The sequence below is a fragment of the Caballeronia sp. DA-9 genome, assembly GCF_051615025.1.
GTDB classification, from domain to species: domain Bacteria; phylum Pseudomonadota; class Gammaproteobacteria; order Burkholderiales; family Burkholderiaceae; genus Caballeronia; species Caballeronia sordidicola.
Window position 1 is genome coordinate 2,628,298 of sequence record NZ_CP195133.1, and the last position, 55,976, is coordinate 2,684,273.

Annotated in this window: 54 protein-coding genes and 1 tRNA gene (2 of these 55 only partly in view); 26 read left to right on the forward strand and 29 right to left on the reverse strand. The window is 59.7% G+C overall.

Going from position 1 to position 55,976, the window contains the following annotated elements; genetic code table 11:
* The 4 genes from rmuC to pncB form a co-directional block, all read right to left on the reverse strand.
* A protein-coding gene (gene rmuC / locus ACRWA7_RS28315) for a DNA recombination protein RmuC (RefSeq protein WP_438396810.1) crosses the window boundary here: on the reverse strand, positions 1-370 show its beginning. Its footprint begins 1,100 nt before the window's first position; only the first 370 of its 1,470 coding nucleotides appear in the window; its start codon is at positions 368-370; its stop codon lies off the left edge, out of view.
* Between the two features lie 2 nt (positions 371-372).
* Positions 373-1,353 (reverse strand): 2-hydroxyacid dehydrogenase, encoded by a 981-nt coding sequence (locus ACRWA7_RS28320; protein WP_438393719.1) that lies wholly within the window; start codon positions 1,351-1,353, stop codon positions 373-375.
* 10 nt (positions 1,354-1,363) lie between these two features.
* On the reverse strand, positions 1,364-2,806 hold the full coding sequence (locus tag ACRWA7_RS28325) for a sodium:proton antiporter (RefSeq protein ID WP_438393721.1): 1,443 nt from the start codon (positions 2,804-2,806) through the stop codon (positions 1,364-1,366).
* Positions 2,807-2,930: 124 nt separating this feature from the next.
* Complete coding sequence (gene pncB, locus ACRWA7_RS28330) at positions 2,931-4,121, reverse strand: nicotinate phosphoribosyltransferase (protein ID WP_060856041.1); 1,191 nt, start codon at positions 4,119-4,121, stop codon at positions 2,931-2,933.
* A 432-nt stretch (positions 4,122-4,553) separates the two neighbouring features.
* Between pncB and fdxA the strand changes: the two genes are divergently transcribed.
* The 4 genes from fdxA (at position 4,554) to kdgD (ending at position 7,214) form a co-directional block, all read left to right on the forward strand.
* Positions 4,554-4,877, forward strand: coding sequence for a ferredoxin FdxA (fdxA, locus tag ACRWA7_RS28335; RefSeq protein WP_060856042.1), 324 nt, complete (start codon positions 4,554-4,556; stop codon positions 4,875-4,877).
* Between the two features lie 132 nt (positions 4,878-5,009).
* A tRNA-Asn gene (locus ACRWA7_RS28340) sits at positions 5,010-5,085 on the forward strand.
* Positions 5,086-5,273: 188 nt separating this feature from the next.
* Complete coding sequence (locus tag ACRWA7_RS28345) at positions 5,274-6,017, forward strand: FadR/GntR family transcriptional regulator (RefSeq protein WP_060856043.1); 744 nt, start codon at positions 5,274-5,276, stop codon at positions 6,015-6,017.
* Between the two features lie 279 nt (positions 6,018-6,296).
* Positions 6,297-7,214, forward strand: a complete 918-nt coding sequence (kdgD, locus tag ACRWA7_RS28350) for a 5-dehydro-4-deoxyglucarate dehydratase (RefSeq protein WP_438393724.1) — start codon at positions 6,297-6,299, stop codon at positions 7,212-7,214.
* A 74-nt stretch (positions 7,215-7,288) separates the two neighbouring features.
* On the opposite strand, the gene ACRWA7_RS28355 is transcribed toward kdgD, so the two are convergent.
* Genes ACRWA7_RS28355 through ACRWA7_RS28365 form a run of 3 tightly spaced genes read right to left on the reverse strand, consistent with a single transcriptional unit; the run spans position 7,289 to position 10,022 of the window.
* Positions 7,289-7,876 carry a LutC/YkgG family protein gene (locus ACRWA7_RS28355; RefSeq protein WP_438393727.1) on the reverse strand — a complete coding sequence of 196 codons (588 nt, stop codon included), beginning with the start codon at positions 7,874-7,876 and terminating at the stop codon, positions 7,289-7,291.
* On the reverse strand, positions 7,873-9,282 hold the full coding sequence (locus ACRWA7_RS28360) for a lactate utilization protein B (RefSeq protein ID WP_438393730.1): 1,410 nt from the start codon (positions 9,280-9,282) through the stop codon (positions 7,873-7,875). Before ACRWA7_RS28360 ends, ACRWA7_RS28355 begins: the two co-directional genes overlap by 4 nt.
* A complete protein-coding gene (locus tag ACRWA7_RS28365) occupies positions 9,279-10,022 on the reverse strand; it encodes a (Fe-S)-binding protein (protein WP_438393733.1) in 744 nt (247 codons plus the stop codon). The genes ACRWA7_RS28360 and ACRWA7_RS28365 overlap by 4 nt, the downstream gene beginning before the upstream one ends.
* An 829-nt stretch (positions 10,023-10,851) precedes the next feature.
* Here ACRWA7_RS28365 and ACRWA7_RS28370 point away from each other — a divergent pair.
* The 4 genes from ACRWA7_RS28370 to ACRWA7_RS28385 all read left to right on the forward strand — a co-directional run bounded on the left by ACRWA7_RS28370 (position 10,852) and on the right by ACRWA7_RS28385 (position 14,344).
* Entirely contained in the window at positions 10,852-11,640 is a 789-nt protein-coding gene (locus ACRWA7_RS28370) for a FadR/GntR family transcriptional regulator (protein ID WP_060856048.1), read from the forward strand.
* Complete coding sequence (locus tag ACRWA7_RS28375; protein WP_438393735.1) at positions 11,637-12,695, forward strand: aldose epimerase family protein; 1,059 nt, start codon at positions 11,637-11,639, stop codon at positions 12,693-12,695. The genes ACRWA7_RS28370 and ACRWA7_RS28375 overlap by 4 nt, the downstream gene beginning before the upstream one ends.
* A 252-nt stretch (positions 12,696-12,947) precedes the next feature.
* Positions 12,948-13,421, forward strand: a complete 474-nt coding sequence (locus ACRWA7_RS28380) for a CreA family protein (protein ID WP_438393737.1) — start codon at positions 12,948-12,950, stop codon at positions 13,419-13,421.
* A gap of 158 nt (positions 13,422-13,579) precedes the next feature.
* Entirely contained in the window at positions 13,580-14,344 is a 765-nt protein-coding gene (locus tag ACRWA7_RS28385) for a DUF4088 family protein (RefSeq protein ID WP_060856051.1), read from the forward strand.
* A 22-nt stretch (positions 14,345-14,366) separates the two neighbouring features.
* Here ACRWA7_RS28385 and ACRWA7_RS28390 read toward each other — a convergent pair whose 3' ends face one another.
* The 3 genes from ACRWA7_RS28390 to ACRWA7_RS28400 all read right to left on the reverse strand — a co-directional run bounded on the left by ACRWA7_RS28390 (position 14,367) and on the right by ACRWA7_RS28400 (position 17,372).
* Positions 14,367-16,490, reverse strand: coding sequence for an ATP-dependent helicase (locus ACRWA7_RS28390; RefSeq protein WP_438396812.1), 2,124 nt, complete (start codon positions 16,488-16,490; stop codon positions 14,367-14,369).
* A gap of 169 nt (positions 16,491-16,659) precedes the next feature.
* Positions 16,660-16,914, reverse strand: coding sequence for a hypothetical protein (locus ACRWA7_RS28395; protein WP_060856052.1), 255 nt, complete (start codon positions 16,912-16,914; stop codon positions 16,660-16,662).
* A gap of 68 nt (positions 16,915-16,982) precedes the next feature.
* Positions 16,983-17,372 carry a hypothetical protein gene (locus ACRWA7_RS28400; RefSeq protein ID WP_438393740.1) on the reverse strand — a complete coding sequence of 130 codons (390 nt, stop codon included), beginning with the start codon at positions 17,370-17,372 and terminating at the stop codon, positions 16,983-16,985.
* Positions 17,373-17,741: 369 nt separating this feature from the next.
* Between ACRWA7_RS28400 and ACRWA7_RS28405 the strand changes: the two genes are divergently transcribed.
* From ACRWA7_RS28405 to fumC, 5 genes are all read left to right on the forward strand, one after another.
* Positions 17,742-17,963, forward strand: coding sequence for an RNA-binding S4 domain-containing protein (locus ACRWA7_RS28405; RefSeq protein ID WP_438393741.1), 222 nt, complete (start codon positions 17,742-17,744; stop codon positions 17,961-17,963).
* 490 nt (positions 17,964-18,453) lie between these two features.
* Positions 18,454-19,512 carry an NAD(P)-dependent alcohol dehydrogenase gene (locus ACRWA7_RS28410; protein ID WP_438393744.1) on the forward strand — a complete coding sequence of 353 codons (1,059 nt, stop codon included), beginning with the start codon at positions 18,454-18,456 and terminating at the stop codon, positions 19,510-19,512.
* Positions 19,513-19,692: 180 nt separating this feature from the next.
* Entirely contained in the window at positions 19,693-21,120 is a 1,428-nt protein-coding gene (locus ACRWA7_RS28415) for an MATE family efflux transporter (protein ID WP_438393747.1), read from the forward strand.
* Between the two features lie 352 nt (positions 21,121-21,472).
* Positions 21,473-23,161, forward strand: coding sequence for a phospholipase D family protein (locus ACRWA7_RS28420; protein ID WP_438393750.1), 1,689 nt, complete (start codon positions 21,473-21,475; stop codon positions 23,159-23,161).
* Between the two features lie 109 nt (positions 23,162-23,270).
* Positions 23,271-24,665 carry a class II fumarate hydratase gene (gene fumC, locus ACRWA7_RS28425; RefSeq protein ID WP_438393751.1) on the forward strand — a complete coding sequence of 465 codons (1,395 nt, stop codon included), beginning with the start codon at positions 23,271-23,273 and terminating at the stop codon, positions 24,663-24,665.
* 56 nt (positions 24,666-24,721) lie between these two features.
* Here fumC and ACRWA7_RS28430 read toward each other — a convergent pair whose 3' ends face one another.
* The 3 genes from ACRWA7_RS28430 to ACRWA7_RS28440 all read right to left on the reverse strand — a co-directional run bounded on the left by ACRWA7_RS28430 (position 24,722) and on the right by ACRWA7_RS28440 (position 27,219).
* Positions 24,722-26,257, reverse strand: coding sequence for a class I SAM-dependent methyltransferase (locus tag ACRWA7_RS28430; RefSeq protein ID WP_438393754.1), 1,536 nt, complete (start codon positions 26,255-26,257; stop codon positions 24,722-24,724).
* Positions 26,258-26,434: 177 nt separating this feature from the next.
* Positions 26,435-26,962, reverse strand: a complete 528-nt coding sequence (locus ACRWA7_RS28435) for an acyl-CoA thioesterase (RefSeq protein ID WP_438393755.1) — start codon at positions 26,960-26,962, stop codon at positions 26,435-26,437.
* 113 nt (positions 26,963-27,075) lie between these two features.
* Entirely contained in the window at positions 27,076-27,219 is a 144-nt protein-coding gene (locus tag ACRWA7_RS28440; protein ID WP_438393757.1) for a hypothetical protein, read from the reverse strand.
* Positions 27,220-27,382: 163 nt separating this feature from the next.
* Between ACRWA7_RS28440 and ACRWA7_RS28445 the strand changes: the two genes are divergently transcribed.
* Positions 27,383-28,162, forward strand: coding sequence for an ArsR/SmtB family transcription factor (locus ACRWA7_RS28445; RefSeq protein ID WP_438393760.1), 780 nt, complete (start codon positions 27,383-27,385; stop codon positions 28,160-28,162).
* A 241-nt stretch (positions 28,163-28,403) separates the two neighbouring features.
* A complete protein-coding gene (locus ACRWA7_RS28450) occupies positions 28,404-30,368 on the forward strand; it encodes an alkyl/aryl-sulfatase (protein ID WP_438393761.1) in 1,965 nt (654 codons plus the stop codon).
* An 80-nt stretch (positions 30,369-30,448) separates the two neighbouring features.
* Here ACRWA7_RS28450 and ACRWA7_RS28455 read toward each other — a convergent pair whose 3' ends face one another.
* Together ACRWA7_RS28455 and ACRWA7_RS28460 are read right to left on the reverse strand one after the other, a co-directional pair.
* Positions 30,449-31,282 (reverse strand): thymidylate synthase, encoded by an 834-nt coding sequence (locus ACRWA7_RS28455; RefSeq protein WP_438393763.1) that lies wholly within the window; start codon positions 31,280-31,282, stop codon positions 30,449-30,451.
* 286 nt (positions 31,283-31,568) lie between these two features.
* Positions 31,569-32,945 (reverse strand): sigma-54 dependent transcriptional regulator, encoded by a 1,377-nt coding sequence (locus ACRWA7_RS28460; protein WP_060856063.1) that lies wholly within the window; start codon positions 32,943-32,945, stop codon positions 31,569-31,571.
* Positions 32,946-33,458: 513 nt separating this feature from the next.
* Here ACRWA7_RS28460 and ACRWA7_RS28465 point away from each other — a divergent pair.
* Together ACRWA7_RS28465 and ACRWA7_RS28470 are read left to right on the forward strand one after the other, a co-directional pair.
* Entirely contained in the window at positions 33,459-34,007 is a 549-nt protein-coding gene (locus ACRWA7_RS28465; RefSeq protein ID WP_438393766.1) for a hypothetical protein, read from the forward strand.
* 104 nt (positions 34,008-34,111) lie between these two features.
* A complete protein-coding gene (locus ACRWA7_RS28470) occupies positions 34,112-34,609 on the forward strand; it encodes a dihydrofolate reductase (protein ID WP_438393769.1) in 498 nt (165 codons plus the stop codon).
* 73 nt (positions 34,610-34,682) lie between these two features.
* Here ACRWA7_RS28470 and pmbA read toward each other — a convergent pair whose 3' ends face one another.
* Entirely contained in the window at positions 34,683-36,053 is a 1,371-nt protein-coding gene (pmbA, locus tag ACRWA7_RS28475; RefSeq protein ID WP_438393771.1) for a metalloprotease PmbA, read from the reverse strand.
* Between the two features lie 216 nt (positions 36,054-36,269).
* Here pmbA and yjgA point away from each other — a divergent pair, with 216 nt between their 5' ends.
* Together yjgA and mog are read left to right on the forward strand one after the other, a co-directional pair.
* Positions 36,270-36,914, forward strand: coding sequence for a ribosome biogenesis factor YjgA (gene yjgA / locus ACRWA7_RS28480; RefSeq protein ID WP_438396813.1), 645 nt, complete (start codon positions 36,270-36,272; stop codon positions 36,912-36,914).
* Entirely contained in the window at positions 36,898-37,518 is a 621-nt protein-coding gene (mog, locus tag ACRWA7_RS28485) for a molybdopterin adenylyltransferase (RefSeq protein ID WP_438393774.1), read from the forward strand. The genes yjgA and mog overlap by 17 nt, the downstream gene beginning before the upstream one ends.
* Positions 37,519-37,536: 18 nt before the next feature.
* On the opposite strand, the gene orn is transcribed toward mog, so the two are convergent.
* The gene (gene orn / locus ACRWA7_RS28490) at positions 37,537-38,175 is read right to left on the reverse strand and encodes an oligoribonuclease (protein ID WP_438393776.1); all 639 of its coding nucleotides are present in this window, start codon (positions 38,173-38,175) and stop codon (positions 37,537-37,539) included.
* 161 nt (positions 38,176-38,336) lie between these two features.
* Between orn and ACRWA7_RS28495 the strand changes: the two genes are divergently transcribed.
* From ACRWA7_RS28495 to ACRWA7_RS28510, 4 genes are all read left to right on the forward strand, one after another.
* Positions 38,337-39,605, forward strand: coding sequence for a M48 family metallopeptidase (locus ACRWA7_RS28495; RefSeq protein WP_438393778.1), 1,269 nt, complete (start codon positions 38,337-38,339; stop codon positions 39,603-39,605).
* Positions 39,602-40,528: a ribosome small subunit-dependent GTPase A gene (gene rsgA / locus ACRWA7_RS28500; RefSeq protein ID WP_438393780.1), complete on the forward strand. Its 927-nt coding sequence runs from the start codon at positions 39,602-39,604 to the stop codon at positions 40,526-40,528. The genes ACRWA7_RS28495 and rsgA overlap by 4 nt, the downstream gene beginning before the upstream one ends.
* Before the next feature lie 9 nt (positions 40,529-40,537).
* Positions 40,538-40,861, forward strand: a complete 324-nt coding sequence (locus ACRWA7_RS28505; protein ID WP_438393782.1) for a putative signal transducing protein — start codon at positions 40,538-40,540, stop codon at positions 40,859-40,861.
* A gap of 240 nt (positions 40,862-41,101) precedes the next feature.
* Complete coding sequence (locus ACRWA7_RS28510) at positions 41,102-42,172, forward strand: IS30 family transposase (RefSeq protein ID WP_438393106.1); 1,071 nt, start codon at positions 41,102-41,104, stop codon at positions 42,170-42,172.
* Positions 42,173-42,343: 171 nt separating this feature from the next.
* Here the strand turns inward: ACRWA7_RS28510 and ACRWA7_RS28515 are convergent, their stop codons facing one another.
* The 6 genes from ACRWA7_RS28515 to rpsP all read right to left on the reverse strand — a co-directional run bounded on the left by ACRWA7_RS28515 (position 42,344) and on the right by rpsP (position 46,602).
* Positions 42,344-43,282: a CobD/CbiB family protein gene (locus tag ACRWA7_RS28515; RefSeq protein ID WP_060856070.1), complete on the reverse strand. Its 939-nt coding sequence runs from the start codon at positions 43,280-43,282 to the stop codon at positions 42,344-42,346.
* 114 nt (positions 43,283-43,396) lie between these two features.
* A complete protein-coding gene (locus ACRWA7_RS28520; RefSeq protein WP_438393785.1) occupies positions 43,397-44,098 on the reverse strand; it encodes a CoA pyrophosphatase in 702 nt (233 codons plus the stop codon).
* A 132-nt stretch (positions 44,099-44,230) separates the two neighbouring features.
* Positions 44,231-44,617, reverse strand: a complete 387-nt coding sequence (gene rplS / locus ACRWA7_RS28525; RefSeq protein ID WP_056354506.1) for a 50S ribosomal protein L19 — start codon at positions 44,615-44,617, stop codon at positions 44,231-44,233.
* Between the two features lie 136 nt (positions 44,618-44,753).
* The gene (gene trmD / locus ACRWA7_RS28530) at positions 44,754-45,524 is read right to left on the reverse strand and encodes a tRNA (guanosine(37)-N1)-methyltransferase TrmD (protein ID WP_438393787.1); all 771 of its coding nucleotides are present in this window, start codon (positions 45,522-45,524) and stop codon (positions 44,754-44,756) included.
* A gap of 36 nt (positions 45,525-45,560) precedes the next feature.
* On the reverse strand, positions 45,561-46,268 hold the full coding sequence (rimM, locus tag ACRWA7_RS28535; RefSeq protein WP_438393790.1) for a ribosome maturation factor RimM: 708 nt from the start codon (positions 46,266-46,268) through the stop codon (positions 45,561-45,563).
* Positions 46,269-46,347: 79 nt separating this feature from the next.
* On the reverse strand, positions 46,348-46,602 hold the full coding sequence (gene rpsP / locus ACRWA7_RS28540) for a 30S ribosomal protein S16 (protein WP_047844837.1): 255 nt from the start codon (positions 46,600-46,602) through the stop codon (positions 46,348-46,350).
* Between the two features lie 386 nt (positions 46,603-46,988).
* On the opposite strand from rpsP, the gene ACRWA7_RS28545 reads away from it, so the two are divergent.
* On the forward strand, positions 46,989-47,483 hold the full coding sequence (locus tag ACRWA7_RS28545) for an NINE protein (protein WP_438393793.1): 495 nt from the start codon (positions 46,989-46,991) through the stop codon (positions 47,481-47,483).
* Between the two features lie 36 nt (positions 47,484-47,519).
* Here the strand turns inward: ACRWA7_RS28545 and ACRWA7_RS28550 are convergent, their stop codons facing one another.
* The gene (locus tag ACRWA7_RS28550; protein WP_060856074.1) at positions 47,520-48,656 is read right to left on the reverse strand and encodes a PA0069 family radical SAM protein; all 1,137 of its coding nucleotides are present in this window, start codon (positions 48,654-48,656) and stop codon (positions 47,520-47,522) included.
* Positions 48,657-48,755: 99 nt separating this feature from the next.
* Positions 48,756-49,244, reverse strand: a complete 489-nt coding sequence (locus ACRWA7_RS28555) for an Lrp/AsnC ligand binding domain-containing protein (RefSeq protein ID WP_060856075.1) — start codon at positions 49,242-49,244, stop codon at positions 48,756-48,758.
* A gap of 149 nt (positions 49,245-49,393) precedes the next feature.
* Between ACRWA7_RS28555 and ACRWA7_RS28560 the strand changes: the two genes are divergently transcribed.
* Positions 49,394-50,686, forward strand: a complete 1,293-nt coding sequence (locus ACRWA7_RS28560) for a D-amino acid dehydrogenase (protein ID WP_060856076.1) — start codon at positions 49,394-49,396, stop codon at positions 50,684-50,686.
* An 82-nt stretch (positions 50,687-50,768) separates the two neighbouring features.
* Here ACRWA7_RS28560 and ACRWA7_RS28565 read toward each other — a convergent pair whose 3' ends face one another.
* The 3 genes from ACRWA7_RS28565 to ACRWA7_RS28575 form a co-directional block, all read right to left on the reverse strand.
* On the reverse strand, positions 50,769-52,559 hold the full coding sequence (locus ACRWA7_RS28565) for an acyl-CoA dehydrogenase (protein WP_438393796.1): 1,791 nt from the start codon (positions 52,557-52,559) through the stop codon (positions 50,769-50,771).
* A gap of 77 nt (positions 52,560-52,636) precedes the next feature.
* The gene (locus ACRWA7_RS28570; RefSeq protein WP_438393798.1) at positions 52,637-53,572 is read right to left on the reverse strand and encodes an electron transfer flavoprotein subunit alpha/FixB family protein; all 936 of its coding nucleotides are present in this window, start codon (positions 53,570-53,572) and stop codon (positions 52,637-52,639) included.
* Positions 53,573-53,585: 13 nt separating this feature from the next.
* Entirely contained in the window at positions 53,586-54,335 is a 750-nt protein-coding gene (locus ACRWA7_RS28575; protein ID WP_060856079.1) for an electron transfer flavoprotein subunit beta/FixA family protein, read from the reverse strand.
* A gap of 263 nt (positions 54,336-54,598) precedes the next feature.
* Here ACRWA7_RS28575 and ACRWA7_RS28580 point away from each other — a divergent pair, with 263 nt between their 5' ends.
* Positions 54,599-55,495, forward strand: coding sequence for an alpha/beta hydrolase (locus tag ACRWA7_RS28580; protein ID WP_438393800.1), 897 nt, complete (start codon positions 54,599-54,601; stop codon positions 55,493-55,495).
* A gap of 18 nt (positions 55,496-55,513) precedes the next feature.
* Here the strand turns inward: ACRWA7_RS28580 and ACRWA7_RS28585 are convergent, their stop codons facing one another.
* A protein-coding gene (locus tag ACRWA7_RS28585) for a histone deacetylase family protein (protein ID WP_060856081.1) crosses the window boundary here: on the reverse strand, positions 55,514-55,976 show its 3' portion. The gene runs 461 nt beyond the window's last position; the window shows 463 of its 924 coding nt (coding positions 462-924); its start codon lies beyond the right edge, outside the window; the stop codon is at positions 55,514-55,516.

Genomic DNA, 55,976 nt, shown 5'->3' on the forward strand with positions numbered 1-55,976 from the left:
GTGCATGCTGGCTTTGCTGGACGTTGCTTTCCGTCAACGCAAGCAATTGCCGCGAGAACGCTTCGAGCTGCGCGTTCTGCACGTTCGACATGCTCGCGAGTTGCGTGGCAAGCGTCTGCTGGAACTGGGCGAACGCACCGCCCGCTTCCGTGCGCGACGCACGCGATGTCTCGACCACCTCGCTTCTCACATTGCGTTCGAGGCGTTCTTGAGCACGCGCGTGTGCGTCGCCCATATCGATGACCCGATCAGTGAGCGCCTCGAACTGCTCTTCAATATTCGTCTCGCGCTTCGGCCGCAACAACAGGATCAGCGCAATCACCAGCGTGATTGCGAGGACGGCGACCGCAACGCTCAACAGCAGCAACATCGTCATTTCTTCAGGACTTCAGGATTGATCGGGTTCGGCGGATTGCCGGCGCGCGGCCCTTCACCCAAAGCGGCGATCAGGTTGTCGGCCGCGAGATTCGCCATGGCGCGGCGTGTGGATTCGGTCGCGCTCGCAATATGCGGCGTCAGCACGACATTCGACAAACCCAGGAAATCGCGATTGAAATTGGGCTCGCCTTCAAAGACATCGAGCCCCGCTGCGGCAATGGTCTTGTTGCGCAGGGCCTGGATCAGCGCGGTGTCGTCGACAATTCCGCCGCGCGCGATATTGGTCAGTGTTGCCGTGAATTTCATGCTCGCCAGTTCAGCCGCGCCGATGGTGTGATGGTTCTCGGCGGTGTACGGCAACACCAGCACCACGTGATCGGCCTGCTTGAGCAAATCGGCCTTCGATGCATACTCCGCATTCAACTCCGCCTCGATAGCCGGCGCAACGCGAGAACGGTTGTGATAGATCACGCGCATGTTGAACCCGCGGGCACGCCGGGCCAGCGCCTGACCAATGCGGCCCATGCCGATTACACCCAGCGTTGAGCCGTAAATATCGGAGCCGAGAAATGCGTCGTACGACCACGTGCCCCATTTGCCCGCGCGCAGGAAATGCTCGGACTCCGTGATACGTCGCGCGGCCGCCATCATCAGCGCCCAGCCAAAGTCCGCGGTGCTTTCGTTCAGGACGTCGGGCGTGTTCGTGCCGAGCACACCGTGGGCGTTGAGCGCCTGCATGTCGAAGTTGTTGTATCCCACGGCCATGTTCGACACAACCTTCAAATTTGGCGCGCCTTCCAGAACCTTCGCCGTCACGGGGTCTCCCGCCAGCAAGGCGCCGTCGCGGTCGGCCATGCGGCGCGCGAATTCGTCGGCGGGAAGCGGCGCGCCGGGATTGGCGTCGACTTCGAAATACTGTCGCAGACGTTCGATCACGTCCGGGAAGATGGGGCGGGCAACCAGCACTTTCTTCATCGACTTCTCCTCAAAAGAACAACCATCCGGTGAGCAGGAACAAGGGTAGCAAGACGATCGCCGACCAGCCCATATATCCGAAGAAACCGGGCATTACAACGCCGCGGGATTCGGCGATCGCCTTGACCATGAAATTGGGCGCGTTGCCTATATAGCTGTTCGCGCCCATGAACACCGCGCCCGCGGAGATTGCGGCAAGCGTTGTAGCGCCGCTCGTCATGAGCGTTTGCGCGTCGCCGCCAGCGAGATTGAAGAACACAAGATATGTCGGCGCGTTGTCGAGAAACGACGAGAGCAACCCCGTCGCCCAGAAGTACGCAATGTCGATAGGCTTGCCGCTCGAGTCGGTGACCAAGTGCACGATGCCCGCGAACGCTCCGTTCTCCCCGGCGCGCAAAATCATGATCACTGGCGCAATGGTAATGAAGATGGCGGCGAAGAGCTTCGCGACCTCCTCGATGGGCGCCCAGTTGAACGCGTTTCCCGTGCGGGCGCTCTTCGGCGTGAGCTTGAGCGACAGAAGCGTCACTGCAACAAGCACCACGTCGCGCACGAGATTCTGCAGCGCGATATGCGTGCCGAAAATATCGAATTCGATGCCCGGTTTCCACACGCCGCTGCTCAGCACCAGCACGACAACTGCCGCGAGCAAGACAAAATTGACCTTGCCGTCAATGCTCAACGGCGTCGTCACGGTAGTCTTAGGCGGCACGTCTTCTCTCGCGTAGTGATAGCGGTCGAGCGCGTAGAACAGTGCCAGCAAGATGGCGCATATAAACAGCGTCGGCTTGACGAGATGCACGGTGGTCCAGAAAAAACTGACGCCGTTCAGGAAGCCGAGGAACAACGGCGGATCACCGAGCGGCGAAAGCGAACCACCCGCGTTGGCCACCAGAAAAATGAAGAACACCACCCGATGCGCGCGATCCTTGCGCTTTTCGTTCGCGCGCAAGAGCGGTCGTATCAGCAGCATGGCGGCGCCGGTCGTTCCCATGATGCTGGCGAGCAGGGTTCCGAGCGCAAGCAGCGCGGTGTTCACGCGAGGGGAACCGCGCAAATCACCGTTCAGGCAAATTCCCCCGGCAACGGTGAAAAGCGCCGTGAGCAAGATGATGAACGGAACATATTCTTCCAGCATGGCGTGGACGAACGTGGCAAAGGCAGCCTGCGCGCCGAAGCCGATCGCGAACGGCACGAGAAACGCGAGTCCCCACGCTGCCGATATCTTGCCGAAATGGCTGTGCCAGACATGTGGCACGACCAACGGCGCAATGGCGATGCAAAGCAGGATGCCCGCGAACGGCATCGCCCAAAATGGCGAAAGCGAAGCGCCATCAAGCGTTGCCGCGGATGCATTGAGCGGCAGCGCAGCCAGCGCGAGAACCTGCAGCAACCAACGCACGTTCCGGCCGCTTTGCCTGCTTGAATTCCGGCATGCGGCCGATGACTTCATGTGATGGGTCCTCGTTGGCCTGTGCGTCGATCAAGGACTTGATTATAACGAGCGGGCCATCCACGCAACCCTAGACCGAACGGCTAACGCTCGACCGGATTGCGCCGAACTTGCGCGCCAGGCGCTACAGTTCTCCCACAGGCTTGGCGATATCGAAGACCTGGCGCAGATAGGCGAGATAAGCCTGGTCTTCGCACATGTTCTTGCCGGGAGAATCAGAGAGTTTGGCGACCGGCTGGCCGTTGCAGCGAACCATCTTGATGACGATCTGCAGCGGCTGATAGCCAAGGTCGTTGGTGAGATTCGTGCCCACGCCAAAGGCAAGCTGGCAACGGCCGCGAAAGCGCTCGTAGAGGCGCAGCACTTTGGGAATATCGAGTGCGTCCGAGAAGACCAGCACCTTGGTCCGCGGGTCGCAGCGATTTTGCTCGTAGTGACGGATCAGGCGCTCGCCCCAGTCGAACGGATCGCCGGAGTCGTGACGCGCGCCGTCGAAAAGCTTGCAGAAGTACATGTCGAAGTCGTTGAGAAACGCCTTCATGCCGTAGACGTCGGAGAGCGCAATGCCCAGGTCACCTCTATATTCTTTTGCCCACATCTCGAAGCCGAACACTTGCGAATCGCGCAGGCGCGGACCAAGCGCCTGGCAAGCCTGCAAGTATTCGTGCGCCATCGTGCCGAGCGGCCGAAGGCCATGCTTCATTGCGTAATAGACGTTGCTCGTGCCGGTGAACTGCTCGCCCAGGCCTTCCTTCAATTTCAGGATGACCTCTTCATGCCACTTGCCGGAGAACCGGCGGCGGGTGCCGTAGTCGGCGATCTTGCAGTCGGACACTTCAGGACGTCCGCCGAGCAACTGGATCTTGTCGCGCAGACGGTCGCGGCCGGTTTCGAATGTCGGATCGCGCTGGGTATTGCGGAAATAGACTTCGTTGACAATCGCCAGAACGGGGATTTCGAACAGGATGGTGTGCAGCCACGGACCAACAATATCAATGTCGATCTCGCCATTGTTCTTCTCCGACGGCTTGATGGTCACCGACTTTTCGTTGAGGTGAAAGAGCGCCAGGAAGTCGATGAAATCGCTCTTGATAAAGCGCATCCGCCGAAGGTATTCGAGCTCTTCCTCGGCGAAGCGCAGTTCGCAAAGCCCACGCACTTCCTCACGAATTTCATCGATGTACGGAACGAGATCGACGCCTTGCGTACGGCATCGAAATTTGTATTCCGCGTGTGCTGCCGGGAAATGATGCAGGACCACCTGCATCATGGTGAACTTGTAGAGGTCGGTATCGAGCAGCGAATGGATGATCATGGTTCCAGACGAACGGCTAGTACAACAGATAGAACCGCCAGGCAAAAACCCGCGGATGAAACCGCAAACAAACCCGGCCCGCCGCGGCGCATTTTCTATGCACTGGCTGGTTTGCCCCGGCGGCCTCGAATGCATGTTACCCGAAGTGCCAGGCGTGAGCGCCGTGCGCCGAAGCCCGCGGGAGGCCACGAGCCGGACCTGCATGGGCCCATAAACAAATCACTAAAGGATATAAAGCCTGCAGGAACGGGGTCGCGCTCATATTTACCGGTACGCTACAATATTGGTTTTGGCGCGCGCAATGTGCTGCAGTGTGCTGCAATACACACTTCCCCCCGGCTGCCCAGCCAGGAAAGAGACTGTTGGTTCAAGACCGAGCCCAACGTCCGGGTTGCCCCGCCGCCCCCACGAATTTCGCATGCAGGAGCCTGAATGACTCACGTTGTGACCGAAAGCTGCATCAAGTGCCGTTACACCGATTGCGTGGACGTGTGCCCGGTGGACTGCTTCCGCGAAGGTCCCAATTTCCTCTCGATCGATCCGGACGAGTGCATCGACTGCGCCGTATGCGTGGCTGAATGCCCGGTCAACGCAATCTATGCTGAAGAAGATGTGCCGGGTGACCAGCAGCACTTCATCGAGTTGAACGCAGAGCTCTCTCGCTCCTGGCCGAGCATCACCAAGACAAAGGCCCCATTGCCCGAGGCTGATGAATTCAAGGACGTCAAAGAGAAGCTCGAACTGCTCGAACGCTGATCCGTTTTGGCGCGTCTTTTCGCGGCGCGGCAAGCATCCATCGCGCACTGGAAATTTTTAAATCGAGATGAATGCGGGGTGTTGACAGGCTAGATTCCCCTCCATATAATTTCGTTTCTCTGCTGCAGATGTTCCCCGATAGCTCAGTTGGTAGAGCGCCGGACTGTTAATCCGTAGGTCCCTGGTTCGAGCCCAGGTCGGGGAGCCAAAAAGGTTCCAGACAAAAAGCCCAATCTTTCGATTGGGCTTTTTGCGTTTGGTTTGGGGAATACATCGTTCTGATACTTGGTGCTTCAAGGGACGATCATCGATCAGGACACCATTGAATATTAATGGTCGTCAGACAACGGTATAATCTCGATCATTACCCGCCGACTGACCCAAGGAGCGTTTCCGATGGCCGAACCCCTCGCATCCGTCGCGACACCCCGGCGTGCCCGCAATCTGGCGGAGAGCGTGTTCGACTACGTAATCGAACAGATCGAGTCCGCCGCCCTGAAACCCGGCGACAAGCTGCCGACCGAAGCGAAGCTCATGGCCACGCTTGGCGTGAGCCGCACTGTCGTGCGCGAAGGTATTTCGCGGTTGCAGGCGAACGAGGTCATCGAAACGCGGCACGGCATCGGCAGCTTCGTGCTGGAACCGCGACGTGAGAAGCTCGGCATCGACATGGTGCCGGCCACCACGCTGCGCGATGTTCTCTCCGTCCTCGAATTGCGCATCAGCCTTGAAACGGAATGCGCCGGTCTGGCCGCGCAACGCGCACAGCCCGAAGATATCGTGCGCATGCGCGCCGCGCTCGACGCAATCGAAGCCACCAGCCGCAACGGCAGCGACAGCGTCGCGGCCGATCTCCAGTTCCACATCGCGCTCGCCCGGGCGACGGGCAACCGCTATTTCGTCGATATCCTGACGCAAATGGGAACGGCGTTGATCCCGCGAAACCGCATCGACTCAGCCGGTATCGCCAAGGCGGATCCGAAGGCATATATGTCGCTGGTGAATCTCGAACACGAGAGCATCCTTGAAGCCATCATCCGGCACGACGCCGAAAGCGCTCGCGCCGCCATGCGCATGCATTTGTCGAATAGCCGCGAGCGTCTGCGCCGCGCCAATCAGGCCACTGATGTAAACGGCTGAAGCGTTTCTGCGTTCTTTGCTTCTTGCCCTGCCTCACCCAGCTTTTCCACGAAAACAGGCAAACTCATCTTGTCTGACGTCATACTTTGGTGGATACTATCCGTATCAAGCGGCAGTGTGTGACTTCTTTCCAGCATAGACACATTGACCTGTACGAGACGATTTCGGGTTAATACTCATTCTGTCGCGAATCCGGTCAAACATAGAATGTCATCAGACAACGTATCACGACGTTTTGGGCACTGCTGAGCCGCTTCAAATTTCAATTCATGATCGAACATGACGACACCTCAAGAACTCAAGAAAATCGTTTCCGAAGGCCTGCTGTCTTTCCCGTTGACCGACTTCGATGAACAGGGCGACTTCCGCGCCGATACCTATGCCGAACGTCTCGAATGGCTGGCGCCCTATGGCGCGACGGCATTGTTCGCCGCGGGCGGCACGGGCGAATTCTTCTCGCTGACGCAAAGCGACTATTCGAACGTGATCCGCACGGCTACGGAAACCTGCAAGGGCAAGGTGCCCATTCTCGCCGGCGCCGGCGGTCCGACGCGCGTTGCCATCGCTTATGCGCAGGAGGCCGAGCGCCTGGGCGCGAACGGTATCCTGCTGATGCCGCATTACCTCACGGAAGCAAGCCAGGAAGGGATTGCGGCGCACGTGGAACAGGTGTGCAAGGCGGTGAAGAATATTGGTGTGATCGTGTATAACCGCGCGAATTCCCGGCTCAATGCCGACATGCTGGAACGTCTTGCCGACAGTTGCCCGAACCTGATCGGCTTCAAGGACGGCGTGGGCGAGATTGAAAACATGGTGACGATCCGCCGCCGTCTGGGCGACCGCTTTTCGTATCTCGGCGGCTTGCCGACCGCCGAGGTTTATGCCGAGGCGTACAAGGCACTCGGCGTGCCGGTGTATTCATCGGCGGTATTCAACTTCATTCCGAAAACGGCGATGGAGTTTTATCGCGCGGTCACGGCGCAGGATCACGCGACAACCGGCCGTCTGCTCGACGAGTTCTTCATGCCGTATCTGGCAATTCGCAACCGGCGCGCGGGGTACGCGGTGAGTATCGTCAAGGCGGGCGCGAAGCTGATCGGGCGCAGCGCTGGTCCGGTGCGCGCGCCGCTGACCGACCTCACCGAAGACGAGATGGCGGAACTCGATGTGCTGATAAAGAAGCTAGGCTCGCAGTAATAGTTTCAAGGCACAAAACCCGTTCCGATAAATGCTCGCCGGAACGGGTTTTGTGCATCTGGATACGCGTGAGGTCAGCCCGCGAGCAAGACCACGGTCAACGACCGCACGCCTTGCGCGCCGCGAATCAGCACGCCTTCAATGTCCGCCGTCGCTGAAGGCCCGGTTACAAGCACGGCGTATCGCGCGCTCTTGAAGTCATCTTGCCTGTACACATCCTGCAGGCCGTCCACAATCCGCGCAGGGTCGAGCAGCACCACGAGATGCTGCACGAGATAGCCAATCGAATTGACGATGTACTCGTCCTCGCTGAACCACACCGAGCCGGTTTCCGCCACGCCAAAACGCGCGCGCACGACGCCCGCATCGACGTCCTGAAGCAAAGCCGGCGACATCCCGGCGTCGAGCGCGCGGTTCCCATCGATACCCAGAACCGCCGACGCCACAACCGCATCCGCTCCGAAACGTTCGGCCAGAAGCGCACGCACCGTTTCAAGCGACTCACCTTCGACCACAGTTCCGCCCATCGCGGCCAGCGCCGTTCGAAAACGTTCGAGACGCTCGCCGGGAGGTGTATCGAAGAGGGGCACTTCCGGGCGCGGACGTCCCGCCGGTTGCGCCGCGCGGATCCTGGCCAGAAAAGCTTCACGCGTTGTCGTCATTTTTGCGTCGCCTTGCGATTTTTCTTGTACCACTCGTGAAAGGTTTCAGCCGGCGATTCGGGCAAGTCGCGTTGACGGCCCCAGATGTTCAGCGGGTTGTACAGCACGAAGTTCGGCAAGCGCTTGAGCGCACCGCCAAGCGACGCCACCGTGCCGCGATACAGCGTCGGACTGGCAAGCAGGCGTCCGGCCATCTTCAGCACTTCGGCCTTCACGAACGGCACTTCGTGATTCGCCGCGATCACCTCGCGCCATTTGTAAATCTGCTCGTGGATGTTCACCTTCGTCGGGCAGACGTTCGTGCAACTGCCGTTAAGCGTCGATGCAAACGGCAAACTGCTGAAGCGCTTCATGTCGTAGGTGGGATTGATGATCGCGCCAATCGGCCCCGAGTACGTGAAGCCATATGACAAGCCGCCACTACGCCGATAAACCGGGCACGTATTCATGCACGCGCCGCAGCGGATGCATTTGAGCGAGTACCAGAAATCTTCCATGGCGAGACGCTCGGAACGGCCGTGATCCACGAGGATGTAGTGCATTTCCGAACCCGGACGCGGCGCGCGAAAATGCGACGTGTATTGCGTGATGGGCGAGCCGAGCGCGCTGCGCGACAACATGCGCACGAACACGCCCAGATCCGATATCTTCGGGATCAGTTTTTCAATACCTATCGATGCAATATGCAGCGGCGGCACATTCGCCGACAAATCCGCGTTGCCCTCGTTCGTGCACACCACGACCGTGCCCGTCTCCGCGACCGCGAAGTTGCAGCCTGTCATGCCCACCGTTTTCTCGCGCACGAAATACGGCCGCGTGTTCATGCGCTGGCTTTCCGCAAGATAGTGGATGTCGCTGTTCTGCGGATCCGTGCCGATCGTGCGGCCAAACAGTTCGGCGACATCGGCGCGCAACTTGTGCACGGCCGGCACGACCATGTGGCTCGGGTCCTGATTGTCGAGTTGCTGGATGCGTTCGCCGAGATCCGTTTCCATCACCGTGATGCCGCGCGGCTCAATGTATTCGCGCATCTTGCATTCGTCGGTAAGCATGGATTTGCTTTTGACGAGCGTGGTCATGCCGCGCTCGGACATCAGCTTGTAGACGATCTCGTTGTGTTCTTCGGCGGTGGCCGCGTAATGCACGGTCACGCCGTGCGACTCGGCCTGGCTGATGAACTGTTCGAGGTAATCCGAAAGATGAGAAAGCGTGTGCTCCTTGATCCCCGATGCAAGTTCTCGCAGCGTCTCCCACTCCGGCATGCCATGCGCTTGCGCATCGCGTTTGCTGCGCAGGTCCCAGAGACGTTTATCGTGGAAAGCGAGGTGATCCGTCTTCGCTATGAACGCGCCCGCCGCCTTCGCGTGATCGAGCCGCTTGCTCTTTCCCTTCACGACGTCGCTCATGCGCGTGCTCCGTTCAGGACCTGGGCGATGTGGATAAACCGCGCATCGGCTTTCATTCGTTCGGCGCAACCTTGCTGGTGCATCAGGCACGACATGTCGCCGGACACGATGTACTGCGCGCCCGCGCCCACGTGATCGCGGACTTTGTCCTGCCCCATTCTCACCGATACCGCTTCTTCCGTGACCGAGAACGTGCCGCCGAAACCGCAGCATTCGTCGGGCCGGGCCGGTGTGACGAATTCGATGCCCTTCACGCCTTCGAGCAGCGCCCGCGGCTTTGAGAACGGCACGCCGCCAATCTCAGATGCCGACACTTCCTTCAAATGCCGGATTGCGCTGCAGCTATTGTGCAATCCGACCCGATGCGGAAATTCGGCCCACGGGAATTCGCGGACCTTGAGGACATCGTGGAGGAACTCGACGAGCTCGTAGGCGCTGGTTCGGACCTTGCGCACCGAAGCCGTTTGTTCGATTGCCGTCAGATGTTCGCGCACATGATGAATGCAACTCGCCGATGGTCCGACCACGTAGTCGTAGTCCGCGAAATTGCGGGCGAACACGCGTTCGGCGCCGGCGGCTTCTTTCCGGGCGCCGCTGTTTGCCATCGGCTGGCCGCAGCACGTCTGTTCTTCAGGATAGTCGACTTCCACGCCCAGACGTTCGAGCAGTTCGAGCGTCGCTACGCCAACTTCGGGGTAGAACGCGTCGATGAAACAGGGGACGAATAGGGCAACTTTCATGTTGTTTTTACGCTGGCGCTTGGGGATTTTGGGTTGCTGGCGCTTTGGTATTTTTGTTTGCTGGTCAGCTTGGTCTGACCAAGACTTTAAAGTTTGTGGTGTTTCATGTCAAACTAGGGGTCCTGGGGGGGTCCAGGTTGACGGTGGGTTGCTGCTTTTCAGGTGTTCGCGCGTTCAGTGTTTGTTGTTATTTTTAGCACTGTTGGCCACTATCCGTGGCGGGACTTCATTTCTTTTTCCAACGGCGAAAAAGAAACGAAGCAAAGAAAACGCCTTTCAACCGCTAATTCTTAAGGAGCCCGAGCGTGCAGTTTTGAACTGCTTGGTACCCCAAAAGCACGCTCGGCGCATACCGCCGGGCAGTTGAAACCCTCCCCCTCCGTCAACGAATACCCACACGCTTCGCCACCAGTGTGGGTAGCCGTTAATACGGAACCCTGGTTTGTGCCCGTTCACGCACAAACGAAAAGGTTAGCCGTGCAAGTTCCAGAATTTTATGGACTTGCCCGAGAACACGGGTGGCGAAGCGTGTGGATGTAAGGATACGGAGGGGAAGGGTTTCAGCTGACGGTGGTTATGGCGGCGACAGTTCTTTTGAAGTCCCAAGCAGATGTCACTGCACGCTTGGTCTCTTTAAGAATTAGCGGTTGGAAGACGTTTTCTTTGCTTCGTTTCTTTTTCGCCGTTGGAAAAAGAAATGAAGTCCCGCCACGGACAGTGGCTAACAGTGCTAAAAAAATCAGCTAAAGCAGACCGCGCTCAGGCGCAAATAGCAGCAACCCTGCATCAACCCCGACCGCCCCGAACAACTGCCCAAACGAAACTCCAAGTGCGAACGCCCCTCCCTTTCCAACCTGTCCAGTCCTACACCCGCGTGCGAATCGCCGATGTAGTGGCCGACCAGGTCCGCGCCCTGATCACAAGCGGCGCGCTGCTTCCGGGTCAGCGCCTGCCCGCCGAACGCGACCTTGCGGAACAACTCAACGTCTCGCGGCCGTCGTTGCGCGAGGCGTTGATCCGGCTGGAATCGGATGGTTTCATCCGCGCCGTTGCCCGCGGCGGTTTCGAAGTCTCGGACGTCACCGCGCCCCTCGTGTCCGCGCCGCTCGCCGCGCTGCTGAGCCAACACCCACGAGCCAGCGCCGACGTGCTCGAACTGCGCCACGGACTTGAATCGCTCGCCACAGCCTACGCGGCCGAACGCGCCACCGATACCGATCTTGCGCGCATCGCCGCAGCATTCCAGGCGCTGAAAACGGCGGCCATCGAGCCAAAGCGCACGCGCATTGCCGAGCACGACGCCGCGTTCCATCTGGCAATCGCCGACGCCACCCACAACCTCGCGCTCGCCCACGTCATGCACGGGCTGCACGAACTGGTGCGTGAATCCATGCTCACCTCGCATCGGCTGGTCGATTACGACGATCAGGTCGAAGCGGATCTGCTCGCGCAACATCAGGCCATTTTCGACGCCATCATCGCCCGCGATTCGCAACGCGCCCGCGACGCTGCGGGCGCGCATCTGGACTATGTGCGCACGCTGTATCGTGACAGGCCGCTCAAGCCCGAAGCGCCTCGCCAATCCGCAAAAAACCATAACCCGGAGACCACGCAATGAACATATCGAGCGCCCATTGGGGCGACCTTCCGGACGGCACGTCCGTCGAACTCCACACACTCAGCCACGACAACGGCTTGCGGGTCTCGGTCACGAATCTGGGCGCGGCGCTCGTCTCGTGGTTCGCGCCGGATCGTGACGGCCGTCTCGCCGATATCCTTCTCGGCCACGACACACCCGCCGCCTACACCCAAGGTCCGGCCCACATGGGCGCAACCGTTGGACGCTGGGCGAACCGCATTGCGGGCGCGCGCTTTTCAATTGATGGGCACGAGTACCCGCTCGAAGCAAACCAGCCGCCGAACTCGCTGCACGGCGGATCGACGGGCTTTAGCTACAAGCTCTGGCAAGCGAAGCGCACGGACGAATCGCTCGTGTTCAGGCTGGAATCGCCCGATGGCGATAACGGTTTTCCCGGTGCGCTCACGGTCCAGGTCACGTACACGTTCAGCGCGGCGGGCGAGTTGACGATCGCCTACGACGCCTTCACCGACGCGCCCACGCCGCTCAACCTCACGAATCACGCGTATTTCAACTTGTCGGGCGTACCGTCGAGCATTGCGGATCACGAAATCGAAATCGCAGCGGACCAGTTTTTCGCCATCGATGAAAACACGATTCCGACCACACTCGAAGAGCTCGCCGATACCCCGTTCGATTTCCGCAAGCCGGCTGCTGTTGGAGCGCGAATCGATATGCAGGATAACGAGCAGGTGAGGCTGGCAAATGGCGGTATCGATCATTGTTATGTGCTGCGTTCAATCGGCGCGGTGACCGAGTTGCCCGAATTGCAGCGCGCAGCAAGCGTCTACCATCCGGCAAGCGGGCGCGAACTGACTGTATCGACAACTGAACGCGGACTCGTCTTTTACACGAGCAATCATCTGGAAGGCGAACCGGGCAAGCAAGGCGTGATCTACAGGAAGCATGGCGCGTTGTGCCTGGAAGCCGGCGGATTTCCCAACCAGATCAACATGGAAAGCGCTGAAGACGTCATCCTGCGTCCGAACGAGCGCTACAGACAGGTCACGCAATACACCACGAGCATCCGATAGGAGCCCGCCTACAACCATATAGGACAGGCGCGGCTATCAGCGCAGCGGCCTCTCACGGATACTGAATCCATCAAATCAGATATCTAACGGAGGAAGACATGCCTTATCTACTTGGTTGGCTGCTCGGTGTTCCGGTGATCGTGCTGGTGATCCTGTATCTGATCTTCCACTGAGCACGCATTTCAAACGGATGGAGCGAGGGCGTCGTTACAATACGACGCCTTTTTTGTTTTTCCACCCCGAAGGATTCCGATGAAACGCGCTCTCCCCCTACTTGCGTCGCTCGCGGCGCTCTTCGTCATGTCCGGTTTGCATGCCGAGGAAATCGCCAGCGTGAACACGAACTTCCGGTTCACAGGTTCGGACCGCGTCACGGTCGAGGCGTACGACGACCCGGGCGTTGCCGGCGTCACCTGCTATGTCTCGCGGGCGCGAACGGGCGGCGTCAAGGGGACGCTGGGCATTGCCGAAGATCCATCTGAAGCGTCAATCGCCTGCCGTCAGGTCGGCCCGATCAAGATCGACGCGCCGCTCAAGCAGAAAGCCGATGTGTTCTCGGAGCGCATGTCGTTTATCTTCAAGACTTTGCATGTGGTGCGTGTCGTCGATGCCAAGCGCAATACGCTGGTCTATCTGACGTATAGCGACCGGATTGCCACCGGCAGCGCGAAGAACAGCGTGACCGCCGTGCCCATGCCGGCCGGCACGACCATCCCGGTCAAGTAGCGTGATTGCGGCGACTGGACGGTTTCCTCCAGCACCCTAAAGTTTCCCGCCCCGCCGCCGATATAAAGACGAATGGCCATCGCTCTAATGGCGATGCCAACTGTCTTTCCGCGCCCGTTCAACAGTCGATGCGCGGGACGCGCGAACCGGGACACACCATGGGTCAGATCACCCTTTCATTCAAAGACGAAACGCTCGCCGCGCTGCGCCGCGATTTCGATACGTTCATCCGCCTGTCGCTCAAGTTCGATCCGCAATTCGTCACGCCGTCGTTCGAGGATTTCTTGCGCGCAAAACTGCTCGACAACCCCACGCCGCTCACCGAGCAAGCAGTCCAGCGGATGTTGCAGAACGGCCAGTACGCATGGGCCAAGCGTGCGCTCGACAAGGAGTTTCCGGACGTAGTGGACATGATGATGCGTCAGGCCGCGGAACACGGTTTCGGCTTCGCGGTGCGCTCGGACTGGTCGGCCGACGATCTGCTGAAGGCCGCGCGCACGTGGGCGACCTTGATCGTGACGGAGGCAAAAGGCGATCCGGCGCAAATCGATTCGCTTGCCGGGCAGATCAAGTCGGCGGCAACGGATATCCAGGATCTCGAGCAGAAGATGCAGACGCCCGCGTGGCGTCTTGCCGATTCATTGCGTCAGCGCGTGTATGAAACGAGGATTGCAACCGAGCACAGCGTGGGTTCGACGGCGCGCGAAAAGCTTGGAGAATTGCGCTGTTTGTTGAGGCTTGGGATGTTTCATGGTTCGATATCCAAGCAGGAAGCGCAGCAAGTACTGGAGCAATTGCGATCGCTCAAGCCGGAAATCTTCGTTGAAGAGCCGTATGACGGCTTTACACGCTTTGGCAATTGGCTTCGCGCCATCTTCACGCCGGAACGCAAGGCGCCGAAGCCATCGCGGGCAGAGCACTGAGCCGCGCGGTGCCGGCTTCCTTCTATTCCCACATCTTCTTCAGCCGCGCGGCAATGTCCAGCTTCGCCTTCGCCGCTGCCGCCAATCCCGCGGCGGTCGGCGCAGCAGGCTCCGGCACGTGCGGCCACGCGCGCGCTTCGAATTGCGGCATCAGATGCGCGGGAATGAAACGCGTACGCGCCGCCCACACGTGACGGTCGCCCATGGCGGTCTGGTTGTGCACGTAGAACCGCTGCGGCGTGACAATGTGCAGATCCTCTTTTGCCCGCGTCATGGCGACGTATAACAGCCGCCGTTCTTCATCGATTTCCTCGTCGCTGCCCGTGCCCATGTCCGACGGAATGCAGCCGTCCACGCCGTTGAGCACAAACACGTTCTTCCATTCCTGACCCTTCGCGGAATGGATGGTGGAGAGAATCAGATAGTCTTCATCGATAAGCGGCACACCCGATTCGTCGCTCGTGGCATCGGGCGGATCGAGTGTGAGTTCCGTGAGGAAACGCTCGCGCGTGGGATACGTCGATGCAATGCTTTCCATCTGCAGCACGTCGCCATGACGGATTGCCGCGTCTTCGTGATTGCGCTCCAGATGCGGTTCATACCAGCGCCGGATCATCTCGAATTCGGCCGGCCAGCCGCTTTCCCGCGCGCAGACCTTTGCCATCAACCCGGCGAAGACCGGCCAGTCCTCACTCGCGCGTGGTGGCGGCGCGAATGCCGCCAACGCGGCTGACGTATCGCCGCGCTCCGCCACCTGATCCAGTACGCGTCCAGCGATGGCCGGTCCGATACCCGGCAGCAACTGCACCACGCGAAATCCCGCAACACGGTCCCGCGGGTTCTCGGCCCAGCGCAATACGGCCAACATATCTTTTACATGGACGGAATCGAGGAACTTCAACCCGCCGAACTTCACGAACGGAATGTTGCGCCGCGTGAGCTCGATTTCGAGCGCCGCGCTGTGATGGGCGGCACGGAACAGCACGGCTTGCTGCTTGAGCGTCATGCCGCCTTCCCGCGCTTCGAGCACCTGCTCGACCACATAGCGCGCCTGATCGGCTTCGTCGGCGACGGAAACAAGGCGCGGCCGTTGCGCCGACGCCTTGTCCGTCCAGAGGTTTTTTGTGTATCGCTCGGTGGCGAGCCCGATCACCGCATTCGATGCCGCCAGGATCGGCTGCGTGGAGCGGTAGTTACGCTCGAGCGTCACGCATTTGGCGGGCGGATCGAAGTGATTCGGAAAATCGAGGATGTTGCGCACCGTCGCGCCGCGAAACGAGTAGATGGACTGCGCGTCGTCGCCGACGACGGTCAGGCCGCGGCCGTCGGGTTTCATTGAAAGCAGGATGGACGCCTGGAGCTTGTTGGTGTCCTGGTATTCGTCGACGAGAACATGGTCGAAACGGCTCGACAAATCCGCCGCCACCGATGGCTCCGCCGCCAGATGCGACCAGTAGAGCAGCAGGTCGTCGTAGTCGAGCACGCTTTGCTGCTGCTTCGCGTGGACATAAGCGGCGAAAAGACGCCGCAGGTCGTCCTCCCATTCGCGACACCACGGAAACGCCTGGTCGAGCACGGTCGGGAGCGGCGCACCCGTATTGACCACGCGCGAGTAGATGGCAAAGCACGTGGACTTGGCCGGAAAGCGCTTTTCCTTCGCCGATAAACCCAGTTCGTGCCGCACGAGGTTCATCAGATCGGCGGAATCCTCACGGTCGTTGATGGTGAATGACGGCGACAGTCCGACCAGATCCGCGTAGTCGCGCAACAAACGCGCGCCCACGCTGTGAAACGTGCCCGACCAAGTGAGCCCCTGTGCCAACCCGCTGCGATTTCCAAGCGCATGTGTGGCAATGCGCGTCACCCGGCGCGTCATTTCGCTGGCCGCGCGCCGCGAAAAAGTCAGCAGCAGGATTCGGCGCGGATCGGCGCCCTTTACCAGCAAGTGCGCCACACGATGCGCAAGCGTGTTCGTCTTGCCCGATCCCGCACCCGCGATCACGAGCAACGCGCCAGCCGGATTCTTGACATCGGTTCCGTATTCCACGGCTTCGCGCTGGGCCTCGTTGAGCTTGGCGAGATAAAGCGCCGTATCCGGAACGGCGGATTCTACTTTCGGCGATGGTTCGACAGCAGGGACGGGAATGGGCGAAAGCACGGCGCGTCATCACAAAAACGGGTGACGCACACTGTATATCCATACAACCTGCTCACGCAAGCGCTTGATTGTGGAACGCTTTTGGCCCTTAAAAACAATGGCCCGCCGAGCTTGCGCTCGACGGGCCATGCCAATGCCTAAAACATCCAGGCAAAGATCAATCCGCTTTCTTTGCGCTCTTCAGCTTCGCATCAGCCGCGGCTTCGTTCGCCTCGGATTGCGATTCGGTCTTCTTCTTGTCGGCCTTGGCTTGCGCGACATTCGCATCCTTGTCGGCGTCAGCCTGCTTCTTTGCTGCCTTCTTTTCGGCGTGCGTGGGCTCGGTGGTGGTTTGCGCTATCGATGCGGTCGCAGCGGTCGCAAACGCGCCAGCAAGCAAGGTAGCCAATAAACGATGTGTGGTCCGCGTCATCATGTTCTCCTTCTATTTTTTATAAACGCGGCGCAATGAATCTGGCCGCGTTCATCGATACATTGCGCTTAGTGCTGCAGGTTCGTGTCCTGCGGGCCATTCGGTTCGGCGGACTTGAGTTCGTCATTGGCCGTTTGCTTGTCGGCTTTCTTGTTGATCTTGGCGTTGCGCACTTGCTCCTTGTACTGCTCCTTGGCTTCCTTGCTGGTTGCCTTCATTTCCTGCTTGGACGCCTTCTTCGATGCCTTGTACTCGGCATTGGCCTGAGCGTTCGCATTGCGCTTCTGAACGAGCGGATCCGTAGGCGCCGGAGCCGTGAGATTTTGCGGCGCGGGCGTCACCTGGGCGGGTGTCTGGCCACCAGCATCGGCGGCGGACGGCTGTGCGGTCTGCGCGAACGCGGAACCTGCAAGAGCGACAAAAGCAGTACCGAGCAGCATCTTCTTGACTTGCAACATATTCAATTCCTCTCTGACGATTGTTGTTACCGGGACAGTGGCAACGCAGGCGGCGTAAATCGTGTCCTGAGACCGCCCTGGATACCTTTCTGGTAGTCGCATTGCAACCGCCCGTTCTGTTCACAACTGACTACGTAATACGATTGACCCTATGCCAGCCGCCGGGTTCGATGAAATCCGTCACTGTTACCGAAGGTTTCATTTGCTGACATATTGTCAAGCAGGCAACGGCCGGATTTACCGGGACAGTGCTGCAGTCGCACATGGCGTGCCCGGTTCTGAAATGCTGAATGGAATTACGGTCTTCCGCTGGTTTATGATGTGCGCCCCGCCCGGTCTCAACCCGGGTCTCACCTGCGAAGAACTTCCATGCCACGCCTAGAATTCACGCTCACGGGCGATTACGTCGAACTGCACAATCTGCTCAAGATCATGGGTCTCGCCGACAGCGGCGGCTCCGCGAAGATGCGCGTAGCCGCTGGCGAGGTGAAGGTCGACGGCAAGATCGAGTTGCGCAAAACGTGCAAGATCCGCGCGGGCCAAACGGTTTTTATCGACGACACCACGATCAAAATTCGCAAGCCGGCATGATCGCGGCGCCCGGTGCAGCCCGCGCATGACGGCGGCAAAGTTTTACATCGGCATGGGTTGGAAGGCGGGGTTGGAGGCGCGATAATCAGCACTGCGCAACGGCTCGTTCAAGCAGCATCCAGGCGTGGCCCGGCCGCCGTTCAAGCACGTTTTCCCATGTCGATTTAGAATTAATCAAGGCCGCATCATTGAATGCATGCGGCTGATTTCGTTATATCCGCGCAACACCAGCGCAGTACCCGAAGATCGGCTGGCCGCGCGCTCCATTCCGGCAATCATTCCTTCTGTTGCAACGCGTGGCGTCCGCTCAAGGACCGGCACAGCCCCTGCCCCGCATCATCCCGACGAATTTCGGTCGCAGGACATGCAAAGGTTCACAGGCTCGCGGCTTTCGAACGGGCCGCTGACTGAACCGTTTGAATCGTTAAATATTTGTGTCCGGGCCAAGCATTTCGCCCGACGCTTTTCTGCCCTCTCTGGAGCACATTCCATGTACAAGACCCACGCTTACGCCGCACGTTCCGCCACCACGCCGCTCAGCCCTTTCGAGTTCGAACGCCGCGAGCTCACCGCGCACGACGTGCGTATCGACATCCTGTTCTGCGGCGTGTGCCACTCGGATCTGCACACGGCGCGCAGCGAATGGGCCGGCACGGTGTACCCAAATGTTCCAGGCCATGAGATTGTGGGCCGCGTGGTCGAAGTCGGATCGGAAGTCTCGAAGTTCAAGGTCGGGCAACTGGCGGGCGTAGGCTGCATGGTCGATTCATGCCGCACCTGTCCGAGTTGCCAGGAAGGCCTCGAACAATATTGCGAAGGTCCGGGCGGGTTTGTCGGCACGTATAACGCACCCGACAAACACACGGGCGGCGTGACGTACGGCGGGTATTCCACCCAGATCGTCGTCGACGAAGCCTTCACGCTGCATATCCCCGAGAACCTCGAACTCGCCGCTGTCGCGCCGCTCCTGTGCGCCGGCATCACGACGTATTCACCGCTGCGCCACTGGAACATCCAGCCGGGGCAGAAGGTCGGCATCGTGGGATTGGGCGGCCTTGGACACATGGGCGTGAAAATCGCGGCCGCGCTCGGCGCGCATGTGGTGCTGTTCACCACGTCGCAGAGCAAGGTGGAAGATGCGAAGCGCCTGGGCGCGCATGACGTGGTGATCTCCAAGGACCCGGATCAGATGGCCAAGCACGCCAACAGCTTCGACTACATCCTGAACACCGTCGCCGCATCCCACGATCTCGACGCGTTTGTCACGCTGCTCAAGCGCGATGGCGCAATGACGCTCGTCGGCGTGCCGGAACATCCGCATCCGTCGCCGTCCATCGGCAACCTGATTTTCAAGCGGCGCTCGCTCGCGGGTTCGCTGATTGGCGGTATCGAGGAAACGCAGGAAATGCTCGATTTCTGCGGCAAGCACGGAATTACGTCGGATATTGAAATGATCCGCATGGACGAAATCAATACCGCGTATGACCGGATGCTCAAGAGCGACGTGAAATACCGCTTCGTGATCGACATGAGCTCGATCAAGCAATAAGCTACAAGGCTTTCGTTCTCTTTCGCCGGCTTCGGGTTCAGCGCAATGTGCGCCTGAGCACCAAAGTACGGCCGGAACGAGCGGGCGATGCAGGGCCAAAAACGGCCCGCGCATCGCCCGTTACCGTTTTTGCGCCGTTTTCTTGCTACATGCGCCGGTGCGAGCTTCTGATTTCCTGTCATGCCAACCAGAATAAATCGCGGCGACGCGCCGCCAAGCCTCTCCCGTCATGCCGTCGATACCGCCAGGCTCGCCGCGCCGCTCGCCATCTCGCAACTTTCGCAAATGGCGATGGGCGTAACCGACACCATCCTGCTTGGATCGCTCGGACCGGATTCGCTCGCCGCCGGCGGCCTGGGCGCGAACCTGTTTTTTGTCGTCGTCGTGCTGCTGCAGGGCGTGCTGACATCGGTGAGCGTGTCTGTTTCGCACGCGCGCGGCGCGAACAACGATCACCTTGTGCCGAACATCTACTGGACGGGCTTCGTGCTGTCGCTGCTGCTCGCCATTCCGGCGTTCGTGCTGATGAGCTTCGCGGAGCCGATCCTGCTCGCGTTCCACGAGCCCGTGATGCTGGCGAAAAACGTCGGCGAGTATTGCGCGGTGCTGCGCTGGGGCGCGCCGGGCAGCCTGATCGGGATCGGCATGATGCGCGCGTTCCTGCCGGCTATCGGGGCGGCGAAGCGGCTGTTGTGGGTATCGATTGGCGGCGTGTTCGTGAACGGGTTTCTCAACTATGGCCTGATCCATGGCGCGTACGGCTTGCCGGAGATCGGCTTTCTCGGCTCGGCGGTCGCGACCACCATCACCGTCTGGGGAACTGCGCTGACGCTGGTCGCCTTCCTGCATCTGCGTGCGCGATACAAGCATTTTGTCGCCGCGTCGCGCCCGCGCCTGCCGTTGATGGGCGAACTGTTCGGCATCGGCTGGCCGGTCGCGATCACCTACGGCGTTGAATCGATGCTGTTTCTTGCCACCGGCATGACCGTGGGCACGCTCGGCGAAGCACCGCTCGCGGCGCACCAGATCGCGCTGAACGTGGCGTCGGTGGCCTTCATGGTGCCGCTGGCTATCGGGCAGGCGGCGAACGTGCGCGTGGGGTACTGGATCGGCGCGGGCGTGCCGGTGGCCGCGCGTCATGCGGGCTTCGTCGCGCTGGCGCTCGGCGTGGCGTTCATGGCGCTGTCGGGCTGCGTGCTGGTGCTGGCGCCGCACGCGATCGTGGGGCTGTATCTGCATCTCGATGACCCGAAGAATGCCCAGACGGTCGCGCTGGCGGCGTCGCTGCTCGGCGTGGCGGCGGTGTTCCAGATTGTCGATGGCATGCAGACGGTAGCCTCCGGCGTGCTGCGCGGGCTGAAAGATACGCGCGTGCCCATGCTCGCCGCCGCGTTTGGCTACTGGGGCATCGGTTTCCCCACGGGCTACCTGCTGGCGTTTCATTTCGGCGGCGGGACAAAAGGCCTGTGGTGGGGACTCGCGGCGGGACTCGCGAGCGTGGCCGCGCTGATGACCTTCCGCTTCGACCGGATGAGCCGGCGGCTTATCGCCGGCGGCACGTTGCCGGCCACTGGAGAAACCGGGGAAACGTCGCGCCATACGGCATGAGCCCCATGAGGCCGAATAAGTTAAGCAGGCATTGTTGGTTGGAATCGGAGCAATCCGCGGATACGATCAAACCGTCTCCTTGAGACTCATCCAGTAACAGGGGTATTAGGCCCGCTTCGTTGAAGCGGGCTTTTTTTCGCCCGAGCGATCAGCAACGCCTTCCACGTCGTTTTTTCTCCAATCGAACCGTTCCGCGTGTCCGTACCCGATTTCCCATAAAATGTGCTCGCGTGATCCTCGGGCGTTCAAACGAGATCCTGCCGTGAGAACGACAAGGAAGGCGCGTCCAAAGCGCCATCGGATCATAAAAATCGCTCGGGAAAGAAGAGAAATGGACGTGTCGGACAGCAGCATGCAGTCACTGAATACCCCTGCCCTGAAAGGCCAACAACCCGATACGGCCGGTTCCAAAGCGACCGGTTCAAGCGCTGTGTCCCGCGGCATCCGGCTCGCCGCAGCCGCCCTGACCGCGCTCGTGCTCACGGCCTGCGCCACGCGCCCGCCAGCCACCGCATTCGATCATCCAGTCACGCACGCGCTTTCAGCCACCGCCGAGACGCCCCTGCGCGCCGCGCTCGCGCCCAAGGAGGCCGCGCATCCTGGCGAATCCGGCGTCCTCCTGCTGCCGACCGGCACCGAGGCGCTGCAGGCGCGCATCGCGCTGGCGCGCGCCGCGACGAAAACGCTCGACATGCAGTACTACATCGCGGAAGAAGACAACACGGGCAAGCTGCTGCTCGGCGCGGCGCTTTACGCGGCGGATCGCGGCGTAAAAGTGCGCATGCTGGTCGACGACCTGAATTTCAAGGACATCGACCAGATCATGGCGGCGCTGAATTCGCATGACAACATCGATATCCGCGTTTTCAATCCGTTCGGCAGCGCCACCCGAAGCTTTGGCGAGCGCACCCGCAACCTGCTGACGAACGTCGATCACTTCACGCGCCGCATGCACAACAAGGCGATGATCTCCGACAACCAGATCGCGATCATCGGCGGCCGCAATCTGGGCGACGAATATTTCAGCGCGAGTCCGACCATCCAGTTTCGCGATCTCGACGCGTTCGTCGCGGGGCCGGTGACGCACGAGATATCGGCGAGTTTTGACGACTATTGGAACAGTTCGATTGCGTATCCGCTGCGCGCGCTGAACAAGCAGAAATTCGATCCCGCCGATCTCGATAAAACCCGCGCCGACCTGCGCCAGCACTGGAAGGACCAGGCCGATCCGCTGAACGCAAAGCCGCTCAACGCCACGCCGCTTTCCCAGCAGATTACGCAGGAAAGCCTTGGCCTCACGTGGGCGCGCACGGAATTCAAGGCCGATTCGCCGGTCAAGATCGAGCATCCCGATCCGGACTACAAGAGCCCGCCGCTGGACCGACTCATCGAACTCTCGAACGAGGCGCGGAGCAGCGTCCTGATCGTCTCGCCGTATTTCGTGCCGCATGACGAGGGCGTGAAAGCCCTCGCCGCAATCACCGGAAAAGGCGTGAAGGTCGAAATCCTGACCAATTCGCTGGCTGCAACGGACGCCGTCGCCGTCCAGGCGGGTTATGCGCCGTATCGCGTGCCGATGCTCAAGGCCGGCGTCGATCTGTACGAGTTGAAACCCGTGATTGCCGAAGGCGCCGGGCAGCCGCGCGCGGGCCTGTTCGGATCGCAATCGCGCGCGAGCCTTCATGCCAAGGCATACGTGATCGACCGCAGTATCCTTGTAGTCGGTTCCATGAACCTCGATCCGCGCTCGGCGTCCCTCAACACGGAACTCGTGTTGATTGTCTACAACAAACAGATCGCCGACGCGGCCGCCGAATTGTTCGATCGCGGCATTGCGCCGGCAACGGCGTATCGTGTGGAACTCGCATCCCCCGCAGTACTGGCAGGCTTGAGGAACACCGGCTCGCCAATGTCACCGCTTATCTGGACCACCGAAGAAAATGGCCAGGTGCGCACGTATAACTTCGATCCGCAAGCCGGGCTGTACCGGAATCTGCTGACGGGTTTGTTCATGTTGCTGCCCGTCGATTCGCAACTTTGAGCGTGTGGATTTCCGATTGTGCAGGCCCTTTCGCAATGAGGGTTCGTGCTGACGCCAGACGCTCAGCCCGGGACCCGATTCAAAACCGAACCTGAAGGAGCAAGCAGTCATGACGGACAACGCAAGACTCGAGAAAGACACGTTCGGCGAGATCGCCGTGCCGAACGACAAGCTTTGGGGCGCGCAGACGCAGCGCTCGTTGCAAAACTTCAAGATATCGAGCGAAAAGCAATCGCCCGAACTGATCGATGCGCTTGCCATCGTCAAGCGTGCTTCGGCAGAAGTGAACGCCGAACTGAAAGTGCTCGCCGCCGACAAGGCGCAGGCAATCATCGCGGCCGCCGACGAAATTCTCGCGGGCAAGCATTCCGATGAATTTCCGCTCGCCGTGTGGCAAACGGGCTCCGGCACACAGACGAACATGAACCTCAACGAGGTGATCGCGAATCGTGCGAGCGAACTGATGGGCGGTGAGCGCGGCGAAGCCCGCAAGGTGCATCCGAACGACGACGTGAATCGCGGGCAATCATCGAACGATGTGTTTCCGACCGCCATGCACATTGCCGCGGCCGTGGCGATCGTCAAGCATCTGGTGCCGTCGCTCAAGACGCTGCGCGCCACGCTCGATAAGAAATCGAAGGACTTCGATTCGATCGTGAAGATTGGCCGCACGCATTTGCAGGACGCAACGCCGCTCACGTTAGGACAGGAATTCTCCGGCTATGTCGCGCAACTCGATCAAGGCATCCGGCATGTCGAATCCACCTTGCCGCATCTGTATCAACTGGCGCTTGGCGGCACTGCGGTCGGCACGGGCTTGAACGCGCATCCCGAATTCGCGGTGAAGGTCGCGAACGCGATCGGCAAGCTCACGGGCCTGCCGTTCGAAACCGCGCCGAACAAGTTCGAAGTGATGGCCGCCGCCGACGCGCTCGTGTTCGCGCACGGCGCGCTCAAGACCATTGCTGCGGGTTTGATGAAGATCGCCAATGACATCCGCTGGCTCTCGAGCGGACCGCGCTGCGGGCTGGGCGAGTTGTCGATTCCGGAAAACGAACCGGGCAGTTCGATCATGCCGGGCAAGGTGAATCCAACGCAATCCGAAGCAGTCACCATGCTGTGCTGCCAGGTGTTTGGCAATGACGTCGCGGTGAATGTCGGCGGCGCGAGCGGCAATTTCGAATTGAACGTGTTTCGCCCGATGATCGCCCACAACGTGCTGCAATCGGTGCGTCTTCTCGCCGACGGCGCGCAAAGTTTCAACGATAACTGCGCGGTTGGCATCGAGCCGAACAAGCCGCGTATAGAAAGTTTGCTGAATGAATCGCTGATGCTCGTGACGGCGTTGAACCCGCATATTGGCTACGACAAGGCCGCGAAGATCGCGAAGCAGGCACATAAGGAAGGAACGACGCTGAAAGCGTCGGCGCTCAAGCTTGGCTATGTGACGGAAGCCGAGTTCGACGAGTGGGTGAAGCCAGAAGATATGGTCGGAAAGAAGTAAAAGTGAAATGGCAGCGGTTGATCGTACTTAACCGCTGCCATCTTCGTGCAATGAATCTATCGTGCTGCCATGAAACCCAGTTCCACCGCATGCGCAAGCAGCTTCTTGCCGGAATCCTCGAAAATATGACCGAGACGTTTATCAATGTCTTTGTCGGCCACCTCAACGTCGCCAATGCGCAGTTTCAGGCCCGTCGCAACCATTGAGCGCTTCAGGCGTGCGACCAGTTCCTTAGTATCCTTGGCGAGCGCTTTTTGCGGATCGGTCTTTTCATTGAGTGTTGCGAATATCAACTGATCAAGCGTGCTGATACCCGCTCCGCCGCCTTGCCGGACCGAAGCCAACGCGCCCCACACTTCCCCGCGCTCGACTCGCGATAGCAAAACAGCGTTGAGCCGATCCGCCGCAACGCGCGGTTGTTCCGCGCCGTAACGCACGGCCGTCTCGCCAACGGCAATCGAGAGGCGCAGCAGACCCAGAATCGCGTCAAGCGAAAGCCCTGCGAACTCGGGCGAGTCAAAGACTTGGGCGAGCGTCGTTTCCGAGCGGCGCAGCAAATCGAACAATGGCTTGTGGTGAGTGTCGGCGCGAGTGATCGTGGCGTGTTCCAGGCTCGCCTCGGGCTTATAGGCCGCAGACGAGTTACCCCACAGATAAACGTGTTGCGCCTGCTCGCGCAGACGGGCATCGGAAAGCGGCGCCTTGCCTCGCACGAAGATATCCGAGCGGAATGCCCGGTTCACGAAGTAATCGCGCACTTCTTCGGCTTCCAAAGGATCGGTGAGCGTTTCCAGCATTTCGCGCTGGCTGTCCGTCAGCCACGCAACCGGAGTCATATGGGAAAAACGCGCGCTACCCGCAAAACTCAGCTTCGCCTCGGTCATTTCCCGAGCGATATCGGTAAAGTGAAACGGCGTCCATTTCTCATGCAAATACTCATGAATGAGATAGTTTTTGTCCTGGTTATCGAAATTTTCCGCGCGGCCCCGCGAGTCAGGGTTGCGCAAGAAGTGCAATGCTTCCAGGCCCTTCACCTTCATCACCAGTTCGTTGGCCTTTGACCAGCCGCCGGTTTTTCCCGCTCCGAGCGTCAGCAGCCGTTGCAGCGGCATGATCTGCGCGCAACCGACCATTGCGTTATAGCTCACCTGAACCACGCCGCCCGGTTTCAGGTAACGCGTGAGGAACTGCATGATCTGGGCGCGAGTCTGGTCCGATACCCACGAGATGATGCCGTGCAAGGTGATGTAGTCGAACAAAGGCAGGTCGACCTTGCCTTCTGCAAGCTCGCCGAAACCGTTTTCCAGCAAGGTGAGGTTCGGCAGGCGTGCTTCGTCGCGTATGGATGACGCGTTCAACACGTGCAACGGGTTGAAATCGCAGGCGTAGAACTCGCCGGTGGGATGGGTTGCAGCCAGGATCAGCGAAGTCAGTCCCTGGCCAAAGCCAAGTTCGCAATATGTGAATTTTTCGAGCGATGGCGGCTGTACGCGCTGCATCACGAGGCACGCGTTCAGGAAGCTGGGACTCTGTTCCTGATAGTAGCCGGTCGTGTATGCAACCGAGCTGTTGTAGCCGGCAGTCCAGGTCATGGTGTTTCCTCATTCATGTTGGGTGTTGCGCTCTAGCCCGATCGGCGGCTATTACACGGTGCGCCGAACTATGCCAATAACGCACACGTTCATGAATGAGAAAGGTCTTATTTGCTTCTTTTAGCTATCAAATTAATTAGCCGGATAGATGGCGATACTCACGCGCTTCAGCGCTGTTCAAACCTTGCCGGCGGCGACCTCTTCCGGCTTCAGCTCGACGATGGCATCGAGTGCGTCCTTGACGTCCATCGCGTATTTGGCCAGCCGTTTCTGCTCGTCGGTCAGCGGCACGAAGGACGGGACCGGGACCGGCTTGCCCTGTTCATCGACGGCGACGAATACCATCAGGCAATCCGTTGTCTGCTGCAAGACGCCGCTCTTCGGATCTCCTGCATGCACCGATATATGCAAATGCATGCTCGTACGTCCGGTCGCGACAACGCGCGCCCGCAATTCCACGAGATTGCCAACCAGGATCGGCCGGCGAAAGCGGATATTGCCCACGCTCACAGTGACGCAATAACGTCCGGACCACACTGCGGCGCACGCGTAGGCCGTCTCGTCCATCCATTTCATCAGCGCGCCGCCGTGGACCTTCCCGCCGAAATTGACGGACGTCGGCTCGGCGAGGAAACGAAACGTGGTTTCGGACCGGTCGGTGATGGGCGCATCGGTTGAATGAGAAAGCGGCGCGGCAATGTTCATGGGGATGTAAGGCGCGCCCAGCGGAGCTGCCAGTCAAGTGGAATTGCCAAATTATACGAGTCTCAAAATGATGGCACGTCCGCGGCAATATCGTGTGGATGCGTCGTCAACGCTTATTTGCGTACCGAAATTCCTTCGTCGATCACACCGTACATGGTGATTCCGCTCGACCCGCCCGCCGACGACGATCCGCCCGACATCCCCGCGCACCCGGCACACACCGCTGCAAGCAGCGCCACAACCACAAGTTTCAGCATGAAAAATCCCCTGCATGACCGCATTCCAGCACGAAATACCATTCTAGCGCGGCGCTTCGACGGCGCTCACCATTGCTGCAGGGCGCTACATCCATACTTCATCTGCCGATGAAACATCGCGTGCGCTGTGCGTTTAAAGTAGCGTCAACGGAAGGAGGTTTTGATGACCCTCAATCACGACGATGCGCGCCCGTTTCCCGGCTTATCGCGCATTGGTGCGCTGCTCGCGGACCCCGGACGCGCCGCCATGCTCTGGGCGCTGATGGATGGCACCGCGCGCCCCGCCGGAGAACTGACCATGATTGCCGGCATATCACCGTCGGCGGCGAGCGGGCATTTCGCGCGGCTCATCGAAAGCGGTCTGCTCGCGCTCGAGGTCAGCGGACGGCATCGTTACTATCGAATCGCCACGCCCGACATTGCGATGGCAATCGAAGCCCTCGCCAATCTTGCGCAGGCGAGCGCGCCGTTGCGCGAACCGGCACTGCCTCCCGCCCAGACGCCACGGCGCGCGTCGGCCGTGCCGCTTGACATGCGCTATGCGCGAACCTGTTATGACCATCTCGCCGGCGAGCTGGCTGTTCGATTGTTCGACCGGATGCTGACATCGAACTGGCTGGAGGTCGTGCCGGGAGGATCGTTGGCGAGCACATCCGGGTCCAAGCGGGCCGGACCCACCACGCTCGATGCAACGGCGAAAGGAATCGACGCATTCTCGCAACTCGGCATCGATCTGAAGGCGCAAAAAGCGCGGCGGCGACGCTTCGCTTGCACATGCATCGACTGGAGCGAGCGCCGGCCGCATCTCGGCGGCGCGCTGGGCGCGGCATTTCTCGACGCCTGTACTCAACATGGCTGGCTGGAAACAACGTCCCGAAGGCGCATTCTGCGCGTCACGCCATCTGGCGAGCGGCATTTCGCGGCTGTCCTTGGCAACGCGTAAAGCTATTGGACGACTCATGCGCTGAATTTCAGGCGCATTCCATGACGGTTGCGCACCGACCAAATATGACAATCAAAAATTCGGTTCGCCTGTAAAGTTTTTGACTCGCCTGTGATGTGAAGGTGCGCGGCGTTCAGCTTATCGAATAGGGAATGGGAGACACGAAACCAGTCGAAGGCGTGCCTTGCGTCGGATCAGGCGTGGACCCGAAACAGGCATCGCACTTCAATGGAGAATAACAATGATCGTATCGCCGCATCGACTCACGCTCACCGCGCTCGCAGCGCTCAGCGTGCTTGCCGCACCGTTCGCGCTTGCACAGCAGGCCGCGTTTGCGGCTGCCAAGGACGCCACGGCCATCACCCGGCAAGACAACCTCGCGACCTACCAGCAACTTCCGTTCGCCGATAAAAGCGACTTCGAAGACGCGCAGCGCGGCTTCATGGGCACGCTTGCATCCGGCACGTTCCAGACCGACGCCGGCGGCACGAGCTGGGACCTGAACAAGTACGCGTTCCTGAAAGGCGACGCGCCCGACACGGTCAATCCGAGCTTGTGGCGCATCGCACAACTGAACATGTTCACCGGCCTGTTCAAGGTAACGGACCGCGTGTATCAGGTGCGCGGGCTCGATCTCGCGAACATGACGATCATCGAAGGCGACACGGGCCTCATCCTGATCGACGTGCTGACAACACGGGAAGCCGCCCGCGCCGCACTGGACCTGTATTTCCAGCATCGGCCGAAGAAGCCGGTGGTGGCCGTGATCTACACGCACAGCCACGCGGATCATTACGGCGGCGTAAAGGGCGTGATCGACGAAGCCGATGCAAAGAGCGGCAAGGTCAAGGTCGTCGCTCCGGCAGGCTTCCTGCAGGAAGCCGTGGCGGAGAACATCTACGCAGGCAATGCAATGGGCCGGCGCTCTTTGTACCAATACGGCGCCATGCTGCCGGCGAGCGCGCGCGGGCAGATCGACGCCGGGCTCGGCAAGACCACCTCACGCGGCAACCTCGGCTTGATCGCGCCGAACGACACCGTGGAAAAAACCGGCGATACCCGCGTGATCGATGGCATTCAGTTCGAGTTCCAGATGGCGCCCGGCACCGAAGCACCGTCCGAAATGCTGATCTACATGCCGCAGTTCAAGCTGCTGGATACCGCTGAGGACACCACGCACACCATGCACAACCTGTACACGCTGCGCGGCGCGCAGGTACGTGACACGGTGCAATGGTGGAAAACCATCAACGAAGCCATCCTGCGCTATGGCGACCGCACGGACGTGGTGATCGCGCAGCATCACTGGCCGACATGGGGTCAGCAAAAGGTTGTGAACTACATGGCCGACCCGCGCGACATGCTCAAGTATCTGCATGACCAGACGCTGCGTCTCGCGAACGCCGGCTACACCATGACGGAGATCGGGGATCAGGTTCAGTTGCCCGACAGCATTGGCAAGAAGTGGTACAACCGCGGCTATTACGGCTCCGTGAATCACAACGCGAAGGGCATCTACCAGCGTTATCTCGGCTGGTATGATTCGAATCCGGCGAACCTGCATCCGTTGCCGCCAGAAGACGAGTCGAAGCATTTCGTGGAATTCATGGGCGGCGCCGACGCCGTGATCGCGAAGGCCACTCAATCATTCGATAAAGGCGATTACCGCTGGGTCGCAACCGTAATGAACAAGGTCGTTTTCGCGGATCCGTCGAACAAGGCAGCCCGGGATCTTGAAGCCGATGCGCTCGAACAACTCGGTTACCAGACCGAGAACCCGACGTGGCGCAATGAGTACCTGATGGGCGCGTTCGAGTTGCGCAACGGCGTGCCGAAGGGCAAGGGCATCAACATGGCGTCGCCTGACTCCATCGCGGCAATGAGCCCTGACATGCTGCTCGACTACATGGGGATCCGGCTCAACGGTCCGAAGGCTGATGGCAGACACACGGTCATCAACTGGAATCTCGGCGATGGCAGGAAATACGGCATCGAGCTGCGCAATTCCACTTTGATCTATACCGAAGGTGTCACGCTGGCCAACCCAGACGCGACGCTCAACATGAGCAAGAACGAGTTTGCCAAGCTCTTGATGAGTGGCACGCAGGCCGCCAGCGACAAAGTCAGCGGAAACGTTCAAAAGGTAAGCGAGTTGTTTGGTCTTCTCGATACCTTTGATTCGATGTTCAACATCGTCACGCCTTGATGTTTTGATGATTGCGCTTTCCGGTCGCCGGAAAGCGCATTGAAACCACAGCTTTTAGTTTGGCGCTTTAAATCGCCGCTTTAAATGGCGATAGGCGCCTTGATACCCGGGTGATATTGATACCCTTCGATTTCGAAATCCTCGTATTTATAATCGAAGATCGACTCGGGTTTTCTCGCCAGTTTGAGCTTGGGCAGCGGATACGGCTCGCGGCTCAATTGCAGGTCTACCTGTTCCAGATGGTTCAGGTAGATATGGCAATCGCCGCCAGTCCACACCAGTTCGCCAACATCCAGATCGCATTGCTGGGCAAGCATATGTGCGAGCAACGCGTAGCTCGCAATGTTGAACGGCGTGCCCAGAAACACGTCCTGACTGCGGCAATACAGCAGGCAACTCAGCTTGCCGTCGTTCACGTAGAACTGGGCGAGGCAATGACATGGCGCGAGCGCCATCCGGCCGGCGCGGGCGTTATCGACGGGAGACATGGATTCGTCGGGGAAATCCGCCACGTTCAACGCTGTGAGCATCAGCCGCCGTGAATTCGGGCGCGTCTTGATCTGGTGCACGAGCCCGCTGACCTGATCGACCAAAGTGCCGTCGCTCTTTGGCCAGAAGCGCCATTGATGACCGTATACCGGACCCAGGTTTCCGTTCTCGTCCGCCCATTCGTCCCAGATCGTCACGCCGTGGTCGTTCAGATACTTGATGTTGGTGTCGCCGTTCAGGAACCACAGCAGTTCATAGACCACGCTCTTCATGTGAATGCGCTTGGTCGTCACGATCGGAAAACCCGCCGCCAGGTCGAACCGCAATTGCCGGCCAAACGTGCTGATCGTCCCCGTGCCGGTCCTGTCCATCTTCCGGGCGCCGCGCTCGAGAATGTCTTTGAGCAGTTCTTGATACTGGATCATGGAAAGGTCGTTCGCTAAAAAGTGGCCCGTGGCCTGTCTGCCTGTTCTGGCTGAAGATTTCGCGGCGCGTGGAGGGCTGCGCACGCTCGCCATGCCGTGGAGCATGACAAGAATCCAGCCGCCGATAAAACCAAACCACGATTTTACCAAGGCCCGAAGGCAGAGGTGCAGAGGCGTTTTGCGGGGGTTAAATATGTGCGATCCGCGGTGGTTCGGGCGAACCCGCGGGTTTTGGCGAACTTAGATGAAATCAGCCGGCCGGCGGCCGTCACGCGCGGCTAGATATTCAGCCGCGCGTGACATGTTCCGTGGGTGCATCGACTTCGATATGGCGCATGCCATGCGCGCTGAGCAACCTGTAGAGCGTGACGCGCGAAATGCCAAGTTCCTGCGCGGCGTCGCCAAGACGGCCCCGATGGCGCAGCAACGCGAGTTCAATCGCCTGCCGCTCCGCCGCCTCGCGCGCTTGTGCAAGCGACACCGGCGCAACTTCCACGTACTCGCCCAGTTCGAGGTCGCGCGCGCTGATCTGCCGCCCTTCGGACATCACAATGGCACGACGCACGCGATTGATCAGCTCACGCACGTTGCCGGGCCAGCCGTAGTTGTGAATTGCAGCGATAGCATCGGGCGCGAAACCGCGAAGACGCCGGCTCGCGTCCTTCTTGAAGCGGTCCAGCATGTGTTTCGCCAGCAATTCGATGTCCTTGCCGCGCGCCCGCAGCGGCGGTTCATCGATTTGCAGCACGCACAAACGGTGATACAGGTCAGCGCGAAACCGCCCTTCGATCATGGCCGTCTGCATGTCCACGTGCGTGGCCGAGATGATGCGTACATCGACGGGCGTGGAGCCGTGTCCGCCCAGCCGCTCGACCTTGCGCTCCTGCAGGAAACGCAGCAGGCTCGCCTGGCTTTCGAGCGGCAAGTCGCCGATTTCATCGAGGAACAGCGTGCCGCCATTGGCCGCTTCCACGCGGCCGATCTTGCGCTGGTTCGCGCCAGTAAAGGCACCGCGCTCGTAACCGAACAGTTCCGATTGCAGGAGATGCGCGGGGATGGCGCCACAATTGATCGCAACAAACGGCTGTTCGCGCCGGGCGGAACGTTCGTGGATGGCAACCGCGGTCAGTTCCTTGCCCGTGCCGGATTCGCCGGAGATGAAGACCGGAGCGTCGGTCATGGCGACCTTGCGGATGGAGCGGAACAGGCTGAGCATGGCGTCGCAGGAGCCAACCATTTCGCCTTCCGCGCGACCGTCGCGTGAATCGTTCGATGCGTTTTCGTGCAAGGCCACCATGCCATAAGCATGGCCAACCGCATCCACTACACGGTCATTCGATGTTGGCAACGTCACGTAGTCGAAGCAGTAGTCGCGAATCAGCCTGCGAACGGCCGCGTCCTCGAGCTGGCCTGTCACGGTTGCCGCGACCCAGCCAACATTGGTGAGCGTCAGCGACGCTTCCAGCGCCGCCAGTTCATGCGCTTCAAAGTTGCTGGATAAATCCAGCAAACCACCAGTTGCAAGATCGTTGCGAAGCCACCGGCGTGCATCCTTGGCGTTGGAAACCACCTCGATGTGCCAGCCCCTTTCCTCGAACCGGGCGCACAAGGGCGCACTAGGGTCACGAGTCACATAGATTAATTGCCGCCGAGCGACTTCCATTGTTCTGATCCTTTCGTCAACGGTCGTTGAAAAGGTCGCGCCGGTAAATGCCCTCGATCACGTTGCAGACGTCGAAGACTCGCGTACTTCTAGCGAACGGTCATTCGGAAAACTGCAAACGGTGAAACCCCGGAAGCGACGAGTGCTGTCGCGCGGTTCATAAACGAACCTGTTTTGTTTCTACTGCTGTTTTTGAGAGACTACTATAAAGCGAATACTTCGAAAACAAATATCCGCAACAATGTCTGTCATCTCGTTGCTGAAGCAATGCCGTATGCGATTCAATACGGCGATCTGTTTTAATAAGCGGTTTGCAAATACATTAAATAAGACAATATCATTTACACGCTTCCTGATAAAAATGCGCGTCAATCGCGTTTCGTTTCAACGGTGAAACATTTTCAGCGGTTTTTTTATTGCGTTGTCAGAGAATTTTCGTCCGGCTCAATTAGGTCGGGCGAATGCGGCGGATGGCATATGTCTCGCTAATAAAAGCGAATCACGGAGATTGCCATGGAAATTACCAGCACCGCCGTCAGATACGGAAAAAACGCCATTCCGCAACGGTTTGCCGCGGCGGCGACGGCGTGGATTGTACTGGGAAGTTCAAGCGGCAACGTTTGCGCGCAGAATAGTATGAATCATTCCCCGACGATTACCCCCTTGTTTGAATCTGGGTTTATGCTGCGATTGTCCGGATTTGAAACATTAGCGGTACGGACTAATCCGCCAGCCATCTCTGTGGAACAACTTATAGAGAAACCCGGTGAAAGCGGCGGTGCATCGGTTGAGAACATTATTCAAGTTTTCGCAACGGCGCAAGCCGGTTCGGCACCTGTTCGTTTTGACCAGCCTGCGTCGTTTATGGAACAGGATGACGACGCGCTTGCGAAGGTCTCGGTGACAGACGAATGGACGCCCGTGCTCACGCAAACACCAAACAGCGTTACGCTCTGGGATGAGATCGCGCCGCCATTGCCATCGCCGGTTCCCAATGACAACACAGCGGTGCATTCCACGCCCGGCGAGGTCGCAAACACAGAGGCGCACACGACGCAATAGGCGGCCAGGACTCAATTTTCGGCGCGTTTGACGACCGCGCCGGAGCAGGAGCGTCGGGTAGAATCTGCGGCTTGATTTATCTCAACGCTGTAGGGTTCATTACCATGACGACGCTCACACTGATCGTCGCCCGCGCGCGCAATGGCGTGATCGGACGCGACAACCAACTACCCTGGCGCCTGCCCGAAGATCTGGCGTTCTTCAAACGCACCACAATGGGCGCGCCGATTGTCATGGGCCGCAAGACTCACGAGTCCATCGGCCGTGTTCTGCCGGGAAGGCGCAACATTGTGGTGACGCGCGACGCCGGGCGCCGTTTCGATGGCTGCGACACGGTCACAGGCCTGTCCGGCGCGCTGGAAATAGCCGCGCGCGACGACGCGAAGGAAGTGTTCCTGATCGGTGGCGCGCAACTGTTCCGCGAAGGCTGGCAGTTTGCTCAGAAGCTCATCGTGACCGAGATCGATGCGGATTTCGAAGGCGATATCTCGATCGATGCCCCCGATCCACACATCTGGGAAGAGTGTTCGCGCGAGACGCATCATGCGGCCGCGCCGAATGATTTCGACTATTCGTTCGTGACATACGAGCGGCTCGCCTGACAGGCTACCAAGCGACAAAAAGCCCGGCAACGTATCCGTTCCGGGCTTTGACTCTAGCAGCGCTCCTCGGCTTTTACTGTCCTGCAATCGTCATCTTTTCGATCAGCACAGAGCCAATTTCCTTGTTCCCGCGCACGACCGTATCCGCGCCAATTGCCTCGATGTGCCGGAACATCTCCTGCAGCGTGCTCGCCACCGTGATTTCCTCGACCGGATACTGGATCTTGCCGTTCTCCACCCAGAATCCCGATGCACCGCGCGAATAGTCGCCCGTCACGTAGTTCACGCCCTGCCCCATCAGTTCGGTAAGCAATAAGCCAGTGCCGAGTTTCTTGAGCATTTCCTCGAAGTCATCGCCCGGTTTTGTCAGCGAACTGCGCAGCGAAAGATTGTGCGAACCGCCCGCGTTACCCGTGGTTTTCATGCCGAGCTTGCGCGCCGAGTAGGTCGAAAGGAAATAACCCTGCACCACGCCATCCTCGACCACGTTGCGGCGCTGCGTGCGCACGCCTTCCTCGTCGAATGGGGCGCTGCCCATTCCGCCCTTCACGTGCGGGTCCTCGACCACCTGGACATGCGGCGCGAAAACGGGTTTGCCGAGGCTATCGACCAAAAACGACGTCTTCCGATACAGCGCGCCACCGCTGACAGCCTGCACGAACGCACCCAGGATGCCCGCCGCGAGCGGCGCTTCGAACATCACGCGGCATTTGCGCGTATCGAGACTGCGCGCGCCCAATCTCGCCAGCGCACGATGCGCGGCGTATCGGCCGATTGCTTCGGGGTCGGCGAGATCGGCGGCATTTCTCTTCGATGTGTACCAGTCGTCGCGTTGCATGTCGCGCCCCGAGCCCGCGATGGGCGCGCACGCCACGTAATGCCGCGAAAACGGATAGCCGCCCATGAAACCGCGCGACGTGGCGAGCACAAACTGCGAATGTTGCGCCGAAACGCTGGCGCCTTCGGAGTTCTGAATGCGTTTATCGACGGCAAAAGCCGCGTCTTCCGCACGACGCGCGAGGTCGGCCGCTTCTTCGGCGTTGATGTCCCACGGATGGTAGAGATCCAGATCCCGCGGCGCCATTTCGAGCAGCTCCGCTTCGGCCAGGCCGGCAGCGCTGTCTTCGGCCGTGAAACGGGCGATGTTGTAGGCCGCGGCCACGGTGTCTTTCAACGCGGCGCGCGTGAAATCCGAAGTGCTCGCGTTACCGCGCTTATTGCCGATGAACACCGTGACGCCGACCATTTTGTCGCGATTGTGCTCGATGGTTTCCACCTCGCCGCGACGCACGCTGACCGAAAGACCATCGCCTTCCGAGATTTCAGTGGCGGCGTCGGTTCCGCCGAATTCTTTTGCATGCCGCAGGATATCGGACGCAATTTCTTTCAGCTCGTCCTGGGTGTGCGGGAAAAAGCGTTGCCTCACGTCCATGTCTGCTGCCATTTTTGTCTGCCTGTGGGTTGCTCGAGTTGCGGAAGGGTTCGGTACCGGTAGCGCCGGAAAAATCTTGCCGGCGCGGTGCTCGCCATGAGTGCTTCCGTGTATCGCAGGATCATAGCAAGTCCAGAGGGGTTTGGTTTCGCTCCCCTTGCGCGCGGTACTCGGGTGGCGCCTCGCTCGGGCGCCCAGTGGGCCGCGTCGAACAAGTACAATACCGCGATGAACCGTAAAACCCGCACGCAACCCATAAATCCGGCCGTCGCCACCGAACAGGATGGCAGCGAGCACGGTTACGACCGTCCGAGTAAATCCCAGCTCAAACGGGACATGCTTGCGCTGCAAGTGCTCGGGGTCGCGTTGATCGAACTGCCAAAAGATGCGCTCAAGCGCATGCCCATGCCTGAAAAGCTCGACGACGCCGTTCGCGACGCACGAAAGATTACCGATCACGAAGGCAAGCGCCGTCAGGTGCAATACGTCGGCCGCGTAATGCGCTCGCTCACCGACGAAGAAACGGCAGCACTGCGCACGGCGCTCGATACGTATCGCGGCGTCAATCGCGCGGAAACGGCGAAGCTCCACTGGATCGAACACACGCGCGAAAAGCTGCTCGCCGACGACTCCGCCTTCACCGATTTCATCCGCCAGCATCCCGGTGTCGATCCGCAGGAAGGTCGCACACTGATTCGCAATGCGCGCAAGGAACGCGAGCAGAGCAAGCCGCCGCGCTATTTCCGCGAACTGTTCCAGTGGATCAAGACCGCGGCGGGCGTGGACGAAGAAGATGAAAGCGCGGCCGAGGCGGAAGACGGCAATGAAATCGAATTCCCGCAACGAGACGACGACGATGGCTACAAAGCGTGATCATCCCGACGAATTGCTGATTGGACTGGTATCGATCAGCGATCGCGCGTCGCAGGGCGTGTATGAGGACAAGGGCATTCCCTCGCTGCAGGAATGGCTCGCGAGCGCGCTCAGTTCCCCGTGGCGCGCCGAAACACGCCTGATTCACGACGACGCGGCCACCATTTCCGCCACGCTCACGGAACTCGTCGATGAAACCGGCTGCGACCTGATCCTGACAACAGGCGGAACGGGCCCGTCGCGCCGCGATGTAACGCCGGAGGCCACGCTGGCGGTTGCGACCAAGCCGATGCCCGGTTTCGGCGAGCAAATGCGCCAGATCAGCCTGAACTTCGTACCTACGGCAATCTTGTCGCGCCAGGTGGCTGTGATTCGTGAAACGGCGGATCACGCGGCGTTGATTGTGAATTTGCCCGGCCAGCCGAAATCGATTCGCGAGACGCTGGAAGGTCTGCGCGACGCGGATGGCAAGCCGAAAGTGCCAGGAATCTTCGCGGCAATTCCGTACTGCATTGATCTGATCGGTGGGCCGTATATGGAAACGCGGCCCGAAGTGGTCGCCGCGTTCCGCCCGAAGAACGCGATCAGGCCGCCGAAGACTTAAAACGTCCGGCCTTGCGCTTCAAGCCGTTCCGGTTTCGCCGGTTCCGCCGGTTCCGCCGGTCGCTGACGGAATCAGGAAATGCTCGCGGTAGTACTTGAGTTCGTCGATGGATTCGTGGATATCGGCGAGCGCCGTGTGCATTGCGCGCTTCTGGAAACCCTTATAGATGGCCGGCTGCCAGCGGCGGCACAATTCCTTGAGCGTGCTGACGTCGAGGTTGCGGTAATGGAAGAACGTTTCAAGTTCCGGCATCCACCGGGCCATGAAACGGCGATCCTGGCAGATGGAATTGCCGCACATCGGCGACTTGCCCGGCGGGACGTACTGGCCGAGGAATTCGCGGATTTGCCGCGTGGCTTCGGCTTCATCCACCGTCGACGCCTTCACGCGTTCGGTCAGCCCCGAGCGGCCATGCGTGTTGCGGTTCCATTCATCCATCTTGCCGAGCGCCGTTTCGTCCTGGTGAATCGCGAGCACCGGACCTTCCACGAGTTTATCGAGCGTTGAATTCGTCACGACGACCGCGATTTCTATAATGCGGTCGTTATCGGGTTCGAGGCCCGTCATTTCCATGTCGAGCCAGACAAGGTTCATGTCGCTGCGAACGAGTTCGGACGAGCTGGCGGAAGAAGAGGAATCGAGCACGGAATCGGCCATGGGAGGGCAACCTGGATGGGTTTGGCGCCGGGAACGGCGCTTAGGGATTTGCAGGACCCGGTCGTTCGGCTAACGCGCAATAAGCCATGCGCGCGGCGACGGCCAAGAACCTATAATTCTCGCATAATTCAATCGCGCATATTTCAATCGGATTTCCGCTGATGTCCAATATCAATCTCGCGTTCTCGGTCGTGTTTGTCGTGGCGCTGGTCGGCATGGTCGGCACCAAGCTATGGCTTGCGTCGCGCCAGATCCGGCACGTCGCCGCGCATCGCAGGCAGGTGCCGCCGCAGTTCCTGCAAACCATTCCGCTCGCCGCTCACCAGCGTGCCGCCGACTACACTGTCGAGCGCACGCGCCTGACAATGGTCGAAGTCGTGGTGAGCGCGGCGTTGCTGATTGCGCTGACGCTGCTCGGCGGTATCCAGCAAATCGATCTGGCCGTCACCGGCTGGCTCGGCCGCGGCTATATGGGGCAGATGGCGCTGGTGGCTATTGTGGTGGCGATCACGAGCGTGGTGGATCTGCCTTTCGATTACATCCGGCATTTCGTGATCGAAGAGAAGTTCGGCTTCAACCACATGACAAAGAAGCTTTTTTTCCTCGACCTCGTCAAGGGCGTGGTGCTGGGCGCGGGTATTGGCTTGCCCGTATTATTCGTGACTCTGTGGCTGATGAATCAGGCGGGCGCGCTGTGGTGGCTGTGGGCGTGGGTGCTGCTGGTCGCGTTCCAGATGCTCGTGCTGATCCTGTACCCGACCTTTATCGCGCCGCTTTTCAACAAGTTCGAACCGCTGAAAGACGAGGCATTGCGGGCGCGCATTGAAAACCTGATGTCGCGCACGGGCTTTGCTGCAAAGGGCTTGTTCGTGATGGACGGCAGCCGCCGTTCGGCGCACGGCAACGCATATTTCACGGGTTTCGGCGCGGCCAAGCGGATTGTTTTCTTCGATACCCTTCTCGCCCGGCTCTCCGGCAGCGAAATTGAAGCGGTGCTCGCGCATGAACTGGGTCACTTCAAACGCCGCCACGTGATCAAGCGCCTGGTCGTGACTTTCGTGCTCAGCCTCGTGATGCTCGCGCTGCTCGGCTGGCTTGCACAATGCGTATGGTTTTATGAGGGACTTGGCGTCCGGCCATCGCTGATCGGCAACAACAACGGCCTTGCGCTCGTGCTGTTCATGCTGGCGCTGCCGGTCTTCATGTTCTTCGTGACGCCGCTTGGCAGCTTGAGTTCACGCAAGCATGAGTTCGAGGCCGACGCTTTCGCCGCGAGCCAGACCGATCCACGCGACCTCGTCAATGCGCTTGTGAAGCTATATGAGGACAATGCGTCCACGCTCACGCCCGATCCCCTCTACACCGCGTTCTACGCGTCGCATCCGCCTGCGTCGCAGCGCATCGAGCGCCTGATGCAATTCGCCGCATGAGGCCGCGCACCGCGAAGAAACCGGCGAACGCGCGCATTGAGGGAAAAGTCATTGCCGCTCATGGACGGCATTATCTCGTCGCACCGGCGGATGGCAGCGTGATGCTGCAATGTTTCCCGCGCGGCAAACGCAGCGAGATAGCCGTGGGCGACAACGTGCAGTACGAGCAGTCATCGGCGGATCAGGGTGTGATTGTCGAGATTGGTGAGCGCCGCAATCTGCTTTACCGGTCCGACCAGTTCAAATCGAAACTCTTCGCCGCCAATCTCGATCAATTGATGATCGTGCTGGGCACCGAGCCGCATTTCAGCGAGGACTTGCTCGGCCGCGCGTTGATTGCGGCCGAAGCGCACGGTCTGGAACCGCTGATCGTGTTGAACAAGATCGACATGGAGGGACCGCTCGCGGTCGCGCGCAAGCGTCTGGCGCTGTATCGGGAGCTTGGATATACGGTCGTGGAATTATCGGCGAAGGCGGCGCCGCAGCACGTTCACGATGAACTCGATGCGCGTCTTGCGAACCGCTCCACGCTATTGCTTGGACAATCTGGCATGGGCAAGTCGACGCTTGTGAATATTCTGATTCCGAATGCAGAGGTGGCGACGCGGGAGATATCGAAGGCGTTGAACAGCGGGCGGCACACGACAACTTTCACGCGTTTGTATCCGTTGCCTGGTGGCGGCTCGCTGATCGACTCGCCGGGGTTCCAGGAGTTTGGGCTGCACCACTTGTCCGAAGGGCAACTGGAGCGCGCGTTCGCTGATTTCCGGCCTTTTCTTGGGCAATGCCGCTTCTACAATTGCCGGCATTTGCAGGAGCCGGGCTGCGCGATTCTGGAAGCAATGGCGGAAGGCAAAATCCGCCCGGCGCGTCATCAGTTGTATGCGCAGCTCGTGCACGAGGCCAGCCAGATTGTTCGATAACCTTACCGCATGAAAAAACTGACGCGGGCTCCGAACTTGATCACGGCGCATCACTGGATGAATGTGCTGACGACTGCGGGGATAGCGTGCGAGTTGCACAACCGGTATTTGAGTGGTGCGATGGGTGAGATTCCGGCGGACCAGTGCGCGCCAGAAATCTGGATACTGGACGACCGCGACGAGGCGTTGGCAACGGGCGTACTGGACCGAGCGAGAAACGGTCCGGCGAATGCAAGGGCATGGCGATGCCAGCACTGCGGCGAATTACTGGAAGGTCAATTCACGGTGTGCTGGCAATGCGGAACGGCGCGAGACCCGCTAAATGACGAATAAAACGGATCAGACATAGACAGGCGATATAACCGGTACGGCCTGGTAAGCGAAGCGTGTGAGGTAACGCAAAAAGGCGAGCAGGTTCTTTTCAACGGCTGTGGATGACTGGGGCGTTAGCCGAGACGTGCCACGAAAAGATCTGTGCGAAGCGGGTAATTTAGTGGTTGTGGTGTAAAGGCGTTTTCTTTGCTTGGCGTTTTCAAGGTACAAGTGCAACACCTTTGAAATAGGATATGTTGCATGGGACAAAGCTATGAACAACTCAGTGCTGAGGAGCGTGGCTCAATATTTGCCATGAAACTTGCCAACGAAAGCACGCGCGCGATCGCGCGTGCGCTCCGACGTTCGCCAAGTACGATCAGCCGCGAACTCAAGCGCAATGGCTGGAAGTCCGATGAAGAGCGCGGCGACAGAGGACGGCCTGCGATCGCGGGCGCTTACTGCGCGATCCGTGCTGGTCGACGCGCGGGACGGCTTCGCCGCAAACCGCGTTACGAGCGCAAACTGCACGTTGACGGCGCGTTGTGGCCCGAAGTGCGGCAGTATCTGCAAAAGTGTCACTCACCCGAGCAGATCTCAGCCGCACTCAAACTTGCCCACCCTGATGAGCCTGCTTTGAACGCTTCGCATGAAACCATTTACCGAGCCATTTACGCCGCGCCCCGAGGCGAGTTGCGCCGGGAACTCGTCAGCCTGTTGCGACAGGGACGTGGCGCACGCAGGCCGCGCACGCGAGGACAGGACCGGCGCGGCAAGCTCTCCGACATGCTCAGTATTCACGTACGCCCTCCCGAAGCCAACGACCGGCTCATCCCGGGTCACTGGGAAGGAGATCTGATCAAAGGCCTGGCTAACCGTTCGGCAGTGGGTACGCTGGTGGATCGCAGCACGTTGTTTGTGATGCTGGTCAAGATCGATGGCAGTACGGCGCAGGCAGCGCTGGAAGCCTACAGTGCCGCGTTCGCGCCGCTCGATCAGGGACTGCGTCAAACCCTGACCTACGACCAGGGCAAAGAAATGGCGTTACACAAAAAGCTGGCTGAGGCGACGGGCATCAAGATCTACTTCTGCGATCCACACAGTCCGTGGCAACGCGGCATCTGTGAAAACATCAATGGGCTGCTTCGCCAGTTTCTACCCAAGGCGACCGATCTATCGGTATTCTCGCAGCGACAACTCGATGCGATCGCGCTGAACATGAACACCCGCCCTCGAAAGACGCTCCAGTGGCGCACGCCTGGTGAGGTCTTTATTGAAAACTGCGCCAAGCACGGCATTGTCATTGACCCCGCTGTTGCACTTGGAGTGTGAAAGCGCCCTTCGTTTCTTTTTCGCCGTTTGGAAAAAGAAATGAAGTGCCGCCACGCACAGTGACAACGCTAATAGACCAAAGCGAAATCAAGTTCCCAGAAGAGGGAAGCGTTGGCAACCCACCAATCCGCCAGCGCGAGCAAAACCAAAACCAAAACCAAAACCAAAACCCTAAGCCAACCAAACCGCGATGCTCAGCATGAGCAACAAAAGCATCCACAGGATCACAGCCCGCCAGACAAGTCCAACTGCAGACTGCAAAGTCCGAGGCGTGCAATCATCGCCGACTGGCAGCGGGCTGGCATCGCCAACGGCCAAAGCTTCCACGCTAAGTGGCTCGGCCAAAGGTCCAGCCAGCCGGGCCCCAAGCGCCCCGCTCCCTGCAGCAAGCAGAACCCCTTCATTAGCATCGGGCCACTGCTTCGCGTGATTACGCCACGCATAAATAGCGTCCTCAAAATTCCCCACAATAGCGAACCCGAGCGCGGTCAACCGTGCAGGCACCCAATCGATAAAAAAGAACGCCCGCTGAGCAAAAGTGGAGAACGCAGGCGTGCGTTCGTCAGTAGGCTGCACCCACGACCGCGCCAGATACTCCGCGATCCGGTACAACACCGCGCCCGCTGGCCCGACAGGAATCAAAAACCAGAAGAACACGCCAAACACATGCCGATGCGAAGCCACGACCGCATGAACCAGCGTATGCCGGACAATCTCGCTGACGGGCATATCGAGCGTATCGATACCGGTCCATTCGTTGAGAATCTCGCGGGCGCGCGGAACGTCGTCGTTATTCAGTGCGAGATGGATGTCGGTGAAATAGTGGCTGAACTGCCGGAACCCGAGCGTGAAGTACACGATCACGACGTTCCACAAGAATGCCAGCACGAAGTTGATGCGATACAGAACGTAGTAGATCAGCCCGACGGCCAAAGTCCACGGCAGCACGACGACCAGCCACGCGAGCACGCCATGCCGCTGCTTGCCGGCATCGAAGCCATGAGCCGCGGATTCCGCATGGTACTGAAGCAGCGCCGAAACAGGATTCTGCGGCGAAAGCGCGCGCAATTGCTCAATGATAAGAGCCAGCAATACAGAGAAAAAAGTCATGCGATGCGCCGGGACATTCGAGTTTTACGAATTTCTTGTAAAGATAGCACAGCACCGATGCTGCCAGAGGGACACATCGGACGAAGCGCCATTCGAGTGCCGACACATTACGCGTCACGCGGCGAGGAAGCGATAGAAATTGCGTAACATACCTGCCGTTGCGCCCCAGATGAAATAGGGAGACGCGTTCCCGGCCGGCGTGAAAGGCATCGCAAAAAAACGACGCTCGCCGCCTTCCCATCGAAACACGCGGGTCTGGTGATTGGCCGGGTCCATGAGGAACGCGAGCGGGACTTCGAAGATATCGGCAACTTCGAGGGTGTCCGCATGGAGTTCGATTGGAGGATGGACAAGCGCGACCACCGGCGTCACGCGAAACCCCGTTCCGGTCAGATAATCAGGCAACTCGCCAAGCACTTCCACGTGCTCGGCTTCAAGACCGACTTCCTCTTGCGCCTCGCGAAGCGCGGTCGCCGCGGCGTCGGCATCGCCGGGTTCCTCGCGCCCGCCGGGAAAGCTGATCTGACCGGCGTGGTTCGACAAATGATCGGCGCGTTGTGTGAGAAGCACGGTCAGGCCGCCGTTGCGCACCACAAGCGCGATCAGCACCGACGCCACGCGCGGGTCCCCGCCCAGCGCCTTGATCTTGTCGTCGCGTGCGTCCGGTGTCCAGTCGAGCGTCTGCGCGAACCTTGCACGCATGCCGTCCGGTGTCAGGACGTCTTCGCGCACGCGCGGCAAATCTGCGCTGGTCGATTCGATCGGCAGGATTTCAGGCTCGAGAATGCGGGGAGTCGACGACTTGTTCGGAGGCACGTGGGACTTGGCTGCTTGAATGGAATGGTTTGATTCAGGCGCCGTGAACGAAGGCGCAAACCATGATTTGACCACACCAATGAAAAAAGCACCCGCGAGGGTGCTTTTTCGGTGCAGCTTTCAGCGCAAGGATTACGCCTTTGCAGCAGCACGGTCTTTCGACACGAGCTTTTCCTTGATCCGAGCCGACTTGCCCGAACGTTCGCGCAAGTAGTACAGCTTTGCACGACGCACGTCACCACGACGCTTCACGACAATGCTCGCGAGCAGCGGCGAGTAGGTCTGGAACGTACGCTCGACGCCTTCGCCCGACGAAATCTTGCGAACGATGAAATTCGAGTTCAAACCACGGTTACGCTTCGAAATCACGACGCCTTCGTAAGCCTGGACACGCTTGCGCGTACCTTCAACCACGTTGACGCTGACGATCACCGTATCGCCGGGGGCGAATTCGGGAATCGACTTTTCGCCGAGTGCACGCGCGATCTCTTCTTTTTCGAGTTGCTCAATCAGATTCATTACTGACTCCTGGAGCCATCTTGCCGGAGTTGTTTGCCATGTTGGTGGCCCCGGTAGAGGATGGGTTCACATCTGGCGCCTGCCTGACTTAGGCGTGGCGCCGCCCTTTGTCCCGCCTTGATACAAGGCCGGAAGCCTACTGCGCTTTCGACCTTTCCGTGGCGAGACTTGCAAGCCATGCCTCATCGGCACGGCTCAACATTTTATTCCTGCGCGCCTTTTCTATGAGATCGGGCCGCTTTTCCTGCGTATTCTTAAGCGATTCACGCCTGCGCCATGCCTCGATTTCCTTGTGATGGCCGCCAAGCAGCACATCCGGAACGCGCACGCCGCCATATTCTTCAGGGCGCGTGTAGTGCGGACAATCGAGCAGCACATCGACAAAACTATCCTGCACCGCCGACTGCGAATCGTTCAGCACGCCGGGCAACTGACGCACCACAGCGTCCATGAGCGCCATGGCCGGCAATTCGCCGCCGGACAAAACGAAGTCGCCGAGACTGATCTCTTCGTCCACCACACGATCGATCAACCGCTGGTCGATCGCTTCATAACGGCCACACAGCACGACCAGCCCGGGCTCCTGAGCGATTTGCATCACGCGCCCATGGTCCAGCGTTTTCCCTTGTGGCGACATCATCACCACGCGCGTCCCGCTGATGCCCTGCTCTGCCTGCGCCGCTTTCGCAGCCGATATTGCGTCTTCCAGAGGGCGCGCCAGCATCACCATGCCCGGTCCGCCGCCATAAGGACGATCGTCGATGGTCCGGTAATTGTCCGTGGTGAAATCGCGCGGATTCCACGTGCGCAGGCCAAACCGTTCTTGCTTCACTGCCCGGCTGGTAATACCCCAGTCGGTCAGCGCACGAAACATCTCGGGAAAGAGCGTCACGACGTCAAACTGCATCGCTCTCTCCTTGCAGTGATGGGTCTGGCCGATGAATCAATAGTCGGCGTCCCAGTCAACGACAATCTTGCGCGCCGCCTGATCCACCGTCTTCACATACACGCCAACAAACGGAATCAGCCGTTCGCCAGTTGCGGGCGAACCGTCCTTGCCCGTGGTCGGAAATTCCACACGCATGATGGAATGCGCGCCATTGTCGATCATGCCGGCAACTTGGCCCAGGGCCACGTTCGCTTCATTCACGACATCCAGGCCGATCAGATCGACCCAGTAGAATTCGTCTTCGCCAGTAAGCTTCGGGAAGTCGCTGCGCAACACATGGATGCTGTGGCCACGCAACGCATACGCCATGTCGCGGTCATTGCAGCCGGCAAAATGCGCGACGACCGTGTCGCTATGCACTTTCGATTGCAGGCAGCGAACTGCCTTGCGCTCGTTTCCCTTGACCAGCCACCAGCGTTTTGCCGCGAGCATTGCGTCGCCGCCGTGTCCTGCATGCGCGTGCGGCGCGATCTTGACCCAACCCTTAAGGCCGTAAGCATCTACGATGGCGCCGACTTCAATGGCGTCGTCGGGCAATGTTTCGACCGTGTCGATAGATCCCGATTCGCCTGAAACGTCGATAGCCACGCGGCGCGCTGCCGGCTTGCGGACAAATGCGCCAAACGTGGCATCATTCTCTTCAGGCTTTTCGCCACGCTCGGCTTTCAAACCTGAGTCTGAAGCGGAGTCACGCGTCGACATGAGCCAATCTCCCGCGAACCTCGGCAGCAAGAATCGATCGGATCACGTGTACCCGAACGATCGACTGCGGCCGCTGCACTTAAGCAGCCGGCTGAGCTTGTTGCGATTGCTTGACCAGACGTGCAACCGTCGGCGACAGCTGCGCGCCGTTGTCTTGCCAGTACGTCAGGCGATCCTGAGCGATGCGCAGGGCTTCGCCTTTGGTCGCGACCGGATTGTAGAAACCCACGCGTTCGATAAAGCGGCCATCACGGCGGCTACGCGAATCGGTTGCGACGATGTTGTAAAACGGGCGCTTCTTGGAGCCGCCACGTGCCAAGCGGATGATAACCATGCTGAAATCCTTGAAAACCGGGGTTCGGAACTACCAAAACACGCGATTATAGCGGTAAAACGATGCCTTAACAAACACTTGCATCGATTAATCGAGATGAAACGGGACGTGGTGCGTGCCGTTCGGCCAGCGACGGGCGCCCGGAAAGTACCGCATGCAGAGCTTTTCAGGGCTTTGGAACAAGTTTCGACGCGCCTTTTTAGGGACCGTTCGATTAAAAGGGACCAGATTTTCTGCAAGCACTTCAACGATCGGCTACGCGTGGCCGGTCGCGGCAAAGCAGTAAGCGCCGCCTGGCCAACGGCTGCGAGCGTAGAATGCCGCTTCGACGCAAAAGTATTGCCCCTCGCGTCCCGTGTGTCCACCGACTCTCTTTTCAGCCGCCGATGAACAACCCGTCGTCCACTGTCACGCATCTCTCTAACCCGGCGCCGCATGGTCGTTTCCGATCGAAAACGCTGACGGCCGCGCTTGCCTTTTTTCTCGGCAGCATTGGGGCACATCGCTTTTATCTGTATGGTTTGCGCGACAAATTCGGTTGGACGCACATTGCGGGCATCCTGCTCGGTCTCACGGGCTACATGCTGCTCGCCGCGAGCGAACGCGCATCGATATTGGGCTGGGTGCTCGTCGTGCCCGGCGCCGCTTCGCTGCTGGCGGCATTCTTGTCGGCGATCGTCTACGGATTGCGGCCCGACGAAAAATGGGATGCCCAGTTCAATTCGCAAACGGGACAGCACAGCGATTCCGGTTGGACTGTGATCTTCATAGTGATCTTCTCACTGTTGTTCGGGGCGTTCATGCTGATGGCAGGTCTTGCGCTCACCTTCCAGACTTACTTCGAAGGGCAGGTTCAGGCCGCCAAGGAGCTATCTCAGTAATCTTGTTCGGGTGTGAGAGACCTTGCTTCCCCAACGTCAAAACAAGGTCATCTGCGGACTGTCCACGACTGGCCGCTTCGGCATGCGCTTTCCTGGCCGAAATTCCGACATATCCAGAATGCCGCGTTGCCGCTGGTTCAGTCCAAGCCGGCGGGCGGCATGATGAAAGCGTTGCTTGAGCATGTCCGCCCAAATGCCCTCGCCTTTCATGCGCTTCGAAAAATCCGAATCGTAGTCCTTGCCGCCGCGCATGTCGCGTACTCGCCCCATCACGCGTTCCGCCCGGTCGGGGAAATGGGCCGCGAGCCAATCCTTGAATAGCGGCGCGACTTCCCACGGCAGCCTCAGCACAATATAGCTCGCGCTGGTCGCGCCTGCTTCGGCGCAGGCCTCCAGCACCCGTTCCATGTCGGGTTCCGTAACGAACGGGATCATGGGTGCGACGCTCACGCCGACCGGAATGCCGGCGTCGGCCAGTGTACGGATTGTGCGCAGCCGCCTTGCCGGCGTAGCGGCGCGCGGTTCGAGCGTGCGTGCGATGTCGGCGTCGAGCGTGGTGATGGTTACGGCGACGATCACCTGTCCCTTTTGGGCCATTGGCGCCAGCAAGTCGATGTCGCGCTCGATCAGCGACGATTTCGTGATGGCCGCAAATGGATGTCCACGCTCGCTCAAAATCTCGATTACGCGCCTTGTGATACCCAAGTTACGTTCGACAGGCTGATATGCATCCGTGTTGACGCCGAGCGCGATGGGTTCTGGCTGATACGACCGCTTGTCCAGTTCGCGCTGGAGCAATTCTCCGGCGTTGACCTTCGCGTATATACGGCTTTCGAAATCCAATCCCGGCGACAACCCCAGATAACTATGCGTCGGCCGCGCAAAACAGTAGATGCAGCCATGCTCGCACCCGCGGTACGGGTTCAAGGACACGCTGAATGGAATATCGGGCGATGAGTTGCGCGTAAGGATGCTCTTCGCACGTTCCTCGAACACTTGAGTACGCAGCGCCGGCGCACCTTCCGTCTCGCTGTTTTGATCCGTATGCGTCCAGCCGTCGTCTATGCGCTCCCGCGCGTCCTTTTCGTAGCGCCCCTGAATATTCGTGACCGCGCCACGGCCTTTAAAAGCGGCAGGCGGAGCAACGGGATATTCCGAATCGAGTGAATCCATGATCGAGGTGTACGTTCAGAGAGACAAAAAATACTGTATAAATATACAGTAAATCTACTCGCTCGCAAGCCCCGTTGACGAATTCCCCAATGCTCCGATCTACCCCTCTACAGCAATGGCAAGACTCTCCTTGATTTCCTCCATGACCACGTAGCTTTTTGACTGCACCGCGCCTGGAAGCTGCAACAGGATGTCGCCGAGAAGCTTCCGGTAATCCGCCATCTCGCCAATCCGCGCCTTGATTAGATAGTCGAAATCGCCGGAAACGAGATGACATTCCAGAACTTCCGGAATCCGCTGCACCTCCCTCCGAAACTGTTCAAACATGTTGCCGCTCTTGTGATCCAGCGTGATCTCCACGAATACCAGCAGCGACGCCCCTAGCTGATGCGGATTCACGCGCGCGTAATAGCCCGAAATCACGTCGTCGCGCTCCATGCGTTTCACGCGTTCAATGCACGGCGTCACGGAAAGCCCGACCTGCTCGGCGAGTTCCTTCATGGCGATACGGCCATCCTGCTGAAGGATCCGCAGAATCCGCCGATCGATCTTATCCAGCTCGCGTACCGAATTCCGTTGAGTTCTCATTGGGTTCTACTGAAAAGTAAGAAAATACAATAACAAAAACTACTGAACTCTCAATACTATAGTCGATACCACTATGTAACCCGCTACTCACCCGGCTTCATGCAAACGAAGCGATGACCGGCGGAATGTCACTTTGCACGGAGCAAGACATGCAAGTCGTAATTCTGGGAAGCGGGGTTGTTGGCGTGACGAGCGCTTATTATCTGGCCCGGGCGGGACACGAAGTCACGGTCATCGACCGGGAGGCAGGACCCGCGCTTGAAACGAGTTTCGCTAACGCGGGACAGATTTCGCCCGGCTATGCATCGCCGTGGGCGGCGCCCGGTGTGCCGCTCAAGGCCGTGAAATGGATGTTTGAAAAACACGCGCCGCTTGCCATTCGTCTGGACGGAACATCGTTTCAGTTGAAGTGGATGTGGCAGATGCTGCAAAACTGCACGCAAGAACGTTATTCGGTGAACAAAGGCCGAATGGTCCGTTTGGCCGAATACAGCCGCGACTGCCTGCAGGCGCTGCGCGCGGACACGGGCATCGAATACGAAGGACGTACCGGCGGCACGCTGCAATTGTTCCGGACGCAACAGCAACTGGACGGTGCGGCAAAGGACATCGCTGTATTGCGCGACGCGAATGTGCCGTTCGAATTGCTCATGCCGGCCGATCTGCACAAGGCGGAACCTGCGCTCGCGGCGGTATCGCACAAGCTGACGGGCGGCCTGCGCCTGCCGAACGACGAGACCGGCGATTGCCAGAAATTCACCACGCGCCTGGCCGCAATGGCCGAGCAACTCGGCGTGAAATTCCGCTACAACACGCCTATTGACGCCCTCGCGATCAGCGGCGGCCGGATCGCGGGCGTCCAATGCGGCGGCGAGCTTGTTCGCGGCGACTCCTACGTGGTCGCGCTCGGCTCATACTCCACAAAACTGCTTGGCGACCTCGTCAAGATTCCTGTTTATCCGCTGAAGGGCTATTCGCTCACCGCGCCCGTTGTAAGCGAGCATGCCGCGCCGGTCTCCACCGTGCTTGATGAAACCTACAAGATCGCAATCACGCGTTTCGACGACCGCATTCGCGTTGGCGGAATGGCGGAGATTGTCGGCTTCGATTCTTCCTTGCGCCAGGCACGCCGTGAAACGTTGGAAATGTGCGTGAACGACCTGTTCCCGGGCGGCGGGGACACGGCAAAGGCATCGTTCTGGACCGGACTGCGTCCCATGACGCCGGACGGCACGCCGATAGTTGGCCGCACGCCGCTGCCGAACCTTTACCTGAACACGGGACACGGCACGCTCGGCTGGACAATGTCATGTGGTTCCGGCCAACTCCTGGCCGACCTCATGTCCGGCAAGCAGCCGGCAATCCAGTCCGACGATTTGTCGGTGCATCGCTATTTGGGCGAGGTGCGTGCGAGCGGCAGACCCGCGTACGCACGCGCGTGATTTGACCACGCGGCGTTAGGCGAAAGAGAAAGGCCGTCCTGCAAGGAGACGGCCTTTTTCAACGCTTCAACACTCAATGCATTTAGAACTGCGCTTCGTTCAACGCAAGATACCCTTCCTGCCCGTTGCCGCTGACAATCGACGCCTCGATACCCGGTGCCTGCGACAAGACATGCTCGGCAAAGAACTGCGCCGTTGCAATCTTCGCGTCGTAAAACGCCTGATCTTCGGCGCGTTTATCCGATGCCACCAGCAGCGCCCGCGCCATTTGCCATCCGCCGAGCACAATACCTGCGAGCTTCAGATAAGGCACGCTGCCGGCAAACGCCGCGTTCGGGTCGCTCTTCACCTTCGCGACCATGAACTCGACCACACGCGCCAACGCTAGACTGCCCGCGCTCAGGTGCCGGTGCATGGACTTGAACGCCTGCCCTTCCCGATCGGTCAGAAGCGCGATGGTCTGATCCATCTGCGCAAGCATCGCCAACGCGGTCGCGCCGCCGTCGCGCACGGTCTTGCGGCCAATCAGGTCATTCGCCTGGATCGCGGTCGTGCCTTCGTAGATGGAAAGAATCCGGGCATCACGATAATGCTGGGCCGCGCCCGTTTCCTCGATAAAACCCATGCCGCCATGAACCTGCACGCCAAGGCTCGTGACATCGATGGAAAGCTCCGTGCTCCAGCCTTTCACAATAGGCACGAGGAATTCGTAGATGGCCTGATGATTCGCGCGGGTGGCTTCATCGGGATGATGGTGCGCGAAGTCGCAATGCGCCGCCGCCACGTAAGCGAGCGAGCGCGACGCCTCGGTCAGCGAGCGCATGGTCAGCAGCATACGGCGCACGTCGGGATGATGAATGATCGATACCGGTTGTTTCGCCGAGCCATCGACCGGCCGGCTCTGCACGCGCTCCTTCGCAAACGCAACGGCCTTCTGGTAAGCCCGCTCGGAAACGGCCACGCCCTGCAATCCGACCGCGAAGCGCGCGGCGTTCATCATGATGAACATGTATTCGAGCCCGCGATTTTCCTCGCCGATCAACTCGCCGACCGCGCCGCCGTGGTCGCCGAATTGCAGCACGGCGGTCGGGCTCGCCTTGATCCCGAGCTTGTGTTCAATCGATACGCAATGCACGTCGTTACGCTCGCCGGGCGCGCCGGTTTTATCGGTGAGGAACTTGGGAACGATGAACAGCGATATGCCCTTCACCCCATCGGGCGCGCCCGGCGTGCGCGCCAGCACGAGATGAGCGATGTTCTTCGCCATGTCGTGTTCGCCGTAGGTGATGAATATTTTTGTGCCGAATACCTTGTACGTGCCGTCGCCTTGCGGCTCGGCGCGCGTGCGCACGAGCGCCAGATCGGAGCCCGCTTGCGGCTCGGTCAGGTTCATCGTGCCGGTCCACTCGCCCGAAATCAGCTTTGGCACATAGCGCTGCTTTTGTTCGTCGGTGCCGGCGGTGAGCAGCGCTTCGATAGCGCCATCGGTGAGCAGCGGGCACAAAGCGAACGACAGGTTCGCCGCATTCAACATTTCTATACACGGCGTCGCGATGAGCTTCGGCAGGCCTTGTCCATCGTATTCGACCGGATGCAGCACGCCTTGCCAGCCGCCTTCGCCGAACTGGCGAAACGCGTCCTTGAATCCCGGCGTGGTGATCACTTCGCCGTTTTTCCACGCGCTCGGATTCCTGTCGCCTTCAACGTTCAGCGGCGCGACCACTTCCCCGTTGAAACGCGCGGCTTCTTCGAGCACGGCGCGAGCGGTTTCGAGGCTGGCATCCTCGAAACCCGGCAGCGCCGCGATGCTTTCAATGTCCGCGAGTTCCTTCATCACGAACAACATGTCCTTGACGGGCGCGTTATAGCTCATGTCTTGTCTCCCCACTAGATGTAAAAAGGGGCGCACATGCGTCGCCCCTTTTTTGTCGTCCGGCTTTCTTCAACCAGTCAGCCCAGCTCTTTCACCAGCTCCGGCACCACGGTGAACAAATCGCCCACGAGTCCGTAGTCGGCGACGCCGAAGATAGGCGCTTCGGCGTCCTTGTTGATCGCGACGATGACCTTCGAATCCTTCATCCCGGCCAAATGCTGGATCGCGCCCGAAATGCCCACCGCAACGTACAAGTTCGGCGCCACGATCTTGCCCGTTTGCCCGACCTGATAATCGTTCGGGACGAACCCTGCGTCGACTGCAGCACGCGATGCACCCAGCGCCGCGCCCAGCTTGTCCGCCAAAGGCTCAAGCACAGCCGTGTAGTTCTCGCCGTTGCCAAGACCTCGGCCGCCCGACACGATGATCTGCGCCGATGTCAGTTCCGGCCGGTCCAGCTTGGTCACTTCGCGGCTCACGAACTTCGAGATGCCCGAGTCCGCAGCAGCTTCGATTTTCTCGACCGGCGCACTGCCGCCTTCCGCCGAGACTGGATCGAAGCCCGTAGAGCGCACGGTGATGACCTTGATGGCGTCGCTTGATTGAACGGTCGCGATTGCGTTGCCCGCGTAGATTGGCCGCTCGAACGTGTCGGCGCTGTCCACCGCGGTGATGTCGCTGATCTGCGCCACGTCCAGATGCGCTGCAATGCGCGGCGCGATGTTCTTGCCGTACGCGGTTGCCGGCGCGAGGATATGCGAATAGTTCTTCGCAATCTGCAACACGGTGCCCTCGATGTTCTCCGCGAGTCCTTCGGCGAGTTGCGGCGCATCGGCCAGAAGCACCTTCGAAACACCTGCGATTTTTGCGGCGGCATCGGCTGCGCCTTGTGCGTTCGCGCCAGCCACGAGCAGGTGCACGTCGCCCCCAATCTTCGATGCAGCCGCGATGGTGTTCAGCGTCGCTGCCTTGATGGATGCGTTGTCGTGTTCTGCAATTACAAGAATGGTCACTTTCTCAACTCCCTCACAGAACCTTGGCTTCGGTCTTCAGCTTCTCGACCAGCGTCTTCACGTCCGGCACCTTCACGCCAGCGGAGCGCTGCGGCGGTTCGGCGACTTTCAGCGTCTTGAGACGCGGTGTGACATCCACGCCGAGATCGGCAGGCTTGATGGTTTCCATCGGCTTTTTCTTGGCCTTCATGATGTTCGGCAGCGTGACGTAGCGCGGCTCGTTCAGGCGCAAATCCGTGGTGATGACGGCGGGAAGCGTCAGCGACAAGGTTTCGGAACCGCCATCGATTTCACGCGCAACGGAAACGCGGCCGTCGGCCACTGTCACCTTCGATGCAAACGTCGCCTGCGGCAAACCAGCCAACGCGGCAAGCATCTGGCCCGTCTGGTTCGAATCGTCGTCAATGGCCTGCTTGCCAAGGATGATCAGTTGCGGCTGTTCTTTATCGACCAGCGCCTTGAGGATCTTCGCGACCGCGAGCGGCTGCAATTCCTCAGTCGATTCAACTAGGATTGCCCGATCCGCGCCAATCGCCATGGCCGTGCGCAGCGTCTCCTGGCATTGCGTCACGCCGCACGACACTGCGATCACCTCGGTCGCCACGCCCGCTTCACGCAGGCGCACGGCTTCTTCGACGGCGATTTCATCGAACGGATTCATTGACATCTTCACGTTCGCGATATCGACTGCACTGCCATCCGGCTTTACCCGGACTTTCACGTTGTAGTCGACCACGCGTTTGACTGGTACCAAGATTTTCATGCACACGCTCCTGAGTTACGAATACGTCACCAGTCCCATTATAACGAGTGACTCCCGTCGTCGAACGCCAAGGACGCAACGGTGACAACCCGCCGCGAAAGGACTCGTCAAGTTTTTGAATTCAGTAAGATTCTTATTCTTTACAGAACGACCGTGCTATTTACGCACGATCTGTCTTCCGAGACAATCGGGGATTTGCTCTAAAACCCTGTTCGGCGACGCAGACGCTATCATCAGCGCCATCCTGACACAGCCGATCTGCCATGCCGAAAGTCGAGCGCAGCACGTATTCCACCAGCAGCGTTGCCACGCGCGATGGCATCGACCTTTTTCTGCACCGATGGGAAGCCGCCCCGTCGTTCCCCAAGCCGCTGGCGAGAATCGCACTGGTGCACGGGCTGGCCGAACATGCGCGGCGTTACGAGGCGCTGGCGCTGCGGCTGAATGCGGCGGGCATCGAACTGATTGCAATGGATCTGCGCGGTCACGGCAGGTCGCCGGGCGAGCGCGTGTGGATCGATTCCATCAATGACTATCTGCTCGATACCGACGCCCTGCTGAGCGCAGCGCAATCGACCACGCCTTCCGGCGTGCCGCTGCTGCTGATGGGTCATAGCATGGGCGGCGCGATTGCCGCGCTGTACGCAGCCGAGCGCTTGCCGGAAAGTGGCCGCACGCTCGCGGGTCTGATTCTGTCGAGCGCGGCGTTGAAAATGCCGGCCAGCGCGCCGCGCTGGAAACTGGCGATGGGCGGCGTCGTCAGCCGCTTCATGCCGCGCTTTCCGGCGATGGCCATCGACCCCGCAACGTTGTCGCGCGCCCACGGCGTAGTCGAGGCGAACCGGCGTGATCCGCTTGTTCATCATCAGGCGATTCCCGCGCGCACGGTCGCGGAGATTGGCTCGGCCATGGCGCGCATTGAAGCCCGGAGGCAATCGATCACGTTGCCGCTGTTCGTTTTTCACGGCACCCACGATGCGCTGACGAATCCGGACGGCAGCCGCGAATTCGAAGCCCATGCAGGTTCGACCGACAAAACGCTATTGATGCTGGAAGGTAGCTACCACGAGACGCTCAACGATCTTGACCGCGATCGTGTGATCAAGGCGTTGATTGACTGGACGCTCGTGCGCGCGGACCTGCATCTAAACAGGAATTGACGCGTGGCCGTTGCGGCATCAAATTTCGGCCAGCGCACGCACATGCGCGACCACGCTGCGCCCGAGCGCCGAAAGGTTGTAGCCGCCTTCGAGCGAACTGACTATGCGCCCTTTGGCATGCCGCCGCGCCACCGTGCAAATCTGCTCGGTCAGCCACGTATAGTCGTCCTCGACCAGGCCCATGTTGCCAAGATCGTCCTCGCGATGCGCGTCGAAACCTGCCGAGACGAAGATCATCTCCGGCTTGAATTCGTTGAGCCTCGGCAACCACATCATGTCGACGGCTTCACGCACCGCCATGCCTTTCGTACGCGCCGGCATGGGCAGGTTGACCATGTTCGGGGCGTGATTACCGGCGCCGCTGTAGGGGTAGAACGGGTGCTGGAAGAAGCTGCACATGAGCACGCGCGGATCGCCTGAAAAGGCGGCTTCGGTGCCGTTGCCGTGATGCACATCGAAGTCGATGATCGCCACGCGCTGC

What these genes read in the sequence shown, in the direction of transcription:
- ACRWA7_RS28405 (WP_438393741.1), top strand. Translation starts at nt 17,742, where the DNA reads ATGCCACGCCTAGAATTCACGCTCACGGGCGATTACGTCGAACTGCAC.
- trmD (WP_438393787.1), bottom strand. Translation starts at nt 45,524, where the DNA reads ATGCAGTTTGACGTCGTGACGCTCTTTCCCGAGATGTTTCGTGCGCTG.
- ACRWA7_RS28410 (WP_438393744.1), top strand. Translation starts at nt 18,454, where the DNA reads ATGTACAAGACCCACGCTTACGCCGCACGTTCCGCCACCACGCCGCTC.
- ACRWA7_RS28455 (WP_438393763.1), bottom strand. Translation starts at nt 31,282, where the DNA reads ATGATCCAGTATCAAGAACTGCTCAAAGACATTCTCGAGCGCGGCGCC.
- rsgA (WP_438393780.1), top strand. Translation starts at nt 39,602, where the DNA reads ATGAGGCCGCGCACCGCGAAGAAACCGGCGAACGCGCGCATTGAGGGA.
- rpsP (WP_047844837.1), bottom strand. Translation starts at nt 46,602, where the DNA reads ATGGTTATCATCCGCTTGGCACGTGGCGGCTCCAAGAAGCGCCCGTTT.
- mog (WP_438393774.1), top strand. Translation starts at nt 36,898, where the DNA reads ATGGCTACAAAGCGTGATCATCCCGACGAATTGCTGATTGGACTGGTA.
- yjgA (WP_438396813.1), top strand. Translation starts at nt 36,270, where the DNA reads ATGAACCGTAAAACCCGCACGCAACCCATAAATCCGGCCGTCGCCACC.
- ACRWA7_RS28450 (WP_438393761.1), top strand. Translation starts at nt 28,404, where the DNA reads ATGATCGTATCGCCGCATCGACTCACGCTCACCGCGCTCGCAGCGCTC.
- orn (WP_438393776.1), bottom strand. Translation starts at nt 38,175, where the DNA reads ATGGCCGATTCCGTGCTCGATTCCTCTTCTTCCGCCAGCTCGTCCGAA.
- ACRWA7_RS28580 (WP_438393800.1), top strand. Translation starts at nt 54,599, where the DNA reads ATGCCGAAAGTCGAGCGCAGCACGTATTCCACCAGCAGCGTTGCCACG.
- ACRWA7_RS28430 (WP_438393754.1), bottom strand. Translation starts at nt 26,257, where the DNA reads ATGACCTGGACTGCCGGCTACAACAGCTCGGTTGCATACACGACCGGC.
- ACRWA7_RS28415 (WP_438393747.1), top strand. Translation starts at nt 19,693, where the DNA reads ATGCCAACCAGAATAAATCGCGGCGACGCGCCGCCAAGCCTCTCCCGT.
- ACRWA7_RS28550 (WP_060856074.1), bottom strand. Translation starts at nt 48,656, where the DNA reads ATGGATTCACTCGATTCGGAATATCCCGTTGCTCCGCCTGCCGCTTTT.
- ACRWA7_RS28560 (WP_060856076.1), top strand. Translation starts at nt 49,394, where the DNA reads ATGCAAGTCGTAATTCTGGGAAGCGGGGTTGTTGGCGTGACGAGCGCT.
- ACRWA7_RS28575 (WP_060856079.1), bottom strand. Translation starts at nt 54,335, where the DNA reads ATGAAAATCTTGGTACCAGTCAAACGCGTGGTCGACTACAACGTGAAA.
- ACRWA7_RS28355 (WP_438393727.1), bottom strand. Translation starts at nt 7,876, where the DNA reads ATGACGACAACGCGTGAAGCTTTTCTGGCCAGGATCCGCGCGGCGCAA.
- ACRWA7_RS28445 (WP_438393760.1), top strand. Translation starts at nt 27,383, where the DNA reads ATGACCCTCAATCACGACGATGCGCGCCCGTTTCCCGGCTTATCGCGC.
- ACRWA7_RS28345 (WP_060856043.1), top strand. Translation starts at nt 5,274, where the DNA reads ATGGCCGAACCCCTCGCATCCGTCGCGACACCCCGGCGTGCCCGCAAT.
- ACRWA7_RS28440 (WP_438393757.1), bottom strand. Translation starts at nt 27,219, where the DNA reads ATGCTGAAACTTGTGGTTGTGGCGCTGCTTGCAGCGGTGTGTGCCGGG.
- ACRWA7_RS28545 (WP_438393793.1), top strand. Translation starts at nt 46,989, where the DNA reads ATGAACAACCCGTCGTCCACTGTCACGCATCTCTCTAACCCGGCGCCG.
- ACRWA7_RS28385 (WP_060856051.1), top strand. Translation starts at nt 13,580, where the DNA reads ATGGGTCAGATCACCCTTTCATTCAAAGACGAAACGCTCGCCGCGCTG.
- ACRWA7_RS28320 (WP_438393719.1), bottom strand. Translation starts at nt 1,353, where the DNA reads ATGAAGAAAGTGCTGGTTGCCCGCCCCATCTTCCCGGACGTGATCGAA.
- ACRWA7_RS28420 (WP_438393750.1), top strand. Translation starts at nt 21,473, where the DNA reads ATGCAGTCACTGAATACCCCTGCCCTGAAAGGCCAACAACCCGATACG.
- ACRWA7_RS28505 (WP_438393782.1), top strand. Translation starts at nt 40,538, where the DNA reads ATGAAAAAACTGACGCGGGCTCCGAACTTGATCACGGCGCATCACTGG.
- ACRWA7_RS28460 (WP_060856063.1), bottom strand. Translation starts at nt 32,945, where the DNA reads ATGGAAGTCGCTCGGCGGCAATTAATCTATGTGACTCGTGACCCTAGT.
- ACRWA7_RS28380 (WP_438393737.1), top strand. Translation starts at nt 12,948, where the DNA reads ATGAAACGCGCTCTCCCCCTACTTGCGTCGCTCGCGGCGCTCTTCGTC.
- fdxA (WP_060856042.1), top strand. Translation starts at nt 4,554, where the DNA reads ATGACTCACGTTGTGACCGAAAGCTGCATCAAGTGCCGTTACACCGAT.
- pncB (WP_060856041.1), bottom strand. Translation starts at nt 4,121, where the DNA reads ATGATCATCCATTCGCTGCTCGATACCGACCTCTACAAGTTCACCATG.
- pmbA (WP_438393771.1), bottom strand. Translation starts at nt 36,053, where the DNA reads ATGGCAGCAGACATGGACGTGAGGCAACGCTTTTTCCCGCACACCCAG.
- ACRWA7_RS28515 (WP_060856070.1), bottom strand. Translation starts at nt 43,282, where the DNA reads ATGACTTTTTTCTCTGTATTGCTGGCTCTTATCATTGAGCAATTGCGC.
- ACRWA7_RS28360 (WP_438393730.1), bottom strand. Translation starts at nt 9,282, where the DNA reads ATGAGCGACGTCGTGAAGGGAAAGAGCAAGCGGCTCGATCACGCGAAG.
- ACRWA7_RS28470 (WP_438393769.1), top strand. Translation starts at nt 34,112, where the DNA reads ATGACGACGCTCACACTGATCGTCGCCCGCGCGCGCAATGGCGTGATC.
- rplS (WP_056354506.1), bottom strand. Translation starts at nt 44,617, where the DNA reads ATGAATCTGATTGAGCAACTCGAAAAAGAAGAGATCGCGCGTGCACTC.
- ACRWA7_RS28375 (WP_438393735.1), top strand. Translation starts at nt 11,637, where the DNA reads ATGAACATATCGAGCGCCCATTGGGGCGACCTTCCGGACGGCACGTCC.
- rimM (WP_438393790.1), bottom strand. Translation starts at nt 46,268, where the DNA reads ATGTCGACGCGTGACTCCGCTTCAGACTCAGGTTTGAAAGCCGAGCGT.
- ACRWA7_RS28465 (WP_438393766.1), top strand. Translation starts at nt 33,459, where the DNA reads ATGGAAATTACCAGCACCGCCGTCAGATACGGAAAAAACGCCATTCCG.
- ACRWA7_RS28555 (WP_060856075.1), bottom strand. Translation starts at nt 49,244, where the DNA reads ATGAGAACTCAACGGAATTCGGTACGCGAGCTGGATAAGATCGATCGG.
- ACRWA7_RS28395 (WP_060856052.1), bottom strand. Translation starts at nt 16,914, where the DNA reads ATGACGCGGACCACACATCGTTTATTGGCTACCTTGCTTGCTGGCGCG.
- ACRWA7_RS28365 (WP_438393733.1), bottom strand. Translation starts at nt 10,022, where the DNA reads ATGAAAGTTGCCCTATTCGTCCCCTGTTTCATCGACGCGTTCTACCCC.
- ACRWA7_RS28435 (WP_438393755.1), bottom strand. Translation starts at nt 26,962, where the DNA reads ATGAACATTGCCGCGCCGCTTTCTCATTCAACCGATGCGCCCATCACC.
- ACRWA7_RS28510 (WP_438393106.1), top strand. Translation starts at nt 41,102, where the DNA reads ATGGGACAAAGCTATGAACAACTCAGTGCTGAGGAGCGTGGCTCAATA.
- ACRWA7_RS28400 (WP_438393740.1), bottom strand. Translation starts at nt 17,372, where the DNA reads ATGTTGCAAGTCAAGAAGATGCTGCTCGGTACTGCTTTTGTCGCTCTT.
- ACRWA7_RS28565 (WP_438393796.1), bottom strand. Translation starts at nt 52,559, where the DNA reads ATGAGCTATAACGCGCCCGTCAAGGACATGTTGTTCGTGATGAAGGAA.
- kdgD (WP_438393724.1), top strand. Translation starts at nt 6,297, where the DNA reads ATGACGACACCTCAAGAACTCAAGAAAATCGTTTCCGAAGGCCTGCTG.
- ACRWA7_RS28495 (WP_438393778.1), top strand. Translation starts at nt 38,337, where the DNA reads ATGTCCAATATCAATCTCGCGTTCTCGGTCGTGTTTGTCGTGGCGCTG.
- fumC (WP_438393751.1), top strand. Translation starts at nt 23,271, where the DNA reads ATGACGGACAACGCAAGACTCGAGAAAGACACGTTCGGCGAGATCGCC.
- ACRWA7_RS28325 (WP_438393721.1), bottom strand. Translation starts at nt 2,806, where the DNA reads ATGAAGTCATCGGCCGCATGCCGGAATTCAAGCAGGCAAAGCGGCCGG.